Source organism: Streptomyces sp. NPDC099050, from assembly GCF_044759865.1.
GTDB lineage: Bacteria > Actinomycetota > Actinomycetes > Streptomycetales > Streptomycetaceae > Streptomyces.
In genome coordinates, this window is record NZ_JBIWAE010000016.1 from 1 (window position 1) to 46447 (window position 46447).

Annotated in this window: 36 protein-coding genes and 2 pseudogenes; 12 read left to right on the forward strand and 26 right to left on the reverse strand. The window is 73.1% G+C overall.

Going from position 1 to position 46447, the window contains the following annotated elements; all coding sequences use genetic code 11:
- From ACIQV3_RS25150 to ACIQV3_RS25160, 3 genes and pseudogenes are all read right to left on the reverse strand, one after another.
- Positions 1 to 498: pseudogene (locus ACIQV3_RS25150) on the reverse strand (IS982 family transposase); the annotation flags it as partial.
- A 71-nt stretch (positions 499 to 569) separates the two neighbouring features.
- The gene (locus tag ACIQV3_RS25155) at positions 570 to 1553 is read right to left on the reverse strand and encodes an exonuclease SbcCD subunit D (protein WP_403715352.1); all 984 of its coding nucleotides are present in this window, start codon (positions 1551 to 1553) and stop codon (positions 570 to 572) included.
- The gene (locus ACIQV3_RS25160; protein ID WP_403715354.1) at positions 1550 to 2395 is read right to left on the reverse strand and encodes a hypothetical protein; all 846 of its coding nucleotides are present in this window, start codon (positions 2393 to 2395) and stop codon (positions 1550 to 1552) included. The genes ACIQV3_RS25155 and ACIQV3_RS25160 overlap by 4 nt, the downstream gene beginning before the upstream one ends.
- A gap of 563 nt (positions 2396 to 2958) precedes the next feature.
- Between ACIQV3_RS25160 and ACIQV3_RS25165 the strand changes: the two genes are divergently transcribed.
- The gene (locus ACIQV3_RS25165; protein WP_403715356.1) at positions 2959 to 4038 is read left to right on the forward strand and encodes an alpha/beta hydrolase; all 1080 of its coding nucleotides are present in this window, start codon (positions 2959 to 2961) and stop codon (positions 4036 to 4038) included.
- Here ACIQV3_RS25165 and ACIQV3_RS25170 read toward each other — a convergent pair.
- On the reverse strand, positions 4015 to 5238 hold the full coding sequence (locus ACIQV3_RS25170; RefSeq protein ID WP_403715738.1) for a cytochrome P450: 1224 nt from the start codon (positions 5236 to 5238) through the stop codon (positions 4015 to 4017). The two genes, ACIQV3_RS25165 and ACIQV3_RS25170, sit on opposite strands and share 24 nt — an antisense overlap.
- A 244-nt stretch (positions 5239 to 5482) precedes the next feature.
- Here ACIQV3_RS25170 and ACIQV3_RS25175 point away from each other — a divergent pair, with 244 nt between their 5' ends.
- A complete protein-coding gene (locus ACIQV3_RS25175; protein ID WP_403715358.1) occupies positions 5483 to 6406 on the forward strand; it encodes an SDR family oxidoreductase in 924 nt (307 codons plus the stop codon).
- A gap of 92 nt (positions 6407 to 6498) precedes the next feature.
- Here the strand turns inward: ACIQV3_RS25175 and ACIQV3_RS25180 are convergent, their stop codons facing one another.
- On the reverse strand, positions 6499 to 7278 hold the full coding sequence (locus ACIQV3_RS25180) for a TetR/AcrR family transcriptional regulator (protein WP_403715360.1): 780 nt from the start codon (positions 7276 to 7278) through the stop codon (positions 6499 to 6501).
- Positions 7279 to 7385: 107 nt separating this feature from the next.
- Here ACIQV3_RS25180 and ACIQV3_RS25185 point away from each other — a divergent pair, with 107 nt between their 5' ends.
- Positions 7386 to 7796, forward strand: a complete 411-nt coding sequence (locus ACIQV3_RS25185) for a VOC family protein (protein ID WP_403715362.1) — start codon at positions 7386 to 7388, stop codon at positions 7794 to 7796.
- 129 nt (positions 7797 to 7925) lie between these two features.
- On the opposite strand, the gene ACIQV3_RS25190 is transcribed toward ACIQV3_RS25185, so the two are convergent.
- On the reverse strand, positions 7926 to 9050 hold the full coding sequence (locus tag ACIQV3_RS25190; protein WP_403715740.1) for an enoyl-CoA hydratase/isomerase family protein: 1125 nt from the start codon (positions 9048 to 9050) through the stop codon (positions 7926 to 7928).
- 63 nt (positions 9051 to 9113) lie between these two features.
- Between ACIQV3_RS25190 and ACIQV3_RS25195 the strand changes: the two genes are divergently transcribed.
- Positions 9114 to 9680: a dihydrofolate reductase family protein gene (locus ACIQV3_RS25195; RefSeq protein ID WP_403715364.1), complete on the forward strand. Its 567-nt coding sequence runs from the start codon at positions 9114 to 9116 to the stop codon at positions 9678 to 9680.
- Positions 9681 to 9757: 77 nt separating this feature from the next.
- Here the strand turns inward: ACIQV3_RS25195 and ACIQV3_RS25200 are convergent, their stop codons facing one another.
- The 7 genes and pseudogenes from ACIQV3_RS25200 to ACIQV3_RS25230 all read right to left on the reverse strand — a co-directional run bounded on the left by ACIQV3_RS25200 (position 9758) and on the right by ACIQV3_RS25230 (position 16846).
- Positions 9758 to 11515 carry an FAD-dependent monooxygenase gene (locus ACIQV3_RS25200; RefSeq protein WP_403715366.1) on the reverse strand — a complete coding sequence of 586 codons (1758 nt, stop codon included), beginning with the start codon at positions 11513 to 11515 and terminating at the stop codon, positions 9758 to 9760.
- 83 nt (positions 11516 to 11598) lie between these two features.
- Positions 11599 to 11715 (reverse strand): annotated as a pseudogene (locus ACIQV3_RS25205) (AraC family transcriptional regulator); the annotation flags it as partial.
- 45 nt (positions 11716 to 11760) lie between these two features.
- On the reverse strand, positions 11761 to 12387 hold the full coding sequence (locus tag ACIQV3_RS25210) for a DUF6434 domain-containing protein (protein ID WP_403715369.1): 627 nt from the start codon (positions 12385 to 12387) through the stop codon (positions 11761 to 11763).
- Positions 12388 to 12429: 42 nt separating this feature from the next.
- Positions 12430 to 13746, reverse strand: coding sequence for a TfuA-like protein (locus ACIQV3_RS25215; RefSeq protein WP_403715371.1), 1317 nt, complete (start codon positions 13744 to 13746; stop codon positions 12430 to 12432).
- A 74-nt stretch (positions 13747 to 13820) separates the two neighbouring features.
- Positions 13821 to 15071, reverse strand: coding sequence for a YcaO-like family protein (locus ACIQV3_RS25220; RefSeq protein ID WP_403715373.1), 1251 nt, complete (start codon positions 15069 to 15071; stop codon positions 13821 to 13823).
- Between the two features lie 19 nt (positions 15072 to 15090).
- Complete coding sequence (locus ACIQV3_RS25225) at positions 15091 to 15900, reverse strand: ABC transporter permease (protein WP_250741952.1); 810 nt, start codon at positions 15898 to 15900, stop codon at positions 15091 to 15093.
- Between the two features lie 4 nt (positions 15901 to 15904).
- Positions 15905 to 16846, reverse strand: a complete 942-nt coding sequence (locus ACIQV3_RS25230; protein ID WP_403715376.1) for an ABC transporter ATP-binding protein — start codon at positions 16844 to 16846, stop codon at positions 15905 to 15907.
- Between the two features lie 346 nt (positions 16847 to 17192).
- Between ACIQV3_RS25230 and ACIQV3_RS25235 the strand changes: the two genes are divergently transcribed.
- From ACIQV3_RS25235 to ACIQV3_RS25260, 6 genes are all read left to right on the forward strand, one after another.
- On the forward strand, positions 17193 to 18029 hold the full coding sequence (locus tag ACIQV3_RS25235; RefSeq protein WP_403715378.1) for a hypothetical protein: 837 nt from the start codon (positions 17193 to 17195) through the stop codon (positions 18027 to 18029).
- Positions 18030 to 18087: 58 nt separating this feature from the next.
- A complete protein-coding gene (locus ACIQV3_RS25240; RefSeq protein WP_403715380.1) occupies positions 18088 to 18561 on the forward strand; it encodes an aroma-sacti cluster domain-containing protein in 474 nt (157 codons plus the stop codon).
- Positions 18562 to 18567: 6 nt separating this feature from the next.
- Positions 18568 to 21543: an AAA family ATPase gene (locus ACIQV3_RS25245; protein ID WP_403715382.1), complete on the forward strand. Its 2976-nt coding sequence runs from the start codon at positions 18568 to 18570 to the stop codon at positions 21541 to 21543.
- Between the two features lie 214 nt (positions 21544 to 21757).
- Entirely contained in the window at positions 21758 to 22630 is an 873-nt protein-coding gene (locus ACIQV3_RS25250) for a S8 family serine peptidase (protein ID WP_403715384.1), read from the forward strand.
- Positions 22627 to 23265, forward strand: a complete 639-nt coding sequence (locus ACIQV3_RS25255; RefSeq protein ID WP_403715386.1) for a GAF domain-containing protein — start codon at positions 22627 to 22629, stop codon at positions 23263 to 23265. The genes ACIQV3_RS25250 and ACIQV3_RS25255 overlap by 4 nt, the downstream gene beginning before the upstream one ends.
- Positions 23266 to 23347: 82 nt before the next feature.
- A complete protein-coding gene (locus tag ACIQV3_RS25260; RefSeq protein WP_403715389.1) occupies positions 23348 to 24643 on the forward strand; it encodes a helix-turn-helix domain-containing protein in 1296 nt (431 codons plus the stop codon).
- Positions 24644 to 24650: 7 nt separating this feature from the next.
- On the opposite strand, the gene ACIQV3_RS25265 is transcribed toward ACIQV3_RS25260, so the two are convergent.
- From ACIQV3_RS25265 to ACIQV3_RS25285, 5 genes are all read right to left on the reverse strand, one after another.
- Positions 24651 to 26516, reverse strand: coding sequence for a S9 family peptidase (locus ACIQV3_RS25265; RefSeq protein ID WP_403715391.1), 1866 nt, complete (start codon positions 26514 to 26516; stop codon positions 24651 to 24653).
- Positions 26513 to 28018, reverse strand: a complete 1506-nt coding sequence (locus ACIQV3_RS25270) for an NAD(P)/FAD-dependent oxidoreductase (protein ID WP_403715393.1) — start codon at positions 28016 to 28018, stop codon at positions 26513 to 26515. Before ACIQV3_RS25270 ends, ACIQV3_RS25265 begins: the two co-directional genes overlap by 4 nt.
- On the reverse strand, positions 28015 to 28332 hold the full coding sequence (locus tag ACIQV3_RS25275) for a PqqD family protein (RefSeq protein ID WP_403715397.1): 318 nt from the start codon (positions 28330 to 28332) through the stop codon (positions 28015 to 28017). Before ACIQV3_RS25275 ends, ACIQV3_RS25270 begins: the two co-directional genes overlap by 4 nt.
- Positions 28313 to 29812 (reverse strand): StsB family radical SAM/SPASM domain sactipeptide maturase, encoded by a 1500-nt coding sequence (gene stsB, locus ACIQV3_RS25280; RefSeq protein WP_403715399.1) that lies wholly within the window; start codon positions 29810 to 29812, stop codon positions 28313 to 28315. Before stsB ends, ACIQV3_RS25275 begins: the two co-directional genes overlap by 20 nt.
- Positions 29813 to 29883: 71 nt before the next feature.
- Positions 29884 to 30150, reverse strand: coding sequence for a StsA-related sactipeptide RiPP (locus tag ACIQV3_RS25285; RefSeq protein ID WP_266884495.1), 267 nt, complete (start codon positions 30148 to 30150; stop codon positions 29884 to 29886).
- A gap of 310 nt (positions 30151 to 30460) precedes the next feature.
- Here ACIQV3_RS25285 and ACIQV3_RS25290 point away from each other — a divergent pair, with 310 nt between their 5' ends.
- The gene (locus ACIQV3_RS25290) at positions 30461 to 31234 is read left to right on the forward strand and encodes a BTAD domain-containing putative transcriptional regulator (RefSeq protein WP_403715402.1); all 774 of its coding nucleotides are present in this window, start codon (positions 30461 to 30463) and stop codon (positions 31232 to 31234) included.
- 315 nt (positions 31235 to 31549) lie between these two features.
- Here ACIQV3_RS25290 and ACIQV3_RS25295 read toward each other — a convergent pair whose 3' ends face one another.
- The 8 genes from ACIQV3_RS25295 to ACIQV3_RS25330 form a co-directional block, all read right to left on the reverse strand.
- Positions 31550 to 32743 (reverse strand): cytochrome P450, encoded by a 1194-nt coding sequence (locus tag ACIQV3_RS25295; protein WP_403715403.1) that lies wholly within the window; start codon positions 32741 to 32743, stop codon positions 31550 to 31552.
- A complete protein-coding gene (locus ACIQV3_RS25300) occupies positions 32740 to 35889 on the reverse strand; it encodes an AMP-binding protein (RefSeq protein ID WP_403715405.1) in 3150 nt (1049 codons plus the stop codon). The genes ACIQV3_RS25295 and ACIQV3_RS25300 overlap by 4 nt, the downstream gene beginning before the upstream one ends.
- A complete protein-coding gene (locus ACIQV3_RS25305; protein WP_403715407.1) occupies positions 35886 to 37025 on the reverse strand; it encodes an aminotransferase class V-fold PLP-dependent enzyme in 1140 nt (379 codons plus the stop codon). The genes ACIQV3_RS25300 and ACIQV3_RS25305 overlap by 4 nt, the downstream gene beginning before the upstream one ends.
- A gap of 97 nt (positions 37026 to 37122) precedes the next feature.
- On the reverse strand, positions 37123 to 38100 hold the full coding sequence (locus ACIQV3_RS25310) for a proline dehydrogenase family protein (protein ID WP_403715409.1): 978 nt from the start codon (positions 38098 to 38100) through the stop codon (positions 37123 to 37125).
- Positions 38097 to 39260, reverse strand: a complete 1164-nt coding sequence (locus tag ACIQV3_RS25315) for a fatty acid desaturase (RefSeq protein ID WP_403715411.1) — start codon at positions 39258 to 39260, stop codon at positions 38097 to 38099. The genes ACIQV3_RS25310 and ACIQV3_RS25315 overlap by 4 nt, the downstream gene beginning before the upstream one ends.
- A gap of 60 nt (positions 39261 to 39320) precedes the next feature.
- Positions 39321 to 41267, reverse strand: coding sequence for a prolyl oligopeptidase family serine peptidase (locus tag ACIQV3_RS25320; protein WP_403715413.1), 1947 nt, complete (start codon positions 41265 to 41267; stop codon positions 39321 to 39323).
- On the reverse strand, positions 41264 to 43660 hold the full coding sequence (locus ACIQV3_RS25325; protein ID WP_403715416.1) for an ATP-grasp domain-containing protein: 2397 nt from the start codon (positions 43658 to 43660) through the stop codon (positions 41264 to 41266). The genes ACIQV3_RS25320 and ACIQV3_RS25325 overlap by 4 nt, the downstream gene beginning before the upstream one ends.
- On the reverse strand, positions 43657 to 44934 hold the full coding sequence (locus tag ACIQV3_RS25330; protein ID WP_403715417.1) for an ATP-grasp domain-containing protein: 1278 nt from the start codon (positions 44932 to 44934) through the stop codon (positions 43657 to 43659). Before ACIQV3_RS25330 ends, ACIQV3_RS25325 begins: the two co-directional genes overlap by 4 nt.
- Positions 44935 to 45081: 147 nt before the next feature.
- Between ACIQV3_RS25330 and ACIQV3_RS25335 the strand changes: the two genes are divergently transcribed.
- Positions 45082 to 46281: an MFS transporter gene (locus ACIQV3_RS25335; protein WP_403715419.1), complete on the forward strand. Its 1200-nt coding sequence runs from the start codon at positions 45082 to 45084 to the stop codon at positions 46279 to 46281.
- The last annotated feature ends 166 nt before the right edge of the window (positions 46282 to 46447 follow it).

Below are 46447 nucleotides of genomic sequence, written 5' to 3' on the forward strand. Positions count from 1 at the left end.
CGGGCTTGCCAGGGCCCACAGGATCGGCATCCCGGCCGGGGTGCACACCAGGAACAGGCGCAGCCCCCAGAAGAACCGGCTGTGGCTGGCGCAGTGCCCGTATCCGGCCCAGCCGGCCATGTCCGACCGCTTCAGCGTCGGACGCGAGCGACCGCACTCCACCGGCGTGGAGTCGACGATCCAGTGGCTGTCGAACCAGAAGTCCGTGTCGACGGCCAGCAGCCGTATCGCCTTCTTGACCAGCGGCAACGCGGCCCTCAGCCGCTTGTTCCAGCCCGGCTGCTTTGGCACGTACGGGAACATCGCACCCAGCCGTGAGTCCACGAACCGCAGCCACCGCGACTCCGAGGTGAAGCCCAGCATCGCCTGCGCGACGGCGAGAGTGACCAGCTCGGCATCCGTCAGCCGCGGCGGCCTCCCCAACCATCGGGTCCCCCCGATCTCGTCGTCGATCTTCACGTAAAGTGCTGTCAGCAGGGCGTCCAGGTTGTTCGTCACACAACGATCTTGGACGCCCTGTCTGCGTTCCCGGACACACCGTCAGCATTCGGAATGACTCGTCTAGTCGTTCAGCAGGCGGTGGGCAAACCCCCGGCCGGGCAGACCATGGCTGCCGGGCCCGCCAGGGCGCGGGCCTCGTGGAGGAGGCCGGGGGCGGTGGCGGAGCTGAGGGTCCAGACGACGGCGCCGCCGCCGGACGGCTCCGGGACGGCCGCGAAGCGGTCCTTCAGGTCGGCTTCGGCGGTCTCCGGGTACGGGAGGTGGAGCGTCTCGTACCGCACCGGGGCAGTGTCCACGGGGAGGATCCGCGGCGCTCCGGGGCCTTCGATCAGCAGCTCGGTGAAACCGCGGCCGCCGGCCTCCGCGGGCCCGCGGGCGTGCGTGTTGCCCGGGTAGGCGGCGAAGGCGCCGGCGCCGGGGACCAGCCGGTGGTGGACGTGTCCGAGCGCCCAGTAGTCGTAGCCGGCGCGGGCCAGCGTCCGCGGGTCGGCCGGTGCGCAGATCCGGCGGCTCCAGGCACCGTGCAGGCTGGTGTGGAGCAGCCCTATGTTGACGGCGCCGGATATCGCGCGCGGGAAGCCGGCCGCGAGGTCGCGGCGCTCGTCGGGCCCGGCCACGGACTGGCCGTGGACGGTGATGCCGAGGTCGGGCCAGGTCACCGACTCGGGGGCGTCGGCGCCGAGCCAGCGCACCGAGGGCGGGAGGTTCAGTTTGTGCGGCAGCGGGGTCTCGGCGTCGTGGTTGCCCGAGACCGCCACCGTGGGCAGGCCCGCCTCGTGGAAGGCGCCGAGCGCGTCCTGGCAGGCGGCCAGCGCCCGGGCGTCGCAGTGGCGGCGGTCGAAGACGTCCCCGGCGATGAGCACCGCGTCGTAGCCGCCCTCCACGATGCGCCGCACGACCGCGCGCAGGGCCTCGTACGGGGCTTCGCGCCCGTCTATCGCGGGCGCCCCGGGGTATTCCGCCAGCCCGCGCAGGGCGGAGCCTATGTGCAGGTCGGCCAGGTGGGCCACGCGTATCGGCCCGGGCGCGGAGGTGTTCGCGGAGGTGTTCACCGGCCGAGGATGAGGTCGGTCTTGAAGGCGTCCCGCTCCAGCAGCCAGCCCTCGGCGCGGAGCTTGCCCATCAGGTCGGAGCGCAGCTCGACCGCGTCGCGCAGGGTGCGCCCCTTGGCGGTGATCTCGGCGAACCAGGCCAGCTCGCCGGAGGCGGTCCGCAGCCGGCTGACTTGCGTCTCCATCGCGTGATCGAGCATCCGCCCAGGATAGTTGGCCTGCCTTACCGGCCCGTGGAGTCGGGATGAAGCGGTGACCGACTCCGCCCAACCGGCAGGTTTCGCACCCCACTTGGCGAGCTTTCCGGGGAGGCGGTCCAGGACGAGGGCGCGGGAGGCGTCGAGTCCCGGGAGTTCGCCGGGCTCCAGGCCCGGGACCGGACGGCACTTCTTGTTGGTGAAGTCGAGGGTGGCGCGGGTGTGGCTGAGGTTGACCTGGACGGAGTAATTGCCGTCGCCCGCGCAGAAGTTGTGCCCGGAGGCCCGGTCCATCACGCGCCGGACCTCGGCCGGGTCCGTACCGTCGCCGTCGATGTCGAAGCGGGCCTTGTAGGCGAGGCGGATCCGGTTCTCGTCGTCGTGGCGCCGGATGCGGACGATCCAGCCCTGGCCGTTCAGGCTGCGCCCGGCGTCGTCCACGTACTGGGCGACCTCGAAGCGGCCGGGCGCGCCGAGGGACAGCGCGGCGGTCGCGGCTGCCGTGGGCAGGCCGTCGGCGTCGAGCACCCGGCCCGGGTCGACCAGCAGCTTCACCTGGTAGCCCGCGCGCGCCGGAGTCACCGGCGAGATCCCGGCCCGCACTCCGGCGCGAATCCGGCGACTCGTCGTTTTCGTCGTTTTCATCGTTTTCCGCGTATTGCGCATATCCCCGTCGATCATGCCTCATACGACACCAGCCCGCCCGAAAGCCTCGGAACCGCGCAGGTGAACAGGCGGTGAATCTACCCCAGGGCCAAGGTCCCGACCTGCGAGGTCTCACGGCCCCTTGGTCCGGGATCTTCGCCGTCCGTTCACGCCGGATGGAGATCACAGATTGTGAATGCATTCACAAGATCCTGGCAACGGACGAAGGTGCACGTCACGGCCACCCTGCTCACCCCTCCCCACAAGATCACCGCCCCCGGCACGACCGCCCGTCATCAACGGGGGCTCACCCACCGAAGGGTTCCCGCTACACGGGGCGAAGGGCCCCTTCGCGCACACCTTCGACTCGGTAGCCGGCGCCGGCCGGCTTGACCTGATCTTCATGACGGGCCCGCTCGGCATCGGTCGGACTCGGCCGGGCCCGGCGCCGGCACGGATCCGACACGATGCGCACCGCCCCCTCCCCCGGGCGGTGCGCATCGCAGATTTGGCGTAATGTCCGGAATTCTCCATCATTCCGTCGCACGTCAGGAGCCGGCGCAGTGGAGCTGACCAGTACGTCGTTCCTCGTCACGCTGATCGTCGTCACCGCACTGGCAATGCTCGCCGCGCTGCTCCTGTGGAACCGGATCCCCGGCCCCGGCTGGGTGCGCTGGCCGGCCCGGCTGCTGATGATCGGCCTGTGCCAGCTCACCGCCATCTGCGTGGTGGCCACCTGGATCAACGGAAGCTACGGCCTCTACTCCTCGTGGGACGACCTGCTGGGCACCAAGGCCGGGCAGAACGACTCCGCCATGACCGGGCCGCCGCTGGGCCGCGCCAAGTTCACCCTCGGCGGCGACGGCACCCGCACGACGTACTTCCGCGGCTCCCACTCGAAGCTCGCCGGCCAGGTGATCGTGTGGACTCCCCCGGAGTACGACGCACCGGGCGCGGAGAAGACCCGGTTCCCCGTGCTGATGCTGCTGCACGGCTACCCGGGCTCGCCCCGCTCCTGGCTCGACATCGGCGACATGCCCGGCGCGCTGGAGCAGCTCGTCCAGCTCGGCGCGGCCCACCCCTTCATCCTGGTGATCCCCGACCTGTATCCGGGCGGGGTCAACACCGACTGCACGGACACCCCGGAGCGGAAGGTGGCGAGCTGGCTCGCCGAGGACGTGCCGGACCTGATCGCCAAGAACTTCCGCACGCTCCCCGAGCCCCGGGGGTGGGGGCTGATGGGCATCTCCACCGGGGCCTTCTGCGCGGCCAAACTGCCGCTCCAGTACCCGAAGACGTTCCGGGCGGGCGCGGCCCTGGACCCGGATCCGCTGACCGGCGACCCGGAGGTGCTGTCCGATCCGGTGCTGCGCGAGCGCAACAGCCCGATGTGGCTGATCGAGCAGGCGAAGCGCGACAAGAACACCGACATCGGACTGTTCCTGGCCACGTCCGCCCAGGACAAGGACAGCCCGCCGCAGCAGCTGGCCGACTTCACGAAGGCGGCCCAGGACTCCGGGGTCCGGGTCAAGACGCTGGTCCGCCCTCAGGGCGGACACAACTTCCAGACCTGGATCGCGATGTACCCCGACGCACTGGGGTGGCTGAGCACGGAGATCTCACCGCCGGCCGAGGCCCCGTAGGCGGACCGGCAGTGCTTCCACACCGTTGCCTATGAAGCTGCGCTGGTGCGGGAGTTCGGCTTCGGGCACGGCCAGGTCCAGGTCCGGGAAGCGGGCGAAGAGGGCCTCAAGGGCGATGGTGGCCTCCAGCCGGGCGAGCGGGGCTCCGACGCAGTAGTGGGCGCCGTGTCCGAAGGAGAGGCTGCGGGCCGCGGTGGGCCGGGTCAGGTCGAAGCGGTCGGCGTCCGGGCCGTGGAAGGCCTCGTCGCGGCCGGCCGCCGTGTAGCCGGCGAGGACCGGGGTGCCCTGCGGGATCACGGTCCCGTCGATGGTCAGATCGCGGGTCGGGTAGCGGAACGGGAACCAGCTGACCGGGGCGTCGAAGCGCAGCGTCTCGTCGACCACGTCCGACCAGGTGGCCTTCCCCTCCAGGACCAGCGCGAACTGGTCGCGGTGGGTACACAGGGCGCGTACGGCGTTGCTGATCAGGTTCAGCGTGGTCTCGTGGCCCGCGACCAGCATCAGCCGCATGGTGCCGGTGAGTTCGGCCTCGCTGAGCCGGTCGCCGTCGTCGTCCCGGGCGGCGATCAGCGCGCTGGTCAGGTCCTCGCCCGGATCGGCCCGCCGGCTGGCGGCGATGGCACCGATCAGCTCGACGAGCTCGCGCACGGCCGCCATGACCTCGGCCGGGGTCTTGTCGGTGGCGACGATGACGGTGTTGGAGAGCTCGTGCAGCCTCCCCCGGTGTTCGGGGTTCACGCCGAGGAGCTCGCAGATCACGCTCATCGGGAGCGGGAGCGCGACGTGCGTGCGCAGGTCCGCCACCCCGTCCGGGGAGGCCTGCGCCGCCCGCTCCAGGTCGCCGAGCAGCCGGGCGGTCAGCTCCTCGATGCGGGGGCGCAGCCGCTCCACCTGGCGGGCGGTGAAGGCGTTGCCCACCAGGGAGCGCAGCCGGCGGTGGTCGGCGTCGTCGGCGGTGTGCATGCCCTGGGCGTTGGCGAAGACGCGCAGCGGCCAGTCCGGTGGGATGGTGCCGTCGTGCAGGGCGGGGAAGTGCCGGGCTTCCTTGGCCACATCGGGGTGGGCGAGGAACTCCTTCAGCGCCTCGTGACCGAGGACGACCGCGCCGGGAACGCCACCGGGAAGCACCACCTCGGCCACGGCGCCCCGGGCGCGCAGCCGGGCGTTGAGGGCGTGCGGGCAGCCGCCGGCGGGGTCGATGACGTACGGGGGCGTGGGCGCGGACGGGGGCTCGGACGTGGGCGTCGGCTCGGACCGGGCCGTCGGCTCGGATGATGTCTGCGCGGGGTCGGTGGACAAGCCTGTCTCCTGACAATACGAACGGACCTCGGCCAACAGTGCGTCCTCGGGGGCCGGTTGTTCAAGGCCGGGCCCGCTCCGACTCGGGTATCCGCAGGCGCGCCGCACCGCCGCCGCCGCACCCGGGCGCCGTAGGGTCGCGGTCATGACGGAGGCAGAGCGGACTCTCGAAGGCAAGGTGGCCCTGGTGGCCGGGGCGACCCGCGGCGCGGGCCGGGGCATCGCGGTCGAGTTGGGGGCCCGGGGAGCGACGGTGTACGTGAGCGGGCGCAGCACCCGGGGCCGGCGCTCGGAGTACGACCGGCCCGAGACGATCGAGGAAACGGCCGAGCTGGTCACGGCGGCCGGCGGACGCGGGATCGCGGTGGTGGCGGACCACCTGGTACCCGGACAAGTGGAGGCCCTCGTCGGGCGGATCGACTCGGAGCAGGGCCGGCTCGACGTGCTGGTGAACGACATCTGGGGCGGCGAGCGGCTCTTCGAGTGGGAGAGCACCGTCTGGGAACACGATCTGGACAACGGGCTGCGGCTGCTGCGGCTGGCCGTGGAGACCCACGCGGTGACCAGCCACTACGCACTGCCCCTGCTGCTGCGCGAGCCGGGCGGACTGGTGGTGGAGATGACGGACGGCACGGCGGAGTACAACGCGAGCCGCTACCGGGTCTCCTTCTTCTACGACATCGCCAAGTCCGCTGTGCTGCGCATGGCGTTCGCGCTCGGACACGAGGTGGGCCCGCGCGGGGCGACGGCGGTGGCCCTGACCCCGGGCTGGCTCCGGTCGGAGATGATGCTGGACAACTTCGGTGTCACCGAAGCGAATTGGCGTGACGCGCTGAAGACGGTCCCGCACTTCGCCATCTCGGAGACCCCGTTCTACGTCGGCCGCGCGGTCGCCGCCCTGGCCGGCGACCCGCAACTGTCCCGCTGGAACGGGCAGTCGCTCTCCAGCGGGCAGCTGGCCCGGGTCTACGGCTTCACCGACGTGGACGGCAGCCGGCCGGACGCCTGGCGGTACATGGTCGAGGTGCAGGACCCGGACCTCCCGGCGGACACCGCCGGCTACCGGTAGGCGGCGCCTTCCGGATCAGGCGGCGGGCCCGGTCCTCCCGGATCAGGCGGCGGCGGGCCCGGTCATCCCGGACCGAGCCCGGCCCTCCCGGATCAGGCCCGGCCGGCCCGCTCCAGCAGCCGGGCGATCCCGTCGAGGACGCAGCGCAGCCCGAAGTCCCACACGGTCTCGGGGCTGTACCCGCCGACCGCGCCGCCGACCCGTACGGCGCGGGGGTAGCGCTCCGGGTCCATGGCCCGCTCCAGCAAGGGGGCGCTGAGCTCCCACCACTCCTGGTCGCTCTGACGGGCGTTGTGAGCGGCGGTGTCGGCGGCGGCCAGGGCCTGCGCGTGGACGAAGCCGAGGAGGTGGGTCAGGGCGGCGTCCATCTCCACGTCGGTGAGGCCGATGCCGTCGAAGGCCGCGAGCTCGTGCTCGTACTTGCCGATCACCCCGGGCCCCAGCGGGGGGCGGGTGACGGGCAGCTCGCCGATCCACGGGTGGCGCAGGAACAGGGCGCGGTTCTCCTCGGCGACGCGGGTCACCTTCTCCCGCCAGGACCCGTCCGGGGCCGGTGCGCCGCACTCCATGGCCAGGTAGACGGTGTCCAGCATCAGGTCGAGCAGCTCCGCCTTGCCGGGGACATAGGTGTAGAGGGTCATGGGGGTGACCCCCAGCCGCTGGGCCAGCGCCCGCATCGTCAGCGCGGCCAGCCCCGACCGCCCCTCGCTCGCCGCTTCGTCGGCCAATGCGATCGCGGCGTCGACGACGGCGTCGACGGTCAGCCCCTGCCGGGGCCCGCGCCGCCCGCTGGGCGCCCCCTGCCCCGGCTCGCGCCACAGCAGCTCCAGCGTGCGGACGGGGTCGCCCGCGCCGCTCCGGTCCGTTGCCACTCCCGACCCCTTTCCGCCGCCTTTCCGGCAGCCGCTCATTTAATCTTCTACGCCGTATAGAATACTATGTATAATGAAACTCCGAGCCACGACACCAGGAGGACCCCATGCGGATCACCGCCACCGCCATCTGCCTCACCGTCGAGGATGCCACCACCTCATCCGCCTTCCTGACCAGGCATTTCGGATTCAAGGAAACGATGGCGGTCGACGGGTTCGTCTCCCTCTCGCACCCCGACGGCCCGAACGTGGTCTTCGTACGGCGCGGCCTCGAGGTGCTCCCCGAGGATCTCCGCGAGCAGCACGCCGCCGGAGTACTGCTCGCCTTCACCGTGGCCGACCTGCCCGCCGAGTACGAGCGCCTGCGCTCCGAGGGCGTCCCGATCGTCATGGAGCCGCGCGTGGAGCCCTGGGGCGAGCGGGTGTTCCTGGTGGCCGACCCCAACGGTGTGATCATCGAACTGGTCGACTGGGTGGAAACCTCGCCCGAGCCGGCCACCGAGGCCACCACCGCCTAGGACAGGAACACGCTCCGGACTGCCGGTCGGTGCGGCGCCGTGCGGACGGGGGCCGAGATCGCCCTGCTCCGCGATCCGTACCGGGCGCGGCAGTCCTGAGCGGGCGCCCGCGCGCCGCCGCCTACGGGTTCACCCCTCGGGGCTCCACTCGGCGATCCGCGGGCCGCCCCCGGCGGGCGCGGCGAGCGGGTCGGGCTCGGCGGGCGCGGAGAGCGGGTCGGGCTCGGCGAGCGGGGCGAAGAAGCGGGCCACGGCCTGCTCGGTGACCTCGCCGAGGGTGGCCGGGGACCAGCGCGGGCTGCGGTCCTTGTCGACCACCTGCGCCCGGATGCCCTCCACCAGGTCGGGCGAGGTCAGCGCATGGCAGGAGACCCGGAACTCCTGTTCCAGCACCGGCTCCAGTGCGCCGAGCGCGGCGGCCCGGCGTACGGACTCCAGGGTCACCTTCAGGGCGGTCGGGGACTTCGCGAGGATGGTCTCGGCGGCCTCCTTCGCCGCCGGGTCCCCGTATCCGAGCAGCCGGTCCACGATCTCCTCCACGGTGGCGGCGGCGTAGCAGTGGTCGATCCAGCCCCGCGCCTCGGCCAGCCCGCCCCGCGCGGGCTCGGCGGCGTACCGCTCCGCCACCTCCCGGGCCGGGGCACCGGCGAGTTCCGCGGTCAGCGCCGGCAGCCGGTCGGCCGGTACGAAGTGGTCGGCGAGCCCGCACAGCAGTGCGTCGGCGGCGCCCACCGCGGAGCCGGTCAGGGCGAGATGGGTGCCGAGCAGGCCGGGGGCTCGGGCCAGCAGGTGGGTGCCGCCGACGTCCGGGACGAAGCCGATGCCGGTTTCGGGCATGGCGACGCGGGAGCGCTCGGTGACCACGCGGACGCCGCCGTGGGCGGACACGCCGACTCCGCCGCCCATCACGATGCCGTCCATCAGTGCCACGTAGGGCTTGGGATAGCGGGCGATGTGCGCGTTGAGCCGGTACTCGTCGCGCCAGAAGGCCGCGGAGGCCCGCGTCCCGGCCTTGGCGTCGTCGTGGATGGCCCGGATGTCCCCGCCGGCGCACAATCCCCGCTCGCCCGCACCGCGGATGAGCACCTGATCCACGCCCGGATCCCGCTCCCAGCCGGCCAGGGCCCCGGCGATGCGGAGCACCATGGGGTGGGTGAGGGCGTTGAGGGCCCTGGGACGGTTGAGGGTGATCACCCCGGTACGGCCCTCGACGGCGCACAGGACGGTGCCGGCGGTGTCCGCGGTGTCGGCCATGTCTACGGTGTCGGCTTCGCTCTTCACGCCGCCCAGTATGGACGGCGCGTAGTCTGATTCGTCATGGGAAAGATCATCCTGATGTCGCAGGTCTCCCTCGACGGCTACTACGAGGGCCCGGAGCGGCAGCTCGACTGGGGCCTCGTCGACGAAGAGCTGCACCAGCACATGAACGACGAAGTCCGGTCGGTCGGCGGCATGCTGATGGGCCGGGTCACCTACGAACAGATGGCCGCCTACTGGCCCACCGCCGGCGCCGATCCGGCCGCGTCCGCGGTGGAGACGGACTTCGCCGGCATCTGGCGCTCCGCGCGGAAGTACGTGTACTCCCGCACCCTGGCCGCCGAGCAGGCCGACCCGAAGGCCACCGTGCTGCGGGAGGTCGTACCCGAGGAGGTCGCGGCCCTCAAGGCCGCCCCGGGCGGTGATCTGACCCTGAGCGGGGCGGACCTCGCCGCCACGTTCCTGCGCCACGGCCTGGTGGACGAGTACCGGATCTACGTGCACCCCGTACGCATCGGCCGCGGCCACCACCTCTTCCCGCCCTCCGACGGCCTGGTCCCCCTGCGACTGGAGGGAACCCGCACGTTCGGCAGCGGGGTGGTGCTGCTGCGGTACGCCCGCGCCTAGGGCCTGTCGTCACACTCCCGCCTGCCGCGAGACGCCCGGCCGCCCTTCGGGCTACGGCGGGAGTGTGACGACAGGCCCTAGGCCGGGGCAGGACCAGGCGGCGGCGCGGACAGTGAGGCGAGGTAGCCGGACAGGGCCGCCGTCGTGGCGGACAGCGGGAAACGGGCGCCGAGGTAGCCGTCCGGGCGTACGAGGAATCCGGTCGGGCCGTCGGCGCCGTAGAGCCGGGCGAACTCCCCTGCGGCGTCCCGGTAGCCGGGGACGCAGGCGGGGAGGCCGACGGCCGCTTCGGGGGCGGCCTCGCGGGCGAGGACGGCCACCCTGCGCACGTCTTCGTCACCCGCGCCGCCCTCCGCCAACGCCGGCCCCGCCGCCCGGGCCTGCTCGGCGGCCTCGGCCAGGGCCGCGCCGTCGGCCCCGTACAGGAGCAGCGCGTGGCCGGGCCGGCCGCGCAGGACGTCGAGCAGCCTCGAGGGATAGGCGGCGAGGGGCAGGGTCAAACCGCCGCAGTCCGGGGCCCGTTCGCCGGGCTTCGGGGCGTCGGCGGGGCCGAACGGAGGACCGGCGAGCGGTCCGTCCGCGTAGCCGACGAGCAGTTGGGCCTCGCGGAGCAACACGGTCCGCGGATCGTCCGGTTCGTTGCCCATGCCCTGGGTCGCGTGCCGCACGGTCCGGCCGACGACCTCCTCGCCGACCGGGCGGCGCTCGGCGTCGTAGCTCGTGAGCAGGGCGGGCCCGGCGGATTCCCGCAGGACGAGCGCGAGCTTCCAGGCCAGGTTGCAGGCGTCCTGGATCCCGGTGTTCATGCCCTGGGCGCCGGTCGGCGGGTGGATGTGGGCCGCGTCGCCCGCGACGAAGACGCGCCCGTCGCCGTACCGGTCGACGATGCGGTGGCTGATGCGGAACACGGAGGACCAGCGCATGCCGGACACCGTGGCCGGGGCCGGCGCGAGACGGTCGACGACGGCCTGGATGTGGGAGAGCTCGGGGACCCGGCCCCCCTCCAGCCCGTGCAGTACGCCGTCACCCGCTCCGGGGCCGCCGGCCGATCCGCTCCCCGGTCCGCCGGGCGGCTGCGCGGAGAGTTCGGGCGGGACCAGCATCGACATCCGGTAGCGGCCCCGGCCCGGCAGCGGGATGCACACCAGCAGGTCGTCGGTGGACCCGTCGGCGCCCTGGTGCATGGACCGCAGGCCGTACCCGTCGGGCAGGTCCCAGTCGCTCACCACGTCGGCCAGCATGTACTCCTCGGCGAAGGCCCCGCCCTCGTAGGAGAGTCCCAGCGCCTTGCGCACGGTGCTGTGCGCTCCGTCGCAGCCGATGAGGTAGCGGGTGCGCAGCTCCTCCTCGCCGCCGGACGCGGTGCGCAGGAGGCTGATGACGCCACCTGCGGAGCCGGCCCCGGCCCCGTCCCCCGCGCCGGCCCCGTCCTGGCTGAACGACAGCAGTTCGGTGCCGCGTTCGATGACGGTGCCCAGCCCCGCCAGGTGCTCTTCGAGGATCCGCTCCGTCTCGTACTGGGGCAACGCGGCGAAGCGGTACGGGACTTCGGGGGGCAGCATGAGCTCGATCCGGGCCTGCTCCGCGCCGTTGACGTAGATCAGCTGACCGCGCAGGGGGACGGCGCTCTCCATGACGGTGCGGGCCAGGCCCATCCGGTCCCAGATCTCCAGCGTGCGCGGCTGGATGCCGACCGCCTTCGCGTACGGGAGGCGGGCCGGCAGCCGGTCGACGAGGCGGCAGCTCACGCCGTGGCGGCGCAGTTCCGCTGCCGCGCTGAGGCCGACCGGACCGGCGCCCGCGATGAGTACGTCGGTCGTCGGGGTGTGCGCCATGGGTTCCTCCCGATCGCCCGGCCCCGAACCGGTTCCCTCCCTCCATGCTGACCCGGTGCGGAGCGGACGGCCAGACGAACCGGTCAGCCCGCCTTGGCGTGCGCCCCCGGGGCGTGGCCGAAGGCCCGGCGGAACACGTCGATGAACGCGCTCGCCGAGGACCGGCCCCATTGGTGCGCGACCGCCGTCACGGGGGTGTCGGCCGGCCCCGGCCCGGCGCCTGCCGGAGCCCGCGGAGCCGGACCTCACTCCTGCCCGGGGGTGACGGCGGCATCCCGCGGTCGGGAGCGGTGCACCCGCCAGGCGGCCAGGGCCTGCGCGCGGGCGCCCTCGGGATGGCGGGCGTGCCACTCGCGGAGGAAGCGGTTCAGCTCGAACTGGGCTCCGATCTCCCGGGGTTCGGCCGCCCGCGCCCGGGTGGCGTGCCAGTGGGCGACCGCCTCGGCGAGGGTGTGTCCCGCGCCCTGGGCGACGTAATCCCGCATGAAGGCGTCGAAGTGGAAGCCGGGCCCGATCTCCCGGACGAAGTACGCCCGCAGCACCTGGCTGCACCGCTGCCCCGGCGGGATCACGCTGGCACCGTCCACGGGAGCCGCCAGCTGCCGGCCCGCACCACCCACGGACCGGCCGCCGGACCGGGCCGGGGGTGGGGACGAGGCCGGAGACGAGGTCGGAGACGGGGAGGGGGACGGAAGCCCGTCCAGCGCGGCGGCGATCCGCGCCGTGACCGCCGCCTTCCCGCCTCCGGCCGGGAGGCCCATCCGCCGGGCCAGGGCGCTGAGTTCGGCCAGCGTCCAGTACCAGCGGGCCAACTCCGCCCCGGTCAGTTCCGGGCTCGGATCAGGCCGCACTTCCCCGTCATTCGTACGCATGTTCCCATTCTAGACGCCTCGCTGCCCGTGCCCGCCCCGCGGTCAGCGGGCCGCGGCCGCGCGGCGTTCCCGGCCCCGCAGGACGTCCAGGGCGAAGAACCTCGGGACGGCCGCGCCCAGCCCGTCGGGGCCGGTGAACCCGCGGCGGGCCAGCTCGACGTCCGGCGAGGTGCCGCGTCCCTGCCAGTGGCGCAGGAAGAGCTTCGCGCACATCTGCGGCGGCGGGACCACGAGCCGGGGACGGGTCTCCTCCGCGACCTCGTCGGCCCTGACCACGAGGGCGCACCACTCCTCCCAGCGCTCGGAGTCCCGCAGGCGCGCCAAGACCGCCGGCCGCCAGTCCACCGACTGCCACACCGGCCACACCCGCACCATCAGGAGCCGGATCAGCTCGGCGGCGGGGAGCTCGCCCCGCTCCCGCTCCGTGAACCAGAGCGCGAGGGAGTCCGGCAGCGGCGACCGGCCGTCGAGCCCGAGCTTGGCCCGCGCGTACGTCGCGAGGGTCATGCCCCTGGCGCCGGCGAGCTCCTCCAGCAGACCGGTCAGCACCTCCTCGTGCAGCGCCGGGTAGCCCTCGTCGAACAGCCGGGCGGCGTCCAGTACGTCGAGGTCCGACATCCACCGGCCGGGGGCGTGCTCCCGCCGGGTCCGGCGGACCAGGGACTGCGTCCTGCTGATACCGGTGAAGGGCACCTCGGGCGCGACCGGACCGGGGGTCACCGCGCCCCGGCCCGCGATCGCGCGCAGCGCCGCCATGGCGTCGAGCCGTTTGAGGTCCCAGACGCCCGAGGCGATCATCTCCTCCAGCGTCCACAGGGCGTCGTGGTCCTCCTCGCCCAGCGCCCCTTCGATGTCCTTCCAGCCTCGGTGGGTGAAGGGCAGCGCCGCGGCCGCCGCCACGATCCGCCGCCCGGCGTCGGGCGCGATCAGATCGCTCTCGGCACCCTCCTTGCAGCCGTAGCGCAGGTTCACCAGGGCCACGGTCTGGGGCGGGTACCCCATCTCGGCCGGGCCGTGCAGGACCCCCACCTCGTCGTCCCCGTCGATCTCGCCCGAGGCGTACATCGTGAAGACGGTGCCGAGGCCCCGCATGCCGCAGGGGGCGAGTTCCGCGGCCCGCAGCGCCCCCATGCTCGCGGCGCCGATCACCTCCGCGCCCTCGGTGAGGACCTGGAGGATCTCCTTGTGGCCCACGGAGCGCCGTTCCCGGAAGTACCCGTCGACGACCACGACCACGTCTCCCGGGTGCCACTGGTCCGCGAGGAGGTCGCCCCGGCCCGCGGGCGGCCGTACCTCCGCCTCCGGGAGCACCGCGCGGACGTCGGCGGCCGAGATGGTCGGCCCCGCGTAGACGATCACCCTGGCCCCGCTCAGGCCGGACCCATTCGCGGCCGGCCCGTTCGCGGCCGGCCCACTCACGCCGAACCCGTCCACTACAGCACCTCCGGGCATACGCGGCTCCCCGGAGCCACGACCTTGACGACCGGGACCCCGATCTCCTCGCGCGTCAGGTCGACGAGGAGGGGCGGATGGGAGAAGGCGGCGGCCGCCCGGCCCACGACGTGGGCGAGGGCGCCGGCCAGACTGTCGTGCGGGACGGGATCCTCCACGAGGCCCCTGATGTCCGCGGCCGGCGGGCCCGAGCGTGCGCTGCGCAGCCGGTCGGCGTCCACGTGCCCGAAGTCCTCCCGGAGGTCGTCCCGGGCCCCCGAGATGTACGCGAGCCTGGCCTGGGCCGCCTCGGAGACGGCTCGGGTGAGGGCGATCTCCCGGCTGAGGTGGCAGCCGAAGCCGAACATCGGAGCCGGGTACTCGTCGTCGGCGACCCAGGAGAGGAAGCAGGGCAGGCCGGTGGGCGAGGGCACGAGGCGGACCTCCAGGGTGACGCCGGCCCGTTCGATCAGCGTGCACAGCTCGTCGGCCACCGGCGAGCCGAGGGAGCGCGGGTCGACGCGTACGCCCATCTCCCCGCCCGCGGTGACCGCGGCCGTCATCGCGTCGCGCTCGATGACCTCGCAGAGCGCGTGCAGAGCGGCTTCGATCCGGGTGTTCCCGCTGGCCAGGCCGTTCGTCGACTCGAAGAACACCGGCGGGTTCCAGTCGGTGTGCTCCTCCAGAGTCAGCCGGACGACGCTCACGGGAACGAGGGTGCGCGCTCCGTCGACCAGGGATCTGGCCGCGACCCAGTCCAATGGCAGCCCGTCGTGGAGCAGGTTCGGCGCGGAGGGCGCCAACGCGGCCACGTCGTAGCCCAGTTGTGTACGGAGCTTGCGGGGGGAGGCGGACAGGGCGGGTAGGGCCGGTTGTTCGACGTGCCAGGTCTCGACCGACTCCATCACCGCCGAGAGCCGAGCCAGTTCGGGGGTCATCCCCTTGCCCTGGGAGACGGCGAGCGTCCTGGACAGCGGCCGGATCGCTTGGAAGGTCGGGATGCCGATGGAGTCGAGCCGGGTGATGTCGGCGACCCGGGTGACGCCCACCTTGGCCGCGGCGCGGGTCGCCATCTCCCAAGTGGCCTTGGGTGGTTGGGCACGGTCCGTACCCGGGAGGCGGTGCACGGAGCGGTCCTGTGGCGTGGCGAGCCAGGCCAGGGGCGCGCCGTCGGCCCGCGCGCTGTCAACGGTCTGCACGGTGTCACCGGTCTGCACGGTGCCATCGGTCTGCACGGTGTCGTCAGTCTGCACGGTGGGGAGCTCCTGCGGGTCAGAGGTTCCGGGTGCGCCGCAACAGCGCCCGGCCGGCGACGAAGTTGGCGACGATCGCGACGACGGCGAGCACCACCAGGGAGGGCCAGGCCTTGCCCAGGCCGAAGATCGCGGCGTCGCGCATGCCGGTGACGGCGTACGACACCGGGTTCACCGTCGAGATCCACCGCAGCACGGTGGGGAGCTGCTGCGAGGTGGACAGCGACGGCGCGGCGAAGACGAGGACGGGCACCGACACGCTGGTGAGCACCATGAAGGTGCGGTAGTCGCTGATGAGGACGGCCGCGGCGAGGTACAGCCCGTTGAACGCCACCGACGAGAGCACCAGCGCCAGTAGCAGCCAGATCCAGTGGGAGGCGTGGAACGGGTAGTCGAAGATGACCGCGGCGACGGCCAAGGCCAGCAGGCTCTGGGCCAGCACGAGCGAGACCCCGGCCAGCAGTTTGCCCGCCAGGAAGCGCGAGCGGCGCAGCGGCCAGCTCCAGAGCTGGGTGGACACCCCGCTCATCTCCTCCTGGAACATCGCCATGCCCGTCGTCCCGGAGGCGCTGACCACCGACATGGCGAGCACCATGGGGAGGAGGAAGACCGCGAAGGGGAGGGTCTCGCCGCGGTAGGTGATGTTCCCGACGACGTTGCCCAGCGAGGTGTTCACCAGGAGCAGGTACACGAGCATGGGGGTCAGGCCGAGGATGAGGTTGACCCTGTTGCGGGCGAGGAGCGCGTACTCGCGGTAGAACACGGCGGTGAAGTCGGCCGGCTTGCCCGACGCGACCGGTGCGGTGGTCTTGAATCCCAGGTCGGCCACGGTGTCAGCCCTCGTTCCCGGTCATGCGCAGGAAGACCTGCTCCAGCGAGTCGGTGACGGTGGAGATTCCGGAGATCGCGACTCCGGAGTCGTGGCAGTGCCGGGACAGTTGCGGCAGTACGTCCCGTACCTGCGCGTTGTCGATGCGCACCTCGGCGTCCTGGACCGTGGCGGCCAGTCCGGCCGCGGCCGCCCACTCCTTGACGACCTTGGCGCCGACCGCATCATCGACGCTGACCAGCAGGTGCGCTCCACCGAACTCGCGCACCAGTTCGCTTGGTTGGGCGAAGCGGACCACCTTGCCCTGGTTGATGACCAGGACCCGCTGGGCGTTGCGTTCCAGCTCCTGGATGATGTGGCTGGTCCAGATCACGGTCATGCCGTACTCCTCTCGGAGCCACCGGACGAACCGCTCGATCTGGTGCCGGCCGGCCACGTCCAGTCCGGCCGAGGGCTCGTCGAGGATGAGCAGTTCGGGGATGGTCAGCAGCGCCCGTACGAGCTGCAGCCGCTGGCGCTGTCCGCCGGACAGCTGGAAGACGAGCCGGGACAGGTGGTCCCCCAGGCCGAGGTACTCGGCCACCTCCATCGCCCAGGGGCGGGTGGTGCGCCAGGACAGGCCCTTGAAGCGGGTGGCGATCAGCAGGTTGTCCAGGGCCGAGAGCATCTCGTCGTAGGGGGCGGACTGGTGCATCGCGCCGATGCCGGTCTTGGCGGCGACCGGGTCGCGGGCCGGGTCCACGCCGAACACCCGGATCCGCCCGGTGGTGGGAGGGGTGACGCCGCAGATCATCTTCATCAGGGTGGTCTTTCCGGCACCGTTGGGTCCCAGCAGCCCGATGGTCTCGCCTTTGGCGATGTCGAATGAAATACGGTCGACTGCCGGCGTCTCTTTCCCGCGGTAACGCTTGGTCAGTTCCTCGGCGTTCACCACACCATTCGCCACGGTCCGCCCTCCAGAATTCGATCGGTGGTCCTCTGGGTGTTCCTCCGGTCGGCACTTGTCCGGCACGGCCGATCGGGCTTGCTGCGGCTGGACGTTACGCCCGCGGGGCGGCACGGAAGCGGCCGCTGTCCAAGCTGCCGCGGAACTGCCTCCGTTCTGCCTCCTGCCGTAGGGAACCGTTGGCTAGCATGCGCAGATGAGCCGTTCAGCACTGACGGAAGACCGTGACGGGCGATCCGTTGTGGTTCTGGTGAATTGCGCGGGCGGCCGTGAATTGGAGGTCGTACGGAATGCTTTGACGGGTCCTCTGGAAACTCCGGCGATATTGATCCGGCAGGACGAACTGATGTCGACCTCGATGACTCTGGACGTGGACACCGGTCTGCTGGACGTCTCCGGGCGCCGGGTCAGACCGGCCGTGGTGTGGGTGCGGCACGGTTCGGCCTGCGCCCTGATAGCGCAGGCGAGGCCCGCCGGGTCGATGACTCCGCTGCGGGCGGAGTCCTGGTCCGGGTTCCTGCGGCAGGTGGCGGCCACCGCGGACGCCGCACTGCCCGGCGGCACGGTCGTCGGGCCGGGCCAGCTGGCCCAGGCACGCCGGCTGGGCGTGCGCACGCCCCGTACGGTCGTCACCAACGACGTGCCGGCGGGGGCGCGCGCGGTGGGTGCGCCCACCCTCGTGGTCAAGACTCCGGACTTCCGGCTGTTCGAGCCGGACCGGCTGGGCTGGAAGACCTGCCTGCCCCGGGTCGCCGGCCGGGAAGCGGTGGAGCAGGACCCCGGACCGACGGTGCCGGGCGGTGCGGGAGAGCGCCCGGTCGTGGTCCAGGAGCACGTGCCGCACACGCGTGAACTGCGCGTCTACCACCTCGACGGCGGGATCTGCGCCTTCGAGGTCAGCAAGCCCGATCCGTCGAGCCCGATGACGGATCCCGACAGCGTCACCGTGACGCGCGTCGACTGCCCCCACCCCGCGGCCGAGGCGGTACGCACCCTGTGCGCCGCCTGGAACCTGCGCTACGGGGCGTTCGACCTGCTCGTGTCCGACACCGGGGACGTGGTGTTCCTGGAGGCCAACCCGGACGGGGACTGGCTCTGGTTCGAACGCAAGGCGCGCTGGCACGGCGTCTCGTTCATGGCCGCCGTCATGGTCCGTGAGCTGTTCGTACGCAGTACGTCGTGAGGAGTGCGCTGTGAGGAGTGCGCCGCGAGGAGGCGTCGTGGGGAGTGCGTCGTGGGGAGTGCGTCGTGAGGAACTCGCGCCGGTGACGGCGTTACGGGGTGCCGAGATCTCCAGCCGGGGCCTGGTGCTCGTGGCCCTGGTGGCACGGGGTCATACGACCGACCGCGTGGCCCGTGCGCTGCGCCTGAGCAGGCACACGGTGGGCGAGGAGATCAGTGTCCTGCTCGACCGGTTCAACTGCAGGAACAGGGCGGAGCTGGTGGCCTACTGCTACGTCCACCGGCTCCTGCCGATCGATGTCTGGCCGCCGCCGTGCGGCCCCGTGAAAGGGGTGGGTAACGTGTTCGACCCTCTGACCGCTCTGCGCGAGGCCGGGCTTCCGGTCGACCAGTTGAGCACCGCGCAGCGCGAGGTGCTGGCGGGCCTGACCGAGGAGGAGACGTCGGTCGTCGTATCGGTTCAGCTGCGGCTGGTCGAGGCGGATTCCGGTGCGGATGCCGAGGTGTGGGCGCACGACCTGAAGCTGCTCTGATCCCGCATGAGCCGGAGACTGGTGGTCGTCCTCTTCCTCGACCTGGTCGGGTGGACCCGGCTCGCCGAGCGCGTGGACCCGGAGTCGCTGCAAGGGCTGCTCGACGAGTACTACGAGATCTGCTCGGTCGCGGTCGAGGAACACGGCGGTGTCGTCGAGAAGTTCATCGGTGACGCCGTCATGGCGGTCTTCGGAGCCGACACCTCCCAGGAGGACGACGCCCCGCGGGCGCTGCGCGCGGCCACGCGGATCCGCGCCGAGGTCCGCGACCTGCGCACCCCCGCCACCGACGCGGCTCCGGTCGAGGTCCATTGCGGGATCGCGGCCGGCGAGGCGCTGGTGACGCGTTCGGCCCGGGCCGGCATCCGGGTCGTCGGCGACGTGGTCAACCTGGCCGCGCGCCTGCAGTCCCTGGCCGTCGCCGGGGAGATCATCGTCAACGAGACCGTGGCACACCTGGCCCGCCCGCACTACACGATGGTCCCGGTGCCGCCGGTGGCGCTGAAGGGCAAGTCCGAACCGGTACCGGTGCTCGTGGTCACCGGTGAGGCGGCCGCGGACGGCGCCGGCGAGCACTCCCTCATGGTGGACCGCAGCGCCGAACGCCACCGGCTGCGCGGGATCTACCACCGGGTGGCCCGGGAGGGGCGCGCGGAGCTGGTGACGGTGCTCGGGCCACCCGGCATCGGCAAGACCCGCCTGGTCCGGGAGACCGTGGACGACCTCGTGGCCGCCGGGGCCAGGCCCGTCGCCGTGTTCGGCAGTTGCCAGTCGTACGGAACGGCCGGGAACTACGGGGCGCTCGTCGAGATGCTGGACGCGCTGACCCGGCGGGCCCCGTCCTGCGCGGAGTTGCTGCGGGCGGACGAGCGGATCGCCGGCGTCCTCGCGGCCCTGCGCGACGCCTCGCTGCCCCGGCGGGCCGGCGCTGTCCCGGGCCCGGGCGTGGAGGAGGTGTCCTGGGCGACCCGCGAACTGCTCACGGCCGCGGCCGGCGACCCGCTCGTCGTGGTGTGGGACAACCTCGCTTGGGCCGGGCAGTCGCTCCTGGGGCTCATCGGGGAGCTGATGGACGGGCTGCGCGACCTTCCGCTCCTGATGGTCTGCGTGTCCCGGCCGGAGCTGGCGGGGCGGGAGGATCCCGGGCGGCCGGAAGGGGCGGACGTGATCGAGGTCGGGGCGCTGGTCCCGGCCGACAGCGCGCGGCTGGCGCTCTCGCTGGCCGGGCGCGGGAGCGGCGACGAGGTGGAACTGCACGGGCTCGACCTGGCCGAGCAGGTGGACCGGGTCGCCGTGTACAGCGCGGGCAATCCGCTGTACATCCGGCTGATGATGGACTGGCTGCGGAACGGCCGGACCGTCGACGAGGTGCCGCCGAGCATCACGGCCATGGTGGGGGCGATGATCGACCGGCTGCCCGCGCCGGGCCGCCGGCTGCTGGGCGCGGCTTCGGTGATCGGCCCCTCGTTCACCGTGGAGCAGCTCGCGCTCCTCGGCGAGCCGGCTCCGGAGGCGGCGGCCCGGGAGCTCGCGGGCCGGCACCTGTTCCGGGCCACGGAGGAACCGGGCGGCTACCGCTTCGTCCAGCAGCCGGTGCACGAAGTGGCGTACGGCAGGCTGGAGAAGGAGCAGCGCGTCACCTGGCACCGGCGGCTGGCCGAGCACGGTTTCAGTCCGGGCTTCCACCTCGAAGCCGCCACCCGGCTCCTCGGCGGGCTGCGCCCCGACGACGCGCAGCTGCCCGAGCTGGCGCGGGAGGCGGCCGGGGCCCTGCTGGCCGAGGGCACCGTGGCACTGCGCCAGCGTGACGTGCCGACGGCGATCGGACTGCTCGAACGGGCGCTCGTACTGGCGCGGGGCGGGCCGGACCGGTGCCGGTCGGTCGCGGCCGTCCGGCTCAGCGACGCCCGCATGCTCTCCGGGGACACCCGGGGCGCACTGGAGGCGGTGGAGGAGGGGACGTGGCGCGACACCGGGCCCGGCACCCACGCCGGCTCCGCGCCCGCGCCCGCGCCCGCCCTGGTGAGGGTGCAGCGGCTGCTGCTGGCCGCCCGCCTCGGCAAGGTCTCGGCGCTGGAGGTGGAGGGGCTGCGGGCCGTGCTCGACGGCGAGGACCCCGACCGGTCGGCCCGGTGCCGGTTCGAGCAGCTGCGGATGCTGATCCACCTGGACCACGGCCGGTTCGGGGCGGCCGAGGAGGCGGCGTGCGCCGCGCTCGCCCACGCCCGGGACGCCGCCGACGCGTACGAGGAGGACCGGCTGCTGGTGGCCCTGTGCGAGATCCGGCAGTGGTCGCCGAGTCCAATGGCGCAGAAGCTCGCCGGGTGCGCGGAGCTGCTGGAACGGTTCGCCGCCGACCGGTTCCTGGCGCTGCCCGCGCTGGCCGCCCGCGCGCGCTGCCTGGCGCTGACCGGGGACCGCAGCGGTGCGCGTTCGGCACTGACCGAGGCCGAGTCCGTGGTCGTACAGCTCCGGCTGACCTTGGGGCGGGTCCTGGTCGATCAGGTGGCCGCGCTGGCCGCCTCCCTGGACGGCGAGCACGCGGAGGCCGAGCGGCGCTTCTGCCGCGCGGCGGACGCTCTCGAGCGGGCGGGCTACGTACCGGTCGCGCTGACCATGCGGGTGCAGGCGGCCCGCGAGTGCGCCCGCCGGGACCGGGCGGACGAGGCGGCCGAGAGGATCGCGGAACTGCTCGCGCGGCGCGAGGAGATGGACGTCCGGGGCCGGATCCTGTGCCTGTCGGCCGCCGTACTGGGCGCGGCGGCGCAGGGCCGCGCCGAGCCGGTGCGCGCCGAGGTGCTGCGGCTGCTCCGGGACCTGGACGACCCCTGTCTGCGGGGCGAGGTCTGCTTCGATCTGGCCCGGGCCCACCGGTGCCTGGGCGAGGGGGCCGAGGCCCGGCTCATGGCCGGGCTGGCCGTCGACAGCTACGCGTCCATCGGCGCCCTGAAACCGCTGGAGGCGGTACGGGCATGGATTTGAACCCTCCCCCAGCTGAAGCAAGGGGATTCCTGGCTCACGCTGCCTGCGGGTCAGCGACTCGACAGGTCTTCCACGATCACCACCAGCCGGGTTGGAACCAGCCCGGTTTGGTACGGCAAAGCTTGGAGATGCCTGTGCCGTCTTGGTTCTCGATCGGCACGATGTACGCGCTTGGTTCTCGCAACGCACAGCGCGCGCTGTACCCGATCCTCGGATGTCCCCGGTGAACGGCGCGCCCTGGCGGCGCGAGCGGCGGCCGCACGCGTCGGGGATGCCCGCGTGGAGCATGCCGGCCGGCGGGGACCCCGGCGATCCCCTGCCGAAGGCCCTGTTCGCGGGGATCGGTCCGCGCTGGGCTTGGGAGGGCGCGAACGGAGAGGGCGTACGGGTCTGCGTGCTCGACAGCGGTGTCCAGGCGGGGCATCCGCTGGTCGGCGCGGTCGAGCGGGCCTGGCAGGTGGTGAGCGCCGAGGGCCGGGCTCCGCGCGTGGAGGAGTGCGAGCCGCAGGACAGCGCCGGGCACGGGACCGCCTGCGCGGGGATCATCCGCTCCCTCGCGCCCCGGGCGTCGCTCAGCTCGCTCAAGGTGCTCGGGGACGGGAGGGCCGGCAGCGCCTCCGCGCTGATCGCCGGGCTGGCCTTCGCGATCGAGGAGGGGTTCGACGTCATCAGCATGAGCCTGTCGACGACCCGGGTCGAATTCCGCGACCGGCTGGCCGAGTTGTGCGACCGCGCCTACTTCCGGCGGACCGCGGTGGTGGCGGCGGCGCACAACCTGCCCATCGAGAGCTTCCCCTGGAACTTCGCCTCGGTGATCTCCGTCGCCAGCCACGCCGAGCCGGACGGCATGCGCTTCTACTACAACGCCGCTCCCCCGGTCGAGTTCCGGGCCCGGGGGGTGCGGGTGCCGGTGGCGAGCCTCGGCGGCGGCACGGTCCGCAACACCGGCAACAGCTTCGCGGCGCCACACATGGCCGGGATCGCGGCCCTCGTCCTGAGCAAGCATCCGTGGCTCACGCCGTTCCAGCTCAAGAGCGTCCTGTACCACTGCGCAGCGAACGTCCACGGAGAAGGAGAGGGAGAATGAAACCCTGGCCACACGATCTGATGGCCACCGAACGTCAGCTCCTGCAGTCTGTCGTCACGGTGGCCCGGTACATCTACGGGGCGGCCGCGTCCTCGGTCTTCATGGTGAGCCCCGACACCGGTGAGCTGATCTTCGCGGCGGTGGCGGGCGAGGGCGAACAGGGCCTGGTCGGCCGGCGCTTCGAGCCCGGCACCGGCATCGCCGGCTGGGTGGCGGCCAGCGGACAGCCGCTGATCACGGACGACGTGGGCGCGACGGACCGGTTCGCCCGCGACGCGGCGGCCTCCACCGGGTACGTTCCCGCGAGCATCATGGCCGCCCCGCTCATCGCGGACGGGGAGTGCATCGGCGTGATCGAGGTGCTGGACCGCCACGTCCACGACGAGCACGCTCCCGGCCGGGAGCTCGACGACATCGAACTGCTGGGTCTGCTGGCCGCGCAGGCCGCCCTGAGCCTCGCGCTGCTGCGGCGCAGCGAGCAGGCCGCGGGCGGGGCGCCGCACATGGGAGAGCTGGTGGCCCGGCTGTCCCGGCACGCGGTCATGGACGCGTCCGACCCCTTGGCCGTCTCCCTGCTGAGCATCTCGCTGGACCTGCTGGACCGGGGTTCGCACCCCGGTTCGAAGGTGGTCTGACGGCCGAGGGAGACGGAGCGCAGACGTATCGGCGACGCGGCGGAGACGCGGACGGAACGGGCCCCTCCTACCCTCCTGGCCTATGGTCCACAGTGCCGAGGCCGAGGCTCCGTCGTTTCCCGAACTGCTCCGCTTCAAGCGCGTCCAGGCCGGGCTCACCCAGCGGACGCTCGCCGACCTGTCGACGATCAGCCCGCGCACGATCCGCGCCCTGGAGTCGGGCCGGGTGAACGCGCGGATGCAGACCGTCCGGCTGCTCGCCGACGCCCTGGGGCTGGAAGGCCTGGCGCGGGAGCTCTTCGTCACCGCGGGCCTGGGCGGCGGGGGGCCGGCTCCGGTCGGGGCCGAGCCCTGCCCGGCGGTGCCCCGGTCCGTCAACGCCCTCCTCGGACGGGACGTCGAGGTCCGGGCGATGGTGGGCGCCCTGGAGTCGGATCACCGCCGGATGATCTCGATCTCGGGGCTCGCCGGCGTGGGAAAGTCGCGGGTGGCGGCGGAGACGGCGGCCCGGCTGAGCTCCCGGCGCGGCTGGCCGGTGCTGTGGATCGGGTCGGGAACGGTGGCCCCCGCCGGCCCCGGCACCGCCTTCGGCCCCTTGCTGCGGTCCTTGCGCCTGCTCGTCGAATCGGGTGCGCAGGACGTGTCCGCGGTCTGCCGGCTGATCGGCCGGCACGAGCTGCTGCTCGTGCTCGACGGGGTCGCGGACGCGCGGGACCCCGTCGGCGTGGAGGAGCTGCTGGCCTACTGCCCGGGCATCCGGGTGGTCAGTACCTCGCGGGCGCCGTGGAACGTGGCGGGCGTCCAGGGGACGGTGCTCGCGCCGCTGGCCGTCCCCGGGCCGGACGGCGAGGGGGCGGGGGTGGGGCCGGGGTGCCTGGACGTCCTCACCGCCGTACCGTCGGTGCGGCTGCTCGTGGACCGGCTCTCGGAGGTCCGGCCGGGTTTCGTACTGGACCTGGCGGACGCGATGGCCGCGGTACGGCTGTGCCGGACCCTGGACGGTCTGCCGGCCGCGCTGGAGGCGGCGGCCGCGGGGTGCGGGGTACTGAGCCTGCGCCGGCTGGCGGACATGCCGGCGGCCGAGCTGCTCGAACTGCCCTCGGCCGCCCGGCCGGTCGGCGCTCCCGGGACGATCGGCTGCCCGATCCGGTCGGGGGTCGAGCGACTGGACCCCGGACCTCGCAAGCTCCTCGGCGAACTGGCCGAGTTCGACACGGCGTTGACGGTGTGCGAGGCCGCCGAAGCGCTGCGCCGGCCGATGAACCAGGTGGTCGACGGCCTGGGCACGCTGACGGGCGGCGGGTTCGTCCGGGCCGCGCACGGGGAGGCGGAGACCCGCCTGCACCTGCCGAACCTGGTCCGGGCGGCCCTGGCCTGACACGTGATCAGCCCAGGTGTTCCGCGAGGAACCGCTCCACGGCCGCGTAGTAGGCCTGCCGGTTGGCGGGCCGGGACAGCCCGTGCCCCTCGTCGGGGAACAGCAAGTACTCGTAAGGGAGTTGCTTGGCCTCCAGCGCCGCGACGATCTGCTCGGCCTCCGCCCGTGGCACGCGCACGTCGTTGGCGCCCTGGACGATCAGGAGCGGGATGCGGATGTCGTCGACCCGGGACAGCGGAGAGCGTTCCCACAGCATGGCGCGCTCCGTCTCCGGGTCCCCCACCTGGGCGTGCATGAACGAGCGCAGTGCGGTGCGGTAGGGCGCCCCGGCCGCGAGCAGCGTCAGCAGGTTCGACGGACCGCAGAGGTCGATCGCACAGGTGAACACCTCGGGGGTGAACGCCGCGCCGACCAGCGCGGCGTAACCCCCGTACGAACAGCCCATGATCGCGATCCGGGCGGGGTCGATCCCCCCGTCCGCGACGAGGTGCGCGACCGCGTCGAGCAGGTCGGTCTGCATCGCGGCGCCCCACTGCTTGGCGCCCAGGTTGCGGAACTGCTTGCCGTAGCCCGTCGAACCGCGGAAGTTGACCTGGACGCAGGCGTAGCCGCGGTTGGCCAGGAGCTGCGCTTCCTCGTCGAACGCGAAGGTGTGGCGGGACCAGGGCCCGCCGTGCACGTTCACCACCGCGGGCAGGCCCCTGCGTTCGGCGCCGGGCGGCCAGGTGACGTAGCCGTGGACGGTGACCCCGTCGCGCGCGGAGAACGCGAAGGGCTCCATCCGGGCCAGGGTGTACGCCTCCAGCTCCCGCTGGTGGCTGAAGAGGTAGCGCAGCGTCCCGGCCGGCCGGTCGTAGACGTAGTAGAGGACGGGCCCGGCTCCGGTCACCACCGAGACGGTCCACAGCCGGTCGCCGCGGTCGGTGCGGTCCACGTAGACCTCGCCGTCGACCGACAGGAGGGCGAGCTCGCCGCGGATCCGGCCGATGTCCTTGCCGAACTCCTCGTCGAGGAAGACCCATTCGTCGCGGTCCTTCGCGAACAGCGCCGCTTGCGGGCTGCGGGTCACCGGGTCGAACTCGACCTGCTTGACGTCGTACACCGGGTCCTGCGCGAGCAGCGTCCGGCGTCCGGACGCGAGGTCCACGGCGAACAGGCGGCCGGAGTTGGCCCCGATGGAGGACAGGAGGTGGCAGGTGGCGCCGTCGCGCGAGAAGCCGAGGACGCGCGTCCCCATGGCGTCCTCGTACGGCACGTCGAGCCAGGGCGGGGCACCGTCCGGGCCGCCCGGAGCACCCGAACCCTCCGGCGGGTCGAGGAACACGGACAGGCCGCCGTCAGGCTTCATCACCGTGCCGCCGCGCACCCGCAGATCGGTGTCCACGATCCAGCTCAGGTACCCGGGGTTCTCCGCGACCTTGGTGAGCCGGTCCGTCAGCAGGTCCAGGGCGTAGACGTCGTGCAGCGCGGGCCGGTCCTTGTTCAGCCCGATCAGCAGGGTCGTCGGGTGCCACCGGTTGTGCGCCAGCACCCGCGCCTGGACACCGTCGAAGGGGGTGGCGCAGCGCTCCCGGCCGGTGACCAGGTCCACGAGGTGGACCCGCCAGCTCTCGTCGCCGTTGCGGTCGCGCAGGTAGAAGAGGGTGCGGTCGTCGTGGCACAGGCCGTACGTGCGGATGCCGCGGCCCCGGTCGTGCGTGACGGGCCTCGCCTCCTCGGGCCGGTCCACGGGCGCCGTCCACACGTTCAGCACGCCGTCGTCCGGGGCCAGGTAGACGAGCCGGGTCCCGTCCGGGGAGATCTCGGGCACGAGGTACGACGGGTTGCCGAACAGGACGGAGTGCGGGATCAGCGGTACGGCTCGCGTGGTCACGGTGCCCTTCCCGGGACGGGTGGTTGGACGCCGCGCGCCGAGAACCACCAGTCGCGGAGTTCGGGGAACTGCGCGACCGCCTCGTCGGTGTCGAGCGGCGGGGCCGCGGGGCGGCCGGAGGAGGGTGCCGGGAGGGCCGGCCCGGAAGGGACCGGCGTCTGGGCTGGGACCGGCGTCGGGGCAGGGACCCGCATCTGGGCTGGGACCAGTGTCTGGGCGCGGAACAGCCGGGTCATCAGCACCGGGCTGCCGAGCACCGCTCGGGACACCTTGGCCCGCATCTGCTGCCGGGCGGCGGACAGGGGCGCCGACGCGGGGCCCACCTCGGGGCCTGCCCCGGCACCCGCCCCGGCGGCCTCCGCGACGGCCTCCGCGACGGCCCGCGCCCGGTCCTGTTCGGTCGCCATCCGCCAGGACTCGGAGGCCACTTCGGCCATCGCGGCCTGGATCGCGGGCAGCGCGCCGGGCCGGGCGCCGCGCTCGGCCAGCTCCCGGTCCAGCCGCACCGCGCCGAGCAGCGCGACGGACATCCCGTGCGAGTAGACGGGGTTCACCGCCGTCAGCGCGTCGCCGACGACCAGGAACCCCTCGGGCAGGGGCAGCCGCTCGAAGAACCTCCGCCGGTTCGCGGTGGCACGGAACGGCCGTACGCCGCCCAGGGGTTCGGCCGCGGCCAGCAGCTCCGCCGCGAGGGGCGAGCGCAGCGAGCGCGCACAGTCCGTGAATCCCGGCTCGTCCGACGGCGGCCTGGCCTCGCGCGTGCCGGTCAGCGTGAAGATCCACCGGCCGTCCTCGATGGGGAACAGCGTGGCTCCGTACCCGGGGCGGCCGCGTTCCGGCCGCGGGTGCACCATGACCGCCGGGAGGCCCGCGGCGAGGGCGCGGGGCGCCCGGTAGATCCGGGTGGAGTACGCCAGGCCCGGGTCGAGCACCTCCTCCTCGACTCCGGGTCCGCCGATCGCGGTCAGCCAGCGTCCGGCCCGCGAACGCCGGCCCGTCGCGTCCACCACGAGGTCGGCGCCGAGCGTCTCGCGGGAGCCGTCCTCGTGCGCGATCAGGACACCGGTGACGCGGGACGCGTCCCCCGCGAGTCCCAGGACCCGGGTGCGCTCCCGTACGGTGACCGCCCCGTCGGCCAGGGCCCGCTGCCGGATGACGTGATCCATCAGCCAGCGGCTGCACGAGACCATGAAGGCCCCGGTCTCGTGGCGGCGGAACCAGCCGTCCGCGCTCAGGATCAGTGCGCCGTCCGGCAGGCCCCGGCGGTGCGCTCCCCGGGCGAGGAGCGCCTCCAGCGTTCCGGGGAGCAGCGTGTCGAGGGCCTCGGCGCCGGCGGTCACCAGGACGTGGCTGTGGAACGCCTGCGGCAGCTCCGGCCGGACCCCCGGCCCGTCCGGGTAGCGGCCGCCCTCCACGACGGTGACCTCGTCGGCGTGCCGGGCGAGCACCTTGGCCACCAGCACCCCCGCGAAGCCTCCGCCGAGGACGACGGCCCTGGTCATGACCGTGCGGCCGGCTCGCTCCGCGTGGCCGGAGTTCCGGCGTCCGTCTCCTCGATGAGGTCGGCTTCGATCATGGAGCTGATGAAGGCGTCCACTTCCGCGCGGATGCGGGCCGTCATCACCGGGTTGTGCCCCGCGAACAGCAGGGACAGGTTCGTGATGACCGTCTCCCGGTCCCCGTCGCTCTCCACGAGCGCCCAGATCTGGGCGGCCGTCGCGTTCAGGGTGCGGAAGTCGCCGGACTCGCTGTGGTAGAGCGAGATGCCGTCCCCGGTCTCCTGCCAGATCACCGCGTCACTGATGTGCAGGGACATCTCCCAGCCTCCTGTTCACCGGCATGATCGGAATCAGTTCGCCCACCTTGATCGCGGGCACGGCCGCCGGCGGGCGGACGTAGGTCTTCCACTGCTCGTGGGCCTCGTGCACCTCGCCCGTGGAGACCAGCCGCGGGACGGTCATCTCGGGTCCGTCGAGGGCGAGTTCGGCGCGGGTCACCCCGGTCTCCTGCCACAGCTGCGTGGTGACTCCGTGCCGCAGGATCCGGCACAGGTGGCGGCTGTTGCGCCGCAGGTCACCGGACTCCGACATGTGCGCGGCGCGGCAGCCGCCGCCGCAGTTCGCCTTGATGTAGCACTTCTCGCAGTCGGCGTGGAACTCCCCGCCGTACACGGTGCTCCGGCGCATCGAGGTCAGGACCGGACTGGCGAAGATCTCCGACAGCCGCTGCTTCCTGATGTTTCCGGCGAACTCCCCCTTGCCCGTGACGAGTTTGCACGGGTAGACGTCGCCGAGGGAGTTGACGTAGATCTCGTGCCCGCCCATGCCGCAGTTGCCCTTGACCGAGCACGCGGTGACCGGCCTCGGGCCGTCCGGCTTGAGCTTGCCGGCGACCGGCGAGGTCCAGACGAGCTGCTGCACGTCCAGGTGGTCCTGCCACCCGAAGTCGTAGGCGTCGTCCGCACCCCGGCCCAGGTCGTTGTGGTTCATCAGGCGGACGCTGTGGATCTCGATCCCGTCGAGGAAGGAGGCGAAGTCCTCCAGCTCGTGGATGTTGTCCGAGGTGACGATGTGGTTGATGGCCGGCGCCACCCCGGCCGCGTTGAGGAGCTGGATCGCCCGGTGGGTCTTGGCGAACGCGCCCTTGCCGCGGGTGCGGTCGTGGGTCTCGGCCGTGCCTCCGTCAAGGCTCACGGTGACGGCGTCGAAGAGCTCGGCGAACCGCTTGGCCTTCTCCTCGGTCCGGATCATCGTCGCGTTGGTGATGACGTTGACCTTCAGGCCGCTGTTCTTGGCGTGCTCGACGACCTGGAACAGGTCCTTGCGGAGCATCGGCTCGCCGCCGGTGAAGATGATGGTCCCGGCGCCGAAGTCGGCGATCTGCGAGACCAGGTCCAGGGACTCGGCGGTGTCGAGCTCGCCCGGAAGGCACTTCTCCGAGGAGGCGTAGCAGTAGGGACAGCGCAGGTTGCAGCCGTCGGTGATGGCGTAGTACGCGACGCCCAGGGGCGGTTCGCCCAGCCTGACCTTGGGCTTGTTGCCGTTGAAGTACACGATCCAGTTCAGGATGAGCTTGGCGAGGACGCGTTCCGTCTCGTCGTTCTGCTCCAGCCCCGGCTGCTCCCCGCGGGCCCGGGCGGCCGCCAGGGTTTCGAGGACCCGAAACTCACGTCCGGAGAGGACGCACCGGGCGGCCACCTCCGGGTTGACCACGAGGTGGTCCTCGCCGTGCACGAAGTACGTCAGGTCGTTGGGCACCTCGAACAACGACAGGTTCCGAACCAGTTTTCCGCGCATCCCGCCTCCTCTCTGGACTGGCACAGGCGCGGCCCGACGCGAACGGCCGCCGGACCCCGCCTGTGGAACGGTCAGTTCTCGGCCTGGCCCGATCCCGACCAGAGGCCGCAGGCACACAGCATCGCGGCGTCGAAGCCCTCCTTCGTGGCCTCCGGGGAGGTCCAGTCCTGGGAGTGCGCCACCACGTCGGGCAGGATCGCCGCGAGGCGGGTCTTCGTCGAGATGAGGACCTTGGTCTCCTCGGGGGTCAGACTGGCGTAGAACTCTTCGAGGGCGGGCGCCATCGTGCCGCCGATGACGCCGGCCGCACGCAGGGACTCCAGGGCGTTGAAGGACATGCTTCCACCTTTCGCTGTCTCGTTCGATCGGGGACGCAACCGAGACTGCGCGCGGCGGACCCGTGAAACAACCCCACGAATGTGGGTTGTGCGGGAGCGGCGAAGGGGACATACGCAGCGCGGGCGGGGCGTCTTGCGGCGGGGCCAGGACGGCCGGAACGCGCCGCGCACGGGTGTTGACGATCTCCAGAGCGTGCCTCACGCTCAGACCACAGCCATTGTGAAGCTCATGTGAAGCGAACGTGGAAATCGGGATCAATGGAGCGCCCACCCGGCGGCCGGCGGCCCGTCGGACGACCCGAGAGGTGCGATGAATCCCACCGGCTTAGGCATCGTGCACATATCGCTGGTGCCAGGCTTCGTCTGCCGCACCGACCAACGGATCACCGATCTCAGCGACATCCAGCAACGGCTCGTCGCGGCCCTGGTGCTCGGCGACCGTCCGCTCAGGCGCGTCGACCTGGCCGCCCGGCTGTGGCCCGACGCCCCGCCCGACCGGGCGGGCGCCCGGTTGAGACAGACCCTGTGGCGGCTAAATCAGGCCACGGCCGGGTGCCTGTTGAGGGCCTCGCACACCACCGTCACCCTCGTCGATCACGTCGAGGTGGACTACCGGGCGGCGGCCAGGCTGATCGCGGCGGTGTCCGGAGCGGTCGGGGCGGGCGGAGCGGTCGGGGCAGGCGGGGCGGTCGGGGACCGGCTGCCGCAGGCGTGGAGCGTACTGCGCCACCCGCTGCTGAACGACTGGGACGACGACTGGCTCGTGCCGTTCCAGGAGAAGTGGAGGGTCCAGCGCGTCCAGACGCTGGAGCGCCTCGCCGAGAAGTTCCTCCAGCACCGGCAGCACGCCGCGGTGCTCGAACTGGCCGACGCCGCGACCCAGGCCGACCCGCTGCGGGAGGGGCCCCGGCGGATCGCCGTGCAGTCGTGCCTGTTCGCCGGCGAGGTGGCCGACGCGCACCGCCGCTACCGCGGCTACCAGGAGCTGCTCTCCGCGGAGTTGGGCGTGGCACCGAGCGGGGCCATCCCGCGGCTGCTCAGACAGGACCGCGAGCGGCAGCTCGCCCTCGCGGCGGAGTACTGACCGGGGAGCGCCGGCAGGGAGCACTGACGGGGGAACACCGACCGGCTGCCGTCGTACCGCCACCGGTACGACGACGTCCTCGTCGCCCACGTCAGCTACCGGCACCGCGGCTGGAACGGGACGCACCCACGGTCATCGGGAACTGCACCACGGCGGACCGTCGGCGCCCTGCCCTGGAGATGACCGCCCGGAGGCGGCGGACCAGGAGGGGGCGCAGGCCCGGGTGGGACGGACGGGGCGGGCGGGCGGGTTCGGAAGCGGATCCGGGAGCGGATCCGGGAGCGGGCGGGGTCAGGGTCTGGAGGATGAGGAGGTTCATGCCGGCGTGATCCGCACCGGGAGGCTCTCCAGCCCGTTGACGACGATCGACCGCAAGGGGACGGCGGGGCCGGTCTGTTCGATGGAGCGGGTGGAATCGAGCAATTCCGAGAACAGGATCCGCATCTCGGTCCGGGTCATCATCGCGCCCAGGCAGAAGTGCTCGCCGGCGCCCAGCGCGAGGTGGCGGTTGGGGCGACGGGTGAGGTCGAAGACATCCGGGTTCTCGAAGTGGCGCTCGTCCCGGTTGGCGGACGGCGTCCACAGGACGACCCTGTCGCCCGCCTCCAGCACGCGGTCGCGCAGCACCACCGGTTCGGTGACCGTGCGCATGATGTGGGTGGCCGTCGAGGTCCAGCGCAGCACCTCCTCGATCGCCGTCGGCATCAGGCCGCGGTCTTCGCGCAGGCGCTCCCAGTCGGCGGGCCGTTCCAGGAAGGTCCGCATGCCGCCCGCGACCGCGAGGCGGACGTTCTCGGTGCCGCCGACCAGGAGGTTGTCGCAGTTGAGGAGGATGTCCTCCTCGGTGAGGAGTTCGCCGTCGACCTCGCCGTTGACGAGGGCACTGACCAGGTCGTCCGCCGGTTCGTCCATCCTCCGGTACATCAGCTCGACGAAGTAGGCCATGATCTCCTGGTGCGCGATGCTGCGCGCCTCCGGCTCGCCCGCCCCGAAGGCCTGCGTGGTGAGGGCGAAGAGCATCTCCTGTTCGTGGGCGGGCACGCCCATGAGCCGGCAGATGACGTACAGCGGGAGCCGTCCGGCGACGTCGGTGACGAAGTCGCAGGTGCCCAGTTCGACGGCGCGCGCGACGACCTGGCGCACCGCGTCGCGCATGGCGTCCTCCAGGGCACGCACGGACCGGGTGGTGAACCAGTCGGCGACGAGCGAGCGGAGCGCCTTGTGGCGCGGCGGGTCGGTCAGCGCGAGGGTGCGGCCCCCACCGGGGTCCTGGCCGTGGCCCTGCGGGCGCAGCAGGATGCCCTGGGCCGAGCTGTAGACGCGGGCGTCGTTGTAGACGGCGCGGATGTCGTCGTACCGGGTCACGGACCAGAAGGCCGGGTACTCGGTCGCGTCGTGCCGGCGTACCGGGTCGTGGTCGCGCATCCAGCGGAAGACGGGGTACGGGTCACCGGTCGCGTACAGCTCCGGATCGACGAGGTTGACGTTCTCGGGCGCCAGTACGGTCATCGGGACTCTCCTCGGGGCAGTGGCAGGGTGTGGACGAGGTCGGCGAGTCGCTTGAGGATCTCGCGGGCGAGGGTGTGCGGCACGGCGGCCGTCCGGTGGCTGACGGCGAGCCGCAGCCGGCCGTCGGGCTCGGGCCAGAACTCGGTGTGCACGTCCAGTGGCAGGTCCAGGTAGGGCGGGCGCAGCAGGGTGCTCGTCAGGCCGTCCAGGCGCAGTGCGGCCGGGGTGTTGTCCTGGAGCACGAGCAGGGTCTGGAAGAGCGGGGGCCTGCCGGTGCGCGGCGGGTTGAGGTGGCGCACCAGGTCGTGGAAGGACACGTCCTGTGCCGCGAGGGCCCGGTGCAGGATGCGGCCGGCCTCGGCGACGGCGGTGGCGGTGGGCCCGCCGTCGAGGACCGGGCCGCGCAGGCGCAGGCAGGCCATCTCGATGTGGCAGCCGACGGCGTCTTCCAGTGCTGCGTCGGGGCGCTGGGCCACGGGGACGCCCACGGCGAAGTCCCGGCTGCCGGTGAGGTCGGCGAGGAGTCCGCCGTAGAGGGCCAGGAGGACGGCGTACCGGGTGACGCCGGACCGGTCTGCGGCCGCGTCCAGACGGGCGCCGGCGTCCTCGTCGAGAAGCAGCTCGACGCGGGCCGAGCGGAGCGCTCCGGAGACGGCGGTGGGGGCCTGTGGCCCTGCCGCGCCGGGCCAGCGCAGTTCGGGGACGCCGCACAACTCGGCGGCGAGCGAGTCGCGTTGGCCGGCCGGATCGGTCTGGGCGAGCCGGTCCGCGCGCAGCCGGGCGGCCTCGGCGAGGGTCGGGGCGGGGGGCAGGCCGGCCGGGGCGCCCCGGCGGGCGAGGTTGTAGGCCGTGGCGAGGTCGGCGGCGAGGACGGATTCCGACCAGCCGTCGAAGGCGATGTGGTGGACCACGCAGCCGAAGACCTGCCGGGGGGCGCCGCGCTCCAGCGGGACGAGGGCGGTACGCCAGATCTCGCCTTCGGCCAGGTCCAGCGGATCCCCGAGGACCTCGGCCAGCAGCTCCACCGCGGCAGCCGCGTCGGGGCAGCCGTCCATGACCTCCAGAACGGGCGCGGGGAAGTCCGACGGCAGGGCCAGGGGCCGCGGGTCGATGGTGTACGCGGTCCGCAGCGTCTCGTGGCGGTCGTGCACGGCCTCGATCGCCGCCGCGAGGGCGTCCTCGTCGAGCGCGCCGTCGAGTTCGAAGAGGAGGAGGCAGTGGGCCGACCGGTCCTCGGGGTGGAGGAGGTGCTGGGTGAGGTAGCCGGCCTGCATGGGGGTGAGCGGTACGCCGGCGGCATCGCGGGACCGGTCGCCGCCGGCGGGCGCGGCAGCGACGCCGGGGGCGCCGACGGGCGCCTGGCCCGGCGCGGCGGGACCGGGGGCCCGGGTGGTGGCCAGCCAGTCCCCGAGGGTCCTCGCCGTGGGATGGGCGTACAGGCGTGACACCGGTACGGGGCGGCCGAGTTCGGCGGCGAGTCGGGCGCAGACCCGGCCGGCGGCCAGCGAGCTGCCGCCTAGGTCGGTGAAGGGGACGTCGACGGGGGCGGCGGCCGGTAGGCCGAGGACGTCGGCGAAGACGGCGGCGGCCCGGACCGCGAGGGGGTGGCAGCCGGCCGGGGCCGGTCCGGCCTGTGCGCGCGCGGGCGCCCGGGGCTCGGGGGCCCGCGCCAGCAGGGCGCGCTCGTCGAGCTTGCCGTTCGCGGTCAGCGGGAAGGCCTCGACGGTGATGACCGCTTCGGGCCGCTGGTAGGGCACGAGCGCCGCGTCGAGGGTCTGCGCCGCGCCGGTGAGCGGATCGCCGGGTGAGCCGGGCACGCAGAAGGCGAGCAGTGCCTCGGCGGTTCCCGCCGCGTCACGGCGGGCCACCACGCGGCAGGTGCGTACGCCGGGCAGGATTTCCTCGATCTGCCGCTCGACCTCGGCGGGCTCGATCCGGTGGCCGCGTATCTTCACCTGCCGGTCGACGCGCCCCCGGTAGTGCAGGACGCCGTCCTCGTCGAGCAGGCCGAGGTCTCCGGTGCGGTACACGCGGGTCTGCGTGCCGTCCTGCGTCCGGACCAGGGGAAACTTCTCCTCGGTGAGCCGGGGATCGCCGAGGTAGCCCAGCGCGAGCCCGTCGCCGGCTATGCAGATCTCCCCGTCGACGAGGTGGATGGCGGTCCCCGGGACCGGCCGGCCCACGGGGATGCCGCCGGGCAGGTCGCAGTCGGCCTCGGTGATGCGGTGCGTGGTGGCGAAGACGGTGCTCTCCACCGGGCCGTAGCCGTTGACGAGGGCGATGCCGGGGTGGCGGGCCAGGAAGGCGCGCACGTGCGCCGCGGAGAGCCGCTCGCCTCCGGTCATCACCTGCGCGAGGCCGCGGAAGGCGTCCGGGTCCTCGTCCACGGTCATATTGAGCAGGCTGCTGGTGATCCAGAGGGTGTCGGCGCCGTGGACGGTGACCGCCTCGCGGATGGCCTGGCCCGTCAGGTACGGCTCGTCGATGACGAGGGAGGTGCCGCCGCCGAGCAGCGCGCCCCACAGCTCGAGGGAGAACGCGTCCCAGGGCAGGGCCGCGGCCAGCGGCAGGACCGTGCCGGTGCCGAAGCGTGCGAAGGTGCCCGGGCGCAGCAGTCGGGCGGTGGCGCGGTGCGGGCTGAGTACGCCCTTGGGCCGGCCGGTGGTTCCGGAGGTGAAGAACACGCAGGCCGGGGCGGACGGGTCGGTCGCGTGGGGCCCCGGATAGCGGGACCGCCCGGCGGTCGGCCGGGGGTCCGCGCCGGGCGGGGGCGGGGACCAGACGGGCAGCCCGGCCCGGTTCCCCCCGGCGGTGTCGGTGACGATGAGCGGTGCGCCGAGTTCGGCGACGACCTCGCGGATCCGCCGGTCGGGCCAGGCGGGGTCCAGGAGTGCGTAGGCGGCGCCGAGTTTGAGCACGGCCAGGGTCGCGGTGATCAGCTCGATGCCGCGGGGCAGCAGGACGGGCACGAGCGCGCCGTCGGTGACGCCCCGGTCGTGCAGGGCCGCGGCCCAGGCGTCGGCGGTGCGGTCCAGCTCCGCGTAGCCCACCCGCCGGGGTCCGTGGATGACGGCGACGGCCTCGGGGCGCTCCGCGGCCCACCGGGCGACGGCGGCGTGCAGGACCTCCGGGCGGTGGCCGCTCATGCGCCGGCTCCGACGGCCGCGCGCAGGGCCCGCCCGAACACCTCGATCTCGTCGGGGGTGTTGTAGTAGTGGACGGACGCGCGGACGGCGGTGTCGATCCCCCGCTGGGCCATGTAGATCGGCGTGTGGTGGCCGACGATCTTCCAGACGTTGATGCGCCGCTCGGCCAGCCGGGCCCGGATCACCTCCGCGGGGACGTGCTCGTGCCGGAAGGAGACGATGCCCGACTGGTCCGTCCCCGGGGCGATCAGCTCAATTCCCGGTGTGGCCTCGACGGTGGCGCGCAGCGCCTGGAAGACGTCCTTGTGGTCGAAGGGGGTGCCTTCCTCGAAGAGGGTGAGGGCGGTGTTGAACCCGACGGTCGCGGCGGTGCCGCGCTCGGCGAGCTCCAGGGAGCGGGCGCTGTGATCGTCGATCCGGTAGCCGGTGGGAGAGTCGACGCGGGCCACGTGCAGGTCGTGGAAGTCCGTGGCGAGGACCGCCCGGAGTTCCGGTGCCACGTAGGCGAAGGCGGTGCCGCGCGGGCCGCGCAGGAACTTGCGGCCGGCTCCGGTGAGCAGCTGGCAGCCGATGCGCCGGGCGCTGACCGGGAGCTGACCGACCGACTGGCAGGCGTCGACGGCGTAGAAGCAGCGGTAGGGCGCGAGCAGCCGGCCGATCTCCTCGACGGGGTTGACGATGCCGCAGCCGGAGGGGATGTGCGTGACGGAGACGAGGGCCACGTCGTCGGCGATGTTGGCGGCCATCCAGGCGAGGTCCAGGTCGCCGCCCGGCAGGGTGGGGACGACCTCGATGCGGCAGCCCGTGCGGTCGCGGAGGCTGAACAGGGAGATGAGGTTGCCGGCGTACTCGTACGGGGTGACCCAGACCCGGTCGGCGGGGCCGAGCCGCAGCTTCGGGACCACGGCGCACCAGGCGCGGGTGGCGCTGTCGAAGAGCGCGATGTCCTCGGCGGGGGCGTCCAGGACGCGTGCGAGTCGCTGGTACACCTCCTCCCCGATGACCGGGGAGTAGTGCTCCTCCGTCTCGTAGCAGCCGTCGGCCGCCTCCCGGTCGAGGACCTCGGCCATGGCCCGCCGGACCTGCGCGGGTACCAGGCCGGCACCGGCGGTGTTCAGATGGATCCTGTCTCCCACTGTTCCTTCTCCCCTGCTTCTTCGTGTGCGTTGGTGCTGGTGCGGTGATGCGGTGATGCGTTGGTGCGGTGCCGCGGTGGTGTTCGGCGCCGTGGCGTCAGTAGCCCGCGCCGACGGCGTGTCCGCCGTCCAGGTGCCGCTGGGCGATGTCCGCGAGGGCGGTCAGCACCATCGGCGGGTGCTCGGCGAGCCGGTGCAGCAGGTGCAGCCACCAGTTCTCGCCGTAGGTGGCGTAGATCCGGCAGGCGTAGCCGGCCTCGCGGTACGAGCGCAGGAGCGCCGGGCGCACTCCGTGGAGCATCTCGATCTCGGTGACGCGGTCGAGCAGGCCGCTGCGCCGGGCTTCGGCGAGGACCTCGCCGTCCTGGGTGGCCAGGCTCAGCCGGGCCCCGCGGTCCACGAGCCGGCGGGCCAGGTGCAGGTAGCGGGCGTCGAGGGCGGGGCCGCGGCCCAGGGCCGTCTCGGAGGGTTCGCTGAAGGCGCCCTTGACGAGGCGGATCTTGCGCCCTTCGAGCGGGATCGTGTCGAGGTCGTCCTCGGTGCGGTGCAGATAGGCCTGGAGGGTGACGCCCAGGTTGGCGTGGTCGGCGGCGAGCACGCGGTAGGTGTCGAGCACGTCGTCGACCGCCGGGGCGCGCTCCATGCTGAGCACGACCTCGCTGCCCCGGGCGGCGGCGGCCTCCGCGATGCGGACGGTGTTCTTCTCCGCCAGTTCGCGGGAGAAGGCCAGGCCCAGGTTGGAGAGGTCGAATCCGACCTGTCCGGGGACCGGTTCGTGGGACAGGACGGCGAGGTACTCGTCGACGACCCGTTCGATCTCGGCCGGGTCGGAGTTCTCCTCGCCGACGAACTCGACTGCGATCTCGTAGGACTTGGCGCGCAGCACTTCGAGGTGGCCGATGAACTCGTCCCGGCCGGCGGCCAGTACGTACCGGCGGGCGGCGGGCGAGAGGACGTCCTGGAGGACGGAGCCGGGAGTGGTGAAGGCGCTGCGGCACCGCTCGTCGGCGGCCAGGATACGCAGGCCCTTGCCCGCGGCCTCGTGCAGGGCACGCTGGGACATGGTGGTGGTCACGAGAGCACCTTGGCCTTCTCTTCGGTACGGGAGGTGGGCGCGCCCCCGGCGGGGACGAGCAGGGCGGGGTCCGTGGGGCCCCCGGCCCGGGCGGCGAGCATCATCAGTTCGGCGAAGCTGGGGCCCGCCGCGGCGGGGTCACCGCCGGCCTGGCGCCAGACGCGGTACTTGGCCGCGTAGCTGATCACGGTCTCCTTGTCACGGCGGGACCGGGGACGGGTGAAGGCGCCGGCCCACAGGCCGTCCCAGGCGGCGTAGCCGGGGTCGCCGAGGAGGACCCGGTGGGCACGGGCGAGGTTCCAGAAGGGGATGCCCGCGTTCATGTGGTGCACGAGGTGGTAGCGGTCGTTGTGACGGCTGATCAGGAACCGCTCCAGGAAGACACCGTGGCGGTTGCGGGTGAGGAGCACCTGCTTGTTCTCGCTCTCCGGCATCGGGTAGTGCTCGGAGAGCTCGGCCAGCCAGCCGATCGCGACGTTGGTGGTGAACAGCGGGACGAACCAGAAGAGGAGCAGCTGGGGCAGGACGCCGAACCAGGCGCAGGCTGCGAAGATCGCGGCCCACTGGGTGAGGAAGACGATCCGCTCGGTCCGCAGCGGGACCGGCACCGAGACGGTGATCTGCGAGCTGTCGCAGAAGACCCGCTCGCGGGCGATGTAGCCGAGGTAGGTGAAGGTCCGCAGGCCCAGGGCGGAGGCCACGACCTCCTTCAGGAAGAAGTGGCGGTCGGAGCGTTCGGTGTCGTAGAGCCCGCACTCGATGTGGAAGGTGTAGTCGGGGTCGCTCTGCTCGTCGCCCAGGTTGCGGTGGTGGTTGCCCACGTGGGAACTGCGGTACGGGCCGTACAGATGCCATACGAGGTAGCCGGAGAAGATCGATCCGCCGGCCAGGTTGAGCGCCTTGTTCCTGGCGAGGACCTTGTGGCTGGACTCGTGCAGGAAGTGGGCGAGGAAGCGCTGGACCGAGCCGATGACCAGCAGGGCCAGCGGATAGAACCAGTAGGAGACGCCCACGCACAGCGCGATGGAAGCGGCGATCAGGGCGTACTCGAAGAGGATCGCCAGGGGGCCGTGGTGGTTGTCCAGGGTGCGCAGGGTCCGCAGTTCCTTGCGGATGCCCGGCGCGAGCCGGTCGAAGTTGAGTTGCTCGAATGCGGACATGCGTGTGCCTCTTGTTCGGTCGTGCGGTGGGAGCCGCGCGTGCGGGCGCGGTGGCGCGCCTCAGGGCGCGGGGGTGAAGCCCAGGGCTTGCCCGTAGAGCCGCAGTTCGGCCCGGAGGGAGTCGGCGATGGTGTCGGCGCGACGGAAGCCGTGCCCCTCGCCCTCGAAGGTCAGATAGCGGCAGGCGACGCGTGTGCGGTCGACGAGCCGGAGCAGTCGTTCGGCCTGCGCGGGCGGGCAGACGGTGTCGTCGAGGCCCTGGAGCAGGACGAACGGGGTGCTGATGGTCTCGGCCCCCGACAGCGGGGACTGCTTCTCGTAGCGGTCGGCGGCCTGTGGCCAGGGGCCGATGAGGCCGTCCAGGTAGCGGGATTCGAAGTCGTGCGTGCCGCCCTCGGCCCGCCAGCTGACCGGGTCGAGCACCGGGTAGTAGACGCCGGCCGCCCGGTAGAGGCCGGGTTCGGCGACGAGCGAGGCGACGGCCGTCCAGCCGCCGGCGCTGCCGCCGCGGATCGCGATCCGCCCGGGGTCGGCGAGGCCTTCGGCCACCAGGCCGCGGACGGCGGTGGCGCAGTCGGACACGTCGGTCAGGCCCCAGGTGTGGCGCAGCCGTTCGCGGTAGGCCCGGCCGTAGCCGGTGGAGCCGCCGTACTGCACGTCGAGGACGCCGATGCCGCGGCTGGTGAAGAAGCCGATCTCCTGGTTGAGGACGAGGTGGCTGCGGCTGGTCGGGCCGCCGTGCACGAAGACCAGCCAGGGCGGCAGTTCGCCTTCGGGACCGGTGAAGGCCGGGTGGTGCGGCGGGTGGACGTGGGCGTGGACCTCCTCGCCCTCCGGCCCCCGGTAGGTGCGCCGGTACGGCCGGGTGGCGTAGGCGTCGAGCTCGCCGCCGGCCGGGGCGCGGACGATCTCCACGGTGCCGTCGGCGGGATCGGCGAGGACCACCGTACGGCGCTGCGCGGGCGAGGAGGCGACGGCGGCGACGCGGCGCCCGTCCGTGGCCGCGAAGTGCCATTCGGTCGCCGGTCCCTCGAAGTCCGACAAGGTGCCGTCGGCCCCGAGGATCCCGAGCCTGCGCTCGCCCACGCCGTGGACGACGGCGAGCCGGCCGTCGCGCAGGGGCAGGCACCAGCGCAGGCCGATCCGCCACAGCGCCTCGCCGAACTCCTCGGGGCGCGGGCACAGGTTGCGGGGCACGCCGTCGCGGGGGACGGCGTGGACGTTCCACCAGCCGTCGGGGTCGCTGACGGCGTACAGGGTCCCGGAGCCGTCCGCCGCCCACTCGGTCTGGGTGACGGATTCCCCGTCCCCGCCCATCAGCGGGACGGCGGGGCCCAGGGTGCCGTCGGCGCGGATCCCGGCGGTCATGAGGTCGGTGGTGTCCCACGGCATGTCGGGGTGCTCCCAGCCGAGCCAGGCCACCCGGTCGCCGCCCGGCTCGATCCGGGGGCCGGTCATGAAGTGGTGCGTGGCCGCCAGTTCGCGTACCGCCCGGGGGTCGCCGGCGGCGGAACCGTCGAGCGGCAGCGCGACCAGGTGCCGGACGGCCAGGACGGCCTGCTCGTCGCCGACGGCCTCGCGCAGGCACCACACCTCGTCGCCGCGCACGGCGAAGTCGGCGTAGCGCAGCTGTCCGGGCCAGTCGCCGCGGGGGCTGAGCGGAACCGGGTCGTGGCCGGGCAGCCAGCGGTAGACGCGCTGGTCCGGGCCGTGCGTGAAGACGATGCCGTCCTCGGCCCGGTCGGACAGGGCCAGCCAGGGCCGGCCGCCGTACTCGATCACGCGGGTGCGCACGTCCCAGCCGGGGGGCAGCACTTCGGCGATGCCCTCCGCCGAGCGGCGCATCAGCGCGCTCCGGCCGTCGTCCTCGGGCAGCGCCTCCGTCCAGCAGACGTCGGCGCCGAGGAACCCGACCCATTCGAGCAGGGCGTCGCCGCGCGCGGCGTCCTCGGGGCCGACCGGGGAGGGCCAGCTGCCGTAGGGGATCCGGGATCGGGCGGCCGTCATGCCCGTACGTCCTGCCGGTATGCGATCCGGGGGATGCCCGGGACGCTGCTGTCGAGGCCGTACGAGGACACGGCCGGGTCGTCGCTGACCCAGAAGTGGCCGTCCAGGTCGGACCAGTCGCACAGCCCGGCCAGCTGTGCGGCGTAGGCGATGGCGCGGGGCGGCTCCAGGAAGCAGCCCAGCATGCGGGCCGCGCCGTGCTCGGCCGCGTCGGTGAGCGCGTCCAGCGCGGGCAGCAGTCCGCCGAAGCGCATCAGCTTGACGTTGAGTCCGCCGGCCGCGTGGACCGCGTGGGCGGCGTCGGCGGCGGTGGCGATGCCCTCGTCGAGGAGGACGGCCGTGCCGGGCAGGGCCGCACGGATCTCGGGGAGCAGCGCGGTGTCGCGGACCGGGTCCTCCAGGACGGCCGGGGCGAGTGCGCTCACCAGTGGCCGCAGCCGCTCCCAGTCGGCCCGGTCCCAGCCGCGGTTGGCGTCGAGGATCAGCGGGGCGTCGACTCCGGCGAGGGAGCGGAGCACCTCCGTGTCGTCCGGACCGCCGAGCTTGATCTTGAGCGGCCGGCCGTCGAGGGGGATCTCCTCCCCGATGGGCACGGTGTGCAGCAGCTGGACGGTTCCGGGTTCGGGAAGCCCGAGCAGCTGCCACACCGGTACGCCGGCCCGGCGGGCGGCGCGGTCCAGGAAGGCCATTTCGACGAGCATCCGCGCGGGTGCGCTGACCCCGTCGGCGGCGGCAGCGGCCAGGCGGCGGCGAATCGGCTCCACCGGGTCCGCCTCCCGCGCCGGGGCGGAGTCCGGGTCCGTGCCCGTGGCGCCGTCGGCCGCCAGGGTGCGGGCCAGTGCCCCGGCTTCGATGGCGATGACCGTGGCGTCCTGGCCGTATCCGAAGTCGGCCGCGATCTCGCCCTCGCCCTCGGTCACGCCGCCCGACAGGAGCCGCAGCCGGACGATGTCGACGGTCTCGATCGTCATGTGGGAGATCTGGAAGGAGCTGGTCAGCGGCCTCGGTTCGACGGTGACGACCACCTCGGGGATCCCCTCCCGGGCCGGCTCCACGGCCGTCGCGACGAGCGGGTTGGGGGCAGCCGCGACGAGCGGGTCGGGGGCCTGCCCGACGAGCGGGTCGAGGGCCTGCTCGACGTCCGGCTCGACGTCCGGCTCGACGGTGAAGCGCACGGAGTCGGTCAGCCGGCGGGCGAGTGCGCGGGCTTCCTCCGGGGTGTCGGCTCCGACGACCACCGCGCCCACCCGGTCCCCGCCGCTGCGGAAGTCCCCGACGGTGTCGCCGGGTGCGAGGCGGAGTTCGGCGTGCAGGACGGCCGGGTGTTCCCGGACCGCCTCCCAGCCCTCGACGGCGGTGATCGTGCCGACGGGCGGGGCGAAGTAGCGGGTGGCTGCGGCGCGGACGGTGGCCGGCAGTTCCACGGGCCGCCCGAGCACGTCGTCGTAGACGGCCCCGTAGAGCTCCAGGCCGGGCCGGGCGTGGGGCAGCATGCGGTGGATCCAGCCGCCGCCGATCCGGGCGTGCACCTCGCCGAGCACGATGCCGTCGGCCGTGAGCCACAGTTCGACGTGGAAGAGACCGAACCGGAGCTCCAGCGCGGTCAGTGCGGCCGTGACCGTGTCCTCGATCTCCCGCTGGGTGTCCGCCGGGAGGGGGGCGGGCAGCACGTGCCCGATCTCCACGAAGTGCGGAGGTGCCAGCTTCTCCTTGGCGGTGACGGCGAGCACCCGCGGCACTCCGCCGGTGAAGACGCCCTCGACGCTGAACTCCGGCCCCTGGACGAACTCCTCGACGAGGAAGGGCGCGTGCGGGTCGGGCAGCCCGTCGAGCGCGGCCGCCAGGTCGGCCGGCCCGGTGACCTTGCGTACGCCGGCGCTGTCCGCGCCGTCGCGCGGTTTCACCACCCAGGGGCCGGCCCCCGTGGCCAGGAAGGCCAGTGCGTCGTCGGCCCCGGAGCACAGCCGTACGGCCGGCTGGCGGAAGCCCGCCTCGGCGAGGGCGGCCCGGCAGGCGTCCTTGGTCCGGATGCGGTGGACCGCTTCGGGCGGGTTGCCGGGCAGGCCCAGGCGCTGCGCCGTCTCGGCCACGGCCACCTGCGCCATCTCGCGGACGCCGAAGACCACGGCGGGCCTGGCGTGCGAGCGCGTGCGCTCCGCGGCCCAGTCGGCGGTCTCGCCGGCGCGGGTGAAGTCCACGGCGCTGGCGCCGTCGGCGGCGGCAGCGACCTCGGGTGTCGCGTCGAGCGTGGCGGCCTGGTTGGTCACGTGGGTGTGCAGGCCGCGGGCGCTCGCCTGCTCCAGTGCCTGGACGGCGACGTCGACGCTGAGGGTCATCGCCCCGCCACCGCCGACGAGCAGCAGGTGCGGGCGGGAGTCGTTCGCGGGGCTCATGCGGCCGGCTCCGATTCCGGCTGCAGGCGGTAGACGCGCTCCGCGAGTTCCTGGATGCGGGCGTAGTCCCGTTCGAGGACCTCGACCGAGTCGTGCCGGGTCCACACCACGAGGGTGGCGGTGTAGAGGTCGACGGTGGGGCGGATGCGGCTGCCCGGGGCGAGCTTGGGAACGACCAGGTGGACGGAGTCCAGTGCCTCGATCTCCGCGATCACTTCCCGGTCGAGGCTGTCGACGACGCCCTCCAGGGTGGTGGCGGTGAAGATCTGGCTCGCCTCGGTCAGCTTGCGGTAGGTGCGGCCGGCGTGCCGGTCGAGGAACTCCTGCGGGCGGGCGTAGGCGAGGGCGGTCATGTCGGCCTGATTGCCCCCCAGGCAGAGGTCGTTGAAGTCCGGCAGGACCCCGCCGGAGAGGCGGGCCCCGATCTCGACGAGGGCCGGTCCCTGCGGGGTGACGATGACCTCGGCGTGCGTGGGCCCGTACTGGATGCCCAGCGCGTCGAGCACCTCGTGCATGTAGGCGATGATCTCGGGCGCGGGCTCGGCGTCCGGCTCGGTGACGGAGTCGCGGTCGTAGAGCCGGTGGGTGCCGTCGAGGCGCTTGCGGTACTGCCAGATCCCGCAGGCGTGGCGCTGTCCCCCGTACGAGACGAAGTCGACCATGTACTCCTCGCCGTCGAGGAAGGACTGGACGAGAACCTCGTCGTTGCGCTCACCGAAGATGTTGACGGTGCCGAGCACGGCCTCCGCGGCCTTGCGGACCTCCACCGGGCCCGGGCAGACGGCGACGCCCTCGGTGGCGGCGGACGACAGCGGCTTGACGACCACCGGGTAGGCGCCGCGCCGTTCGGCCCAGGCGACGATCTCCTCGGCGCTGTCGCTCTTCAGCTGGTCCGCGCAGCGGACCCCGGCGCGGCGCAGGGTCTCGATCATCTCGTACTTGTCGCGCCGTGCGCGGGACAGCGCGGTGCCGTTGCCCGGCAGGCCGAGCAGTTCGGAGAGCTCGTCGGCGAGTTCGACGCCCGGCTCCTGGCCCGCGATCACGCAGATCGGCTCGAACTCCGCGAGCCTGGCGGCGGTCTCGGCGGGGGTGCCGTGGGGCACCACCGCGCGGTACGCGGTCAGGTCGGGCAGCCGCATCGACGTCATCAGCTCGGGTGTGCTCTGTACGTGCACCACGTCCACGCCCAGCCTGGCAAAGGCTGGTGGCAAGTGATTGCCACTGGTGTACGCGTCCACCAGCACCGCCACCGGGCGTACTTGCGCGCTCCTCATGATTTTCCACCTTGCGCTCATGGGAACAGCCCCGACCCGAAGGGGCCAGGCTATTTCCAGGGATTGGCAAGAGCTTGCCACACGGATTGCCGGGCTGGCAATATCGATGGGGCAGCATCCACCGATCCGTACGCGGAGGCCAGGCCCATGACCGTCACTGCACCCGTACTGCCGCCCCCACCGGGCCTGAGCCGTGGCACCGCGCTCGCACTAGCGGTCGCCGGCGCCCTCACGGTCTCGAACATCTACTTCCCGCAGCCGCTGCTCGATGCCATCGCCTCCGGCCTCGGCATCAGCGGCTCGGCGGCGGGCCTGGTCGCCACCGCGGCGCAGGTCGGCTACGCCCTCGGCATCAGCCTCGTCGTCCCCCTCGCGGACACGGCCCGGCTGCGCCGGCTCACGACCGTGCTGCTCCTGCTGACCACGGCGGGGCTGCTGGTCGCCGCCTTCTCCCCCGACCTGGTCACGCTCACGGTGGCCACGGTCGCGCTGTCCACCACGACGGTGCTGCCGCAGGTGATCATGCCGACCGCGGCATCGATGGCCGGGCCGGGCCGCAGCGGCAGCGCACTGGGCCTGATCGGCATCGGACTGACGCTCGGCTCCACGCTCTCGCGCACCCTTTCCGGCGCGGTCGTGGGCCTCAGCGGCGACTGGCGCACCGCCTACCTGGTGGCGGCGGCGCTCACCGGCGGCCTGGTCCTGTTCCTGCCCAGGCTGCTGCCCGAGCGGGCCCCGGGGAGCCCGGCGCTGCCCTACCGCGCCTTGATCGCCTCCATGCCGAAGCTGGTCGCGGCCCATCCCGAGCTGCGCCTGTCGGCGTACCTGGGGGCGACGGTGTTTGCCGCCTTCAGCGCGTTCTGGGCGACCCTCGCCTTCCACCTGGCCGGCCCGCCGTTCGGTCTGGGGGTCGCCTGGGCAGGCCTGTTCGGGCTGTTCAGCCTGCCGGCCGCACTGTTGTCGTACTCCGCGGGTCGGCTCAGCGACCAGCACGGGCCGCGCTACGTCAACAACCTGGCCTTCGCGTGCGTGAGCGCCGCCTTCCTGCTCCTCGGCACGCTCGGCGACCGGTCCCTGATCGCACTGGTCGTCGGCTGCAACCTGCTGGTGTACGGCGGCAGCTGCTGGCAGATCGCCAACCAGGTCCGCGTCTTCCGGCTGGCGGCGGGAATCCGCGCCCGCCTCAACACGGTGTTCATGCTGGCCAGTTTCGCCGGCGGCTCGGTGGGCTCGTTCGCGGGGGCCGCGCTGTACCAGGCCTACGGATGGCAGGGCATGATCCTGGGCTGCGGAGGCTTCCTCGCCCTGGCCGCCCTGGGCATGGTGGCGGGACGCCGGATGGACTGACCGGAAGGGGCGGCCCGACCGGATGCGCGAAGGGGGTGGTGGGGGGGGCCGCCCCCCCCCCCCCCCCCCCCCCCCCGCCGGGGGGGGGGCCCCGGCCCCGCCCGCCCCACCCCAAAACCCCCCCCCCCCCCCCCCCCCCCCCCCCCCCGGGCGCCCCCCCCCCCCG

Coding starts and splice junctions, on each gene's coding strand:
- ACIQV3_RS25160 (WP_403715354.1), bottom strand. CDS start 2,395: ATGAAAACGACGAAAACGACGAGTCGCCGGATTCGCGCCGGAGTGCGG.
- ACIQV3_RS25175 (WP_403715358.1), top strand. CDS start 5,483: ATGACGGAGGCAGAGCGGACTCTCGAAGGCAAGGTGGCCCTGGTGGCC.
- ACIQV3_RS25185 (WP_403715362.1), top strand. CDS start 7,386: ATGCGGATCACCGCCACCGCCATCTGCCTCACCGTCGAGGATGCCACC.
- ACIQV3_RS25190 (WP_403715740.1), bottom strand. CDS start 9,050: ATGGCCGACACCGCGGACACCGCCGGCACCGTCCTGTGCGCCGTCGAG.
- ACIQV3_RS25195 (WP_403715364.1), top strand. CDS start 9,114: ATGGGAAAGATCATCCTGATGTCGCAGGTCTCCCTCGACGGCTACTAC.
- ACIQV3_RS25200 (WP_403715366.1), bottom strand. CDS start 11,515: ATGGCGCACACCCCGACGACCGACGTACTCATCGCGGGCGCCGGTCCG.
- ACIQV3_RS25210 (WP_403715369.1), bottom strand. CDS start 12,387: ATGCGTACGAATGACGGGGAAGTGCGGCCTGATCCGAGCCCGGAACTG.
- ACIQV3_RS25235 (WP_403715378.1), top strand. CDS start 17,193: ATGTCGACCTCGATGACTCTGGACGTGGACACCGGTCTGCTGGACGTC.
- ACIQV3_RS25245 (WP_403715382.1), top strand. CDS start 18,568: ATGAGCCGGAGACTGGTGGTCGTCCTCTTCCTCGACCTGGTCGGGTGG.
- ACIQV3_RS25250 (WP_403715384.1), top strand. CDS start 21,758: ATGTCCCCGGTGAACGGCGCGCCCTGGCGGCGCGAGCGGCGGCCGCAC.
- ACIQV3_RS25255 (WP_403715386.1), top strand. CDS start 22,627: ATGAAACCCTGGCCACACGATCTGATGGCCACCGAACGTCAGCTCCTG.
- ACIQV3_RS25260 (WP_403715389.1), top strand. CDS start 23,348: ATGGTCCACAGTGCCGAGGCCGAGGCTCCGTCGTTTCCCGAACTGCTC.
- ACIQV3_RS25270 (WP_403715393.1), bottom strand. CDS start 28,018: ATGACCAGGGCCGTCGTCCTCGGCGGAGGCTTCGCGGGGGTGCTGGTG.
- ACIQV3_RS25275 (WP_403715397.1), bottom strand. CDS start 28,332: ATGTCCCTGCACATCAGTGACGCGGTGATCTGGCAGGAGACCGGGGAC.
- stsB (WP_403715399.1), bottom strand. CDS start 29,812: ATGCGCGGAAAACTGGTTCGGAACCTGTCGTTGTTCGAGGTGCCCAAC.
- ACIQV3_RS25285 (WP_266884495.1), bottom strand. CDS start 30,150: ATGTCCTTCAACGCCCTGGAGTCCCTGCGTGCGGCCGGCGTCATCGGC.
- ACIQV3_RS25290 (WP_403715402.1), top strand. CDS start 30,461: ATGAATCCCACCGGCTTAGGCATCGTGCACATATCGCTGGTGCCAGGC.
- ACIQV3_RS25295 (WP_403715403.1), bottom strand. CDS start 32,743: ATGACCGTACTGGCGCCCGAGAACGTCAACCTCGTCGATCCGGAGCTG.
- ACIQV3_RS25300 (WP_403715405.1), bottom strand. CDS start 35,889: ATGAGCGGCCACCGCCCGGAGGTCCTGCACGCCGCCGTCGCCCGGTGG.
- ACIQV3_RS25315 (WP_403715411.1), bottom strand. CDS start 39,260: ATGTCCGCATTCGAGCAACTCAACTTCGACCGGCTCGCGCCGGGCATC.
- ACIQV3_RS25320 (WP_403715413.1), bottom strand. CDS start 41,267: ATGACGGCCGCCCGATCCCGGATCCCCTACGGCAGCTGGCCCTCCCCG.
- ACIQV3_RS25325 (WP_403715416.1), bottom strand. CDS start 43,660: ATGAGCCCCGCGAACGACTCCCGCCCGCACCTGCTGCTCGTCGGCGGT.
- ACIQV3_RS25330 (WP_403715417.1), bottom strand. CDS start 44,934: ATGAGGAGCGCGCAAGTACGCCCGGTGGCGGTGCTGGTGGACGCGTAC.
- ACIQV3_RS25335 (WP_403715419.1), top strand. CDS start 45,082: ATGACCGTCACTGCACCCGTACTGCCGCCCCCACCGGGCCTGAGCCGT.